Source organism: Serratia sp. 22264 (assembly GCF_052045345.1).
GTDB lineage: Bacteria > Pseudomonadota > Gammaproteobacteria > Enterobacterales > Enterobacteriaceae > Serratia > Serratia plymuthica.
The window spans coordinates 115,344-171,421 of record NZ_JBQEOY010000003.1 but is presented as its reverse complement, the minus strand read 5'-3'; the positions used below and the strand labels follow the sequence as shown (position 1 = coordinate 171,421).

Sequence of the window (56,078 nt, the reverse complement as noted above, 5' to 3'; positions counted from 1 at the left end):
ACGGCAAAAATTGCTGGTATAGCTGCTTAAAGGTCTGCTGCGGATTGATGTCTGCAAACAAATCCGGATAGAAAGCTTTGGCAAGCATCTCGACCGCCACGACGTGATATGGGCTGAGATAGAAATTGTGCCAAATGCTCCAGGCCTGGTGATTCTTGATCGCTTTCAGGTTGGCGAGCATGGGCTGTTTTTGCATGATCATGCGGAAGCTTTCATCGGCCTCCTGCTGGGTAACCCGTGGTCCAAGGCGCAGATCGGAAAAACGCTTGCCCTCCGGCCCGGCCATGCCGGTAGCGATGTAGATGTCAGGGTTGGCGGTCAGGATAGTTTCCGGGTTTAGATCGCCGAAGACGCCCTTGATGCTGGCGTTGGCGATATTGTCGCCGCCGGCAAAGGCCACCAGATCGCCAAGATTGCCGTGCGCAGCGGTGGTACAGCAGGTTTCGCGCCGCCCGAGGTGCAGATGCAGCATCACCTTGGGTTTTGGCCCCCGGTAGCCAGCCAGCCGCTGTTGAATCACCGCCATATGCTGCTGATAGAAACTGATGAACTGCTCCGCCCGCTGCTGGCGATTGAGCACTTCGCCCAGCAAACGCACGCTCGGCACGGTATTTTTCAGCAGATCAACCCGTAAATCGACGTAGATTACCGCAATACCGGCCTTGTTCAGCGCCGTTAGCAGAAAATCGCTGTCGCCCTCTTCACGCGCGTACCGGGCGAGAATCACCAGATCCGGCTTCAATTGGATCAGGTTTTCGACGTTAACCTGGCGGAAATTACCCTTGCTGATGGAAGGGATCGCTTTGATCTGCGGGAATTTTTGCGTATAGAGCTGCCAGCTTTGCGCATCAAAACGCGCCATATCTTCCGGCCAGCCAACGACGCGCTGAGCAGGATTGCCCGGCTCCAGCAGCGCCAGGGTATACAGCATGCGGCTTTCGCCCACCACGATACGCTGCGGGTTATCCGGCACGTCGACCTGTCGGCCGGTAATGTCGGTGACCATTTTCGCCTGAACGCTAAAAACGCCGAACAACAGGGAAAGCAGCAGTAAAACGAAAGGATTGCGCATGAGTGGGCCGGGGGCAGCTAAAAGATGGGTGCATGATAATTACTCTCATTAACAGTTTCAATTGATAACGCGCGCAGGACAGGACAAATCCGCTGAATCACGGTGTTTCGGCACCGATAAATGCAAAACCGCCGTAAATGTGATTGTCTACAGTAAAATCAGCCGATAAATCGATAAAAATGGCGAGATGGGGAAAACCGGAGGAGCACAGATGAACCAACGTATTGTTTCGCTAACGGAATGCCCGCAGTACAGCGATGTTTGCGCCGCATGGGCCTTTGGCCAGTGGGGGTCACAGCGCGGCGGCTCGCTGGAGCGCACGCGCCAGCGTTTTGCCCTGTGCACTCAACCGAGTGAAGACTATGTCACCCTGTTGATACTCGATGACGAACGCCCGCTGGGCATGGCCAGCCTGTGGCCGAGCGACGATCATCAGAGAAAGGATCTGTCTCCCTGGCTGGCGGGGGTTTTTGTTCATCCCGATCACCGGCGCCAGGGGATTGCGCAGCGTCTGGAAGCCGCTATCGTGCAGTTGGCACGCCAACGTAACCATCCCGTTTTGCACCTGATCACCGACAAATCAGAGGCTTTGTATGCGGGCTGGGGTTGGCACACTATCGAACGCCGCCGGCAATATGATGGCGAAGTGGTGGTGATGGAGAAAAAACTGTAGCTAACGCGGCGTGCAGATATACACCAATGCCGGCGGGAAGTTACGCACCACCCGCACCCGCTTCCAATGAAAATAGCGAGACAGCAGCTTTTCCGACAGGTGGCTGTACTGGAACAAGACCAGAGTGCCGCCCCGTGCCCGCAACCGCTGCTGGGCTTGCTGCAGAATACGGATGCTGATTTTAACCGGGATCGACAACAACGGCAGGCAGGAGAACACCACATCATAGTCGCGGGCCATCTCTTCCGCGGAACGGTCCATAACGTGCAGGCGGCGATCGTCAATCTTGCGCAACTGATGCACAAAATTAGGCTGGATCTCAAACGCTTCGAGCGAGGCATCGGCGCGCATGCGTCCCAATATGCGTTTGGTCAGCACCCCATCCGCGGCCCCCAATTCGGCAATCGACAAGGCGCCAGTCCATTCGATCTGATTCAACATCGCCTGACACAACCAGGGGGAAGAAGGCGCCAGAGTGCCAATGGTGCGCGGTGAAGCCATAAACTGCTGGAGATAGGAAAAGTGGTTCTTCAGTTGCAGCCGTGTCGCATTTAACATTGGGGCCTCCGTTGGGTTGAGTAGCCACCAATCTGCCCTCAATTTCTTAAGTATTCATTAACATGAATCCGAAAGCCATCGAAACAGTTGTAATAAAATGCGACCGGCGGGCGCCAAAAACGCGAAACGGTTGCGGTAATAATCTTAGGGTAATCAAACGACAGCATTACCGGTCAGATTATCTTCCGCAACCGCTTATTTTACCGGCCACCTGTCGGCGGCCAGGCAATTATTTTCAGCCTGTTTTTAACGGTAGATTTCTGCATTACCGCGCCAGTTGCTGGAATCTCCCGGGGTGTCCAGAGCAATAATACGGTAATGGCTTGCGCCATCCGCCGCGGCTTTTTCTTTCAGCGCATGAACCGCGTCGCCCGGTGAACCGCTGATGCCGGAAACCGACACCACGCCGATGCTCTGCAGGTTGCTTGCCTGCTCGCTGTCAATTTGTTTTACCGTTGACAGTGGCGCGGCGAGAGAGGAAAAAGAAGCGGTTGCGATCAGGACTGCTGCGATGCCAGGTAATAGTTTCATGATTAGCTCCAGATGTTTTTGTTTATTTTCTCTATCAGAGGAGTTAATTATCCGCCTGGCAGTGCAAAGCGACGTCATTCAATGTAAAGAACATCAATCATTGTGAGGTAAATAAGGAGGAAGTGCGTACATCGATGTCATGACAGGATAATTCTGCAGTTGCTGAGAAAACTTTACCCCTGTCCGAAGCCAATTAAAAGCCCGGTGCTCCCCATAATATAAAAACCTTCGTTTTTAAGAAATTTCCACCCTCTGTTACCCCCTGAACTACGCTGTTTTCTGAAGGTTATCACTTTAGAAGGACTCTCTATGTCGCAAACCTTACTGCGCGTGCGCGATGGTCGAGGCGCTTCGGTTTCGTTCTCGGAACTGTTATTCGATCTGATCTACGTTTTTGCCGTTACTCAACTTTCCCACTACCTGCTGCACCATCTGACGCTGACCGGCGCGCTGGAAACCTTGTTGCTGTGGTTTGCCGTCTGGCTGGCGTGGCAATACACCGCCTGGGTGACCAACTGGTTTAATCCGGATACCCGGCCCATTCGTATCCTGCTGTTCGCCATCATGCTGCTGGGGCTGTTCGCCGCCTCCGCGCTGCCGCAGGCGTTTGGCGAACGCGGGTTGATTTTCGCGCTGTTCTATGTGGCGATCCAGGTGGGTCGATCCTGCGTGGTCCTGAACCTGCTGGAAGCCAATCACCCGCTGAAGCAAAACTTCCGCCGTATCCTGGGCTGGTTGTGCATTTCGGCGATATTTTGGATCCTGGGCGGACTGGCGCAAGGCAATAGTCGGCTGCTGCTGTGGGCGCTGGCGGTGCTGTGCGAATACGTTTCACCGATGTTCGGTTTCCGCCTGCCGGTGCTGGGCCGCTCCGACAGCAGCAGTGAATGGACCATAGAAGGCCATCACCTGGCAGAGCGCTGCCAGCTGTTCGTGATCGTGGCGTTGGGTGAAACCATTCTGATTACCGGCTCCACCCTCAGCGAAATGGAAACCTGGACAGCGCCGGTGCTGATCGCCTCGCTGGTGGCCTTTATCGGTAGTCTGGCGATGTGGTGGGTCTATTTCGATACCAGCAGCAAAGCCGGAAGCCACGCCATCAGCCAGGCGGAAAATCCCGGCCAGTTGGGTGCCAACTTCCACTATGTGCACGTGGTGCTGGTCGGGGCAATTATCGTCTGCGCCGTCGCCAACGAACTGGTGATCGCCCATCCCGACGGCCCTATCGGCAACGTGACGGCGGCGGTGTTGCTCCTCGGTCCGGCCATTTACCTGCTCGCCAACACCTTGTACAAACGGCTGGTGTATCGCCGCTTCCCGCTGTCGCACCTGGTGGGCCTGATAGCGCTGGCCGTGCTGACGCCGATAGCTTACCTGACCGATTTGCTGATGGTGAACGGACTGACCACGCTGATTATGGTGGTGGTTGCGGTGTGGGAAAGCATCTCGCGGGGCAGAACGCCGCAGAAACAAAACGGCGCGGCAACATAAGAAGGTGGACAGGGGGCACGCTATGCCCCCTGTCACGGCGGTTATTTCAGCGGTTGCGGCAGTTTCAGCACCCACAGTTCGCTCAGCGATTCCGGCTTATCCAGCGGCCGCAGTTCGATGCTCGTCGACACCGCTTTACCGTCAAGGGTCAAGCCACCCTGCTTATCCAACTGGTAATCGCCGATTTTCTTGCCCTTAGGCTCGGCGTTCACCAGCTTGGCCTGCAGACCAAAATCGTTGTCGTTAATCACCGCAAGCGTGCGATCGTCGATCAGCGTCAGGCCTTCCACTTTTTCCTGCTGCCAGCCCAATTTGCGCAGATCCACCACTTCGCGCTTTTGCGCCAGCTTCACGCCGCGCTTGGCGAGATCCTTAGCATCGTCAAACTCCAGCGCTTTGTCCTTGCCGTCGAAGGCCGTCAGATCGGTCGCCTGGCTGAGATCGACCAGGTAGATTTTGTTAATCATCTGCTTGTCTTTATCGCTGCCCTGCTCAATCAGCAAGATATGCTGGTTGTCCACCGCCACGATGTCGCCGACTTTGGCATCCTTGGCCTTGTTATAGCTGTCGATATCAATCGGGTAGCCGTACATCGCCGTTTTGCCGCTGGCCGGATCAAAACTGACCAGGCGAGTAAATTGCGCCTTGTTCTTGCTCTTGCCGTCAACGTCCAGCGTGCTCTGCACCGCCGCCAAAATGCGGCCATCCGGCAGGCGGGTGATGCCCTCGAAACCCCGGTTAGGCTGGCGCCACTTGATAATATTCGGCAAGCCGCCGGCCACCGCCTGCTCCCCTTTCTGCGGCGCAGGGCCGTATTTGGCGAGGATCTTGCCTTTATTGTCGATATGGATCAGGAACGGGCCGTATTCGTCGCACAGCCAGTAGCCGCCGTTACCGTCGGCCGTGATGCCTTCGGTATCCAGCCCGCGCCGATCGCTCGGCAGCGTTTTGAGCGTATCGCTCAGCGCCACTTCGTTGGTGGAACCGATCAGTCCGCCCGGCAGCGGCAGCCCGCTGACAGGCCCCTGTTCGTCATGCAATGGGCGCTGATTGCCGGCAACGGCTTTCCCGCTGCCAACGCGAATATCCATCAGCAAGGGAACGAACTTCGGGTTGGCAAAGATTTTGGCCTCCTGTTCACCAACCGCAGGCGCATCGGCGTTAGGGCCGCGGTCGGTGACAGTGGTCAGCAGCAGATCATTGCCCTCACGGCCATTGAACACCAGACCGGAGCCGATACCTACCGGTAATCCCTGCGGAAAATGCTTGGCGAAAGCACCCTGATAGCTTACGTGCTCACCGCCGGGAAAGCTGACGACATAGCGCTCTACCTCAACGTCGGCGGCATAAGAGATCAGCGGAAACAACGAGGTGATTAACAGCGAAACCGGTTTTATTTTCATGGTTATGGCTCAGAGTTAAGGGAGTGAAGTTCGCAGCTTGCTAAGGTATTAACCTGGTGTGACATTCTGATGACAGCCGCGCTAATGTCATGAATCATAGTGCTAATTAAACATGGCAAATAGAAATTAACAATTAACATCGGCGAATTGAATGGAAAAAGCAGATGGAAAATTAAATTTTCCAAGGAACCTATTACGCTAACAGCAGCCACAACATTTAAGCTTAGGGCAAATTCTTATAAGAAAGATAAAAAAATAAACAAACGCGCGGAAATTCTGAAAAATATAGCCAAAGTCGCATAGACAAAACTAATTCACGGGGATTTAATACCCGCCGTTATTAAGGTGCATTAAGAAAATACTGATAGAAACCTGCATTAATTGATAAAGGTGTTCTATAGTTTTTAGTGCTAACGATCGTTAGTATTTTCCGTAGGATGGAGTTTATGTCAAAGCGACTATTTGCTGAATTTTTTGGCACATTTTGGTTGGTGTTTGGTGGTTGTGGCAGTGCGGTATTAGCTGCAGCATTTCCACAACTGGGTATTGGTTTTGCCGGTGTGGCACTCGCTTTTGGTCTTACCGTAGTCACAATGGCGTATGCCGTTGGGCATATTTCTGGCGGGCACTTTAACCCGGCCGTTACCGTGGGATTATTTGCCGGCGGCCGTTTCCCGGCCAAAGACGTCATCCCCTATGTGATCGCTCAGGTCATCGGCGGTATCGCTGCAGCGGCCGTGCTGTATTTGGTCGCCAGCGGCAAAGCGGGCTTTGATCCAACCGGCGGCGGCTTTGCCTCCAACGGCTACGGCGAACATTCACCGGGCGGTTATTCTCTGCAATCCGCCATCGTTATTGAATTGGTTCTGACCGCATTCTTCCTGATTGTTATTCACGGCGTAACAGATAAGCGTGCGCCTGCCGGGTTTGCCCCTTTGGCTATCGGTCTGGCATTAACGCTGATTCACTTAATCAGTATTCCGGTAACCAATACCTCCGTTAACCCGGCGCGCAGTACCGGCGTGGCAATATTCCAGGGCACTTGGGCATTGCAACAGCTTTGGGTATTCTGGCTGGTGCCGTTAATCGGCGGTGTCGTCGGCGGCCTGATTTATCGCTGCCTGCTGGAAGACAAAAAGTAATTAAGCGGTATTTGATTGCGTTTAACAGGGCAGCCCTTATCGGCTGCCCTGCTGTTTTTTAGGCTTTCGCCGCCTCAAACATCATAATGTCGCTGGTGAAGGATCCGTCCGGTTGGATGGCAAAGTGCTGCAGCACTTCTTCAGAAACACCCTGCTGCAACGCGCGAATGGCGGTAACGAAATGCTCCGGCGTACGCATGCGCGCCACCCAACTGCCGAACTCCAGATATAACCGATCCGAAGTGACCTCCTGCGCCACCAGCCCAGCCTCAGTCAGCAGGCTCAGCCATTCACCCGGCGAATAATTGCGCACATGCGAAGTGTCGCGCAGCACTTCAACGGTTTGCAGATAAATATCCAACAGCGGGTGCCCCGGCGACACCACATCCATAAAGATCGCCATGCCGCCCGGTTTCAGCACGCGTTTAACTTCACGCAGCGCCTGACCCACGTCATGCCAGTGGTGCGCCGAGTAACGGCTGATCACCAGATCAAAGCCGGCATCGTCAAACGGCAGCGATTCCGCCACGCCCTGCTGTACCTGAATATTGCTCAGCCCTTTATCCACTGCCGCCTGGCTAACCACTTCCAGCATCTGTGCGGACAAATCATAGGCCACGACCTGAGCCACTTTCGCCGCCGCGGTAAAGCTGGCGTGCCCGGCCCCACAGCCCAGATCGAGCAGCCTGGCATCGGCATGGGGTTCCAGCAATGTTGCCAGGCGTTGCAAATCTTTGCCCTGCGCGTGCACCGCGCTGGTCAGGTAGGCGCTGGCCTGCTCGCCGAACTGACGATCGACCGCATTTTTATGGCTGTTGCTGATGCTCATGTTTGCTCCTGTTATTGTCGGGCCTGCGCCCGTGCCGGATGGCTTTCTATTAGGGTGTTTCCGTGATTGCACCTGAGAGCCGCTGGCGGTCACAAACAATTACGGGATACAACCCACTATAATCAGGCTGATATACGGGTACAATATAAGCAGTTATCCTAGTATGAGCAGGTACCCCCCTATGCAATCCGAAGCCTTATCCGGCCCCAAAGCCCTCGGCGCCTTTCTGCGCGCCCACCGCGAGCGCATCACGCCAGACATGTTGGGGCTGCCCAGCGCACCGCGCCGCCGCACCAGCGGCCTGCGGCGTGAGGAGTTGGCGCAAATCAGCGGCATCAGCGCCACCTGGTATACCTGGATAGAGCAGGGACGCGAGGTGTCCATCTCTCCGTATACGCTGGCGCGCATTGCCAAAGCGTTACGACTGGGGCATGCCGAACGTCACTACCTGTTTACCCTGGCACGGGTGGCCGATCCCGAGCAGGAACAGCATCAGGACATCGCCAACAGCACCGTTTTGCAAAGCGTTTACCAGGTGGCAGTTCCCTGTTATCTGCTGGATCTCACCTGGAATATCCTTGCCTGGAATCCGCAAGCGGAAACCCTGTTCAGCGGTTGGCTGGGCCAGGCCAAGACGCCCAATCTGCTGCACTTTATGTTTTTCCACCCGCTGGCGAAGACCCTGGTCTGCGACTGGGACGATCGCGCTCGGCGCGTGGTGGCCGAGTTTCGCGCGGAAACCAGCCATCACCAGAATACCGAAGCGATGCGCGCCTTCGTGCGCAACATGACGCACAACAGCGAAGCCTTTAATCACTGGTGGAAGCAACATGACGTGATGGCGCGCGAGGGCGGCGAACGGGAGTTCACTCATCCGCAGCAGGGAGCGCTGCGCTATCGGCAACTGACCTTTCATCCGGCGGAAAACAGCGCGCTGAAGCTGGTCATGCTGATCCCTTTGGCGTAACTGGTAACAAATTCATAAACAGGTTTACTCACCATTTATTTATTGGTTAACACAAACGCGCTAGGGTGATAGCTACCGATGATAATCATCATCAAGCTTTGTTATTTATCTCCTGAGGTAACCCTATGCAATCTGAAGAACAACGCCTTATCGATGGTTTGTTTGGCCGCTTGAAAGAAGCCGAGACCAAGACGGGCCAGAGGGATCTCCAGGCAGAGCAGCTCATCAACCAGCACATCCGTGAACAACCTTCTGCGCCTTATTATATGTCGCAGGCGATGATCATTCAGGAAGCGGCGCTGAAGCAATTGGACCAGCGGGTAAAAGATCTGGAGAACCAGATCGCTCAGCTGCAGCAAAATACCGCCAGCCAACAGAGCAGCGGCGGCTTCCTGGCCGGGTTGTTCGGCGGTGGCAGCCGCAATGCGCCAAGCCCGCGCGATCAGTACCAGGCGCAACAGCAGAATAATGCAGCCTGGAATAATCAGCCGCAGGCGGGTTATGCCCCGCAGCAGCAGCCACAACAAGCGCCACAGCAAGCGGCTGCGCCTTCTCGTGCCGGCGGGTTCCTCGGCGGCGCATTGCAAACTGCGGCAGGTGTGGCGGGTGGCGTGGTGTTGGCCGACATGCTGACCGGCATGTTCCGCCATTCGCAGCCGCAAGAGATCGTGAACATTATCGACGAAACGCCGGCACAGCCGGTGGACGACAGCGCAATGAGGGAGTTTGACGCGTCCAACAACCTCGACACCTTTAACAATGGCGACAGCCGCTTCCTGAATCAGGATAACGGTTTCCAGAACACAGGTTATCAAACCGACGACAGCGCCGATTTCGCGGATGACGACTACAGCGACGACGATTCATTTATCTGATTCTGCCCCCCCCCTCTCCGCCCGGAGAGGGGGTTTATGTTTTCTCCCCCGTGCAGTTGGTCTACAGTTAAACCTACCCAATCACAGCAGGTTACGAGAATCCATGCCGAAGATGTCCCCTACCGATCCCTATATCAGCACCCGCTTGGTGATGCGCCCACCGGTGGCCGACGATCTGGCCAGGTTTTACGCCATTTTCGGCGATCCTGAAACCCAGCGCTTCAACCCTGCCGGCCCCGTTGTCAGCGAAGAGCAGGCTAAGCAGGCGCTTACTGAACGCATAGATACATGGCGGCAACGCGGTTATGGCTCTTGGGCGATTGCGCTGCGTGAGCGGCCGGAGTGGATCATCGGCTTCGGCGGGCTGTCGTGGCATCCGCTCGGCGCGCAGCGCACGGTGAATCTGGGTTACCGTTTCGATACGCAGGTCTGGGGAATGGGGTTGGCCACGGAGATGGCGCTGGCCGCGCTCGAATATGGCTTCGAACTCCTGGGGCTGGATGAGATTTCCGCCACCGTGCGTGCAAACCATCAGGCCTCGCGTCACGTGTTGGAAAAAGCGGGACTGCGCTTGGTGGATACGCTAAACGACGTGCCTGGCGCCGAGCCAAGCCTGATTTATACCCTGATGCGCAGCGACTATCAGGGCGGTTAAACGGAGGCGTCGTCGTTGATTTCCGCCAGCACCCGACGATAGGATTTCACTTTCTTTCGCTTCTTCAACCAGATGGCGGTGGAAACGATAAAGATCACCCCGGACATGGCCATCACACCAATCGGGTGGCCGTAAAACACCATCAGGGCAAAATAAACGGCTGAAACTATCGCTACCCATTTCGCCGAATTCCCCACGGCGTTCTTTTCGTGGGTTAAACGGCGGAGATGCTCTTCTTCACTGATTCCCATACGCACTCCTTTTTTGGTTGAACGTTCCATTATATGGAGCCAGAACGCTGATATTTCAAGCAATTAAACGGTAAAGAAGCGTAAAGCTCAGCGGGAGCGGCGGAGACCGGAATGCAAATAGCGCCCCGACGGAGCACACGGCAAGAACTGAGCCCCCGAATATGAAAAAAGGAGCTTCGGCTCCTTTTTTCTTGGAGAAACGGAATCGAGAGCGAGGACGACAGCTTCCGCAGAACGTTTTCAATCAGAGGCTTCAAGAGATTAAAACTGCGGTGAGTTATCGACTTGCACCATCACCGCATTGATTTTTGGCACAACGCCAACGGTCACAGTTTCTGCGGGATCATTTCCGCGCCAACACTCACCCTCGATTAAACAGGTGTTTTGCTTAATGTAGCCAAGAGAAGTTAGGTAAGCGCCAACCTTGCTGGTCTCAGTTGTACCGTAAAACGTTACCGAATATACCAGTGATCCTGGCCCCGCCACGTTATAAAAATCGAACTCATACCGATCAGATATTCTCGGAATTCTCTTCAGAATGTCAGGCGTATAATAGTCATACTCCTTTTTATCCTGTTCGGTATAGTGCGCGCTACCAGCCAGCTCCATTTGTATCGTTGGCCAGAAGTAGGTAAACACGGCCGTGATAATAACAACGACGGCAAGGGCGATTTTAAATGGCTTTCTCATACAATCAGATCTCTCTTCTTCCCGTTTTGTATGAAAGAGCCGTCCACTGTCGCAATAGCAACGTTTCCGGACTTCCAATCGTTGTAGGGTTGAAGGGTCTTCATAAAGTTAGGCAGTTGGCCTAAGCGGGGTCTGGCGTTGGGAAATCGCTCCGGGTCCGGAAACAACAGCGGCTGGAAGGTTTCATTTTTCCAGGAGCCAATTTTTCCGTAGTAATCCCAGCGCTTGAGTGCTTCTTCTTTGCTAACCGGTCGCAGCATAGAAAACGGATTCTGAATTGACATCACGCGGTAAAAACCCAATAGGTCGGAGACCAGGTCCTCGCCACTGAATCCACTGTCAGTCACCATATTGTTAGGGAATGTGCTCTGAAACGTTTCAAAGCGCCTGGCTAACGTCATCATCATTGCCAGAGCAATGCTTTTACGTTCGTGATACGGGCGGCCCTTACGGATGCGCCACGTGATGAACTTGCCCACTCGAAGGATCTGTTTTGGGGAAACCATAGACTGGGCATAAGTGACATCGTAGCGTTCAGCCTTCATGGCCTCACCGCGATCGATTTTGTTCATCAGTATCCTGACGTCATCCCCTCTCGCATGGCCGAGATCAACCCAACCCAGCACTTCCGTATAGATCAATCCGCCTCTGGCAGTTGCCGCTTGTGAACCGTCGATTATTTCATTCCTTTTACTCATCCTTAAGCTCCCTTCCTTTTAAAGAACATGTAATCACATGATTACATCATTACAGGTATCCGCGGGAATTAGCCCAAATGTTGTGATTCTCGCTTACTTTTCCTTACCGCGTGTCAGCCCCCCTGGCTAATGGCACCAAAAATAATTCAGCCGCGGTGCCTTCCTAACTCAGGACGATCTCCTTAATGGCGTTTTTTCACGATGTACATTATCACTAACCACGTGAGTCTCTTGATACCTATATTGTGATCAAGTTCTTATTTTAAGACTATATTTTTTAATGAGTCATCAATCATAAATTAATAACTGGCAGCGTTACTCATAACACTAAAAAGAAGGAGCCAGTGACACATCTATTTAATTAACTTATATCCTGATACCACTCATTACCAAATTATATAATATGAGATGCAAGCGCCCGCAGACTGGTGCGACTTTTAAGGGGCCGGCGGTGCTGGCGGCGTATCCGGCAATGCCACGACCGAAATTCGTACCTCATAATGCTTGGCGCTGCCGGCCGGGATCACCGAGGTCAGCTTATTGATGGTTTCGGTCGGGTTATCGCTGGCAGAGGTGGCGCAGAACACCTCCCCACCGTGACAGAAGCCAGGTTTGGGCATATGCCCCTCCGGGAAAGGCGGCAAGCGGAAGTCTTGTCCTGCCGGCGGCGCATTTTTATCTGTCGGAGCCGGAGCGGAAAGCGCGCTGACGCTGAACAGCGTCGCGGCGGCCAGGAAAGGCAGTGCCAGTACTTTGCGTGCATTTTTCATGATATTGACCTCATTTGCCGGGATTAGGGTTAACCTACCCCGCTCCCGGCAGATGAGAAAGCCGCTTTTCACGACCTTTTCACACCGATGATCTTTGCTTACATCCTGACGCCAACGTGATCAAAGCTTAAGGATCTTGTAAAGATCATGGGAAGTTTATTTGATCATTCCTTATTGCAAACACTAGAAAAAGGGTTCGTCTGTTAAACCGGATAAATCTAGCCTAACAGGTTATTACTACTGTGATTTTTTCTTCTGCCGGAAGTTTTCATCGTCAATACAATAATGATAAGAATCGATGATCAACCCCGTCAGTCGCAAAATATTCTCTGGCCTATCAATGATAATATGTCCTCCAGCAGCGAGTTCTAAACCGGCGCGGATGATTTCAGCATGCCTCTCTTCATTGATCTCCAAAGGGAGTAATATGGTAGGCCTTTGTTTATTATCAAAATAACGTAGAATCCATCGCGTAGTCTTCCCCTGGAACAAGATACTGTAATAACTCTCAGTGTCTTTTGCTGTCAGATCTGCGCTCTCTCCGAGAATCATCGCCACATTGTCGAATAAAGCTCTTTCAGCATGGGTAGTAACAATCTTGCTGTTTTCTGGATCAATAATCGGCGCCAGTGGGTCAGTGTTGTTATTTTCCTCACTTTTCTGGCCGCTTTCTGAGAGGGCTGCACTTTCAGAAGTTACAGACAGACCGGAAACAACCATTGCACTCACCGCCTTCTCAACCGCCAAACGAACCAAAGGCGTTATAGTTTCAAGAAAACGCTGGTTAAGTTGACGCTGAACATTAGATCGATTTGCCACATACCTGACAAAATCCATGTCCACATCCCTTAAGCTTGCACTGATTGTTTTTGTGAATGATGTTAAGTAAATGCTCTCCTCAGCCAGCGTTCGGAGAGCCTCAGGCTGGAATTGATCATGCCTAAACCTATAAAGCTGTTCAATATCAGAATCATTCAAATCATTAAAATCTATCTTCAGAAACGGCGCGTCATCCATGATATTTTTATCTTTAAGATCGGTGAAAAAACGCCACTCTTTTCCGTTGGTGATCGCAGACACAGTGACTTCTGGGGTAGCATTAAAGTAACGTGAAAGCTGTGGGCTATGATTTGTTAGGTTTTGATTGAAGGATTTAGCTTCAATAAACATAACGGGCACCGCATGACAGAAAAGAGAGTAATCAACCCGCTCACCCACCTTTACTCCTGGGAAATCAGCACCATACTCTGCCTTCACTTTCGTTGGGTCATAAGGATGAAAACCCAGAATTTCTAATAGTGGCAAAATCAGTGCCTGCTTTGTTGTTTCTTCCGTATTGCAATGTTGGCCGACCGTAGCCACATGATTTACATGTGCTTTGAGTTTATCTCTGAATGCATTCATCAACCATCCCTCTTGCTGTGTGAAAAGCCCGTCATTTCTTAAAATGACATCTGCAGAAAAATTTACTACTTTCACATGAACCGCCTAATAGGCTGCCCGCTCATTTTTATTTCTTAAATAAAATCACATTAATCTTTAAACATTAAATATATAGCAGAAGGGCCAGACTTTGATCAAAGCCATTTTGAAAATATTGATGCACAAACAGAAATAATCGGCTATGTATTTTAACCAAATAAATCTATAGCAAATTAATAATTCAAAAGACAATTAAATGCCGTTTTTTTCACGCGTTTTTGTCAAATTTCATCGGTATCAGGAAGGTGATAAGCTAAAGGGGGGAAGGGTAACAGACAGATTTATTTAATAAAATATTTCAATAACTCAACATCACAAAGTTTATTTCCTGCGTGGAGCGCAGCTTACAGCTGCGCTCCATCCGATCTTATTTGCCGCGAGTCAGCGTGCTGTAGCTGGTCATCAGGTTGCGGTAGTCCGGGATATGATTGGAGAACAGCGCGCCCAGCCCTTCCACATCGTTACGCCAGTCGCGGTGCAGCTCGCAGGCCACGCCGAACCAGGTCATCAGTTGCGCGCCTTCGGCTTCCATGCGGCTCCAGGCCGACTGACGCGTCAGCTCGTTGAAGGTGCCGGAGGCGTCGGTGACCACAAACACCTCAAAACCTTCGCTGAGAGCGGACAGCGCCGGGAACGCCACGCACACCTCGGTGACCACGCCGGCGATAATCAGCTGTTTGCGGCCGGTGGCTTTTACCGCTTTTACGAAGTCGTCGTTATCCCAGGCGTTAATCTGCCCCGGGCGAGGAATGAAAGGTGCGTCAGGGAATTGTGCCTTCAGTTCCGGCACCAGCGGGCCGTTCGGTCCCTCTTCGAAACTGGTGGTCAGGATGGTTGGCAGGTTGAAATACTTCGCTAAATCACCCAGCGCCAGTACGTTGTTTTTAAAACGATCGGGATCGATATCACGTACCAGCGAAAGCAGCCCTGCCTGATGATCCACCAGCAATACGGCGGCCTGATCCTTGTCGAGGCGTTTGTAATTTGCAGCCATGGTTTACTCCTGTTGGGTTTTGATTATTGCGGATATAGCGCCCCCGGCCACAACGCCGGGAGCGCAGAGGTTTAAGTGTAGTGTCTACTTGCTCCGGGCCAGGGAGATGGTTTAACTCGCCCCGTACTCAGCCGCCATAGTGCCGAACTTGCCGCCGTTGAAATCGCTGAAAGCCTGCTGGATTTCAGCATCGCTGTTCATCACGAACGGGCCATAGCCGACGATAGGCTCATCGATCGGTTCGCCGCTCAGCACCAGCAAGGCGACATCGTTGTTGGCTTCGATAGTGATCGAATCGCCCGCACGGTCAAACCTGACCATTTGGGTTTCGCGCACCACTTCCTCGCCGTTAACATGAATGGCACCGTGCAGCATCACCAACGCCAGGGTATGGCCTTCTTCCACCGTCAGCGTGGTGGTGTGGCCGGCGTTCAGCTTCATGTCCCACACATTGAGCGGGCTGAAGGTGCGCGCCGGGCCGGCGTGGCCGCCAAAGTTACCGGCAATCACCCGCACCTGCCCTGCGCCGTCCGCCAGCGGAACCACCGGGATATCCGCATTCAGCAGCGTCTGGTAACCCGGCTCGGCCATTTTGTCCTTGGCCGGCAGGTTGACCCACAGTTGCACCATTTCCATGGTGCCGCCGTTGCGCGAGAAATCCCGTGAATGGAACTCTTCGTGCAAAATACCCGAGGCGGCGGTCATCCATTGCACGTCGCCGGGGCCAATCACCCCGCCGCTGCCGGTGGAATCGCGGTGCTCCACTTCCCCCTGATATACGATGGTCACCGTTTCAAACCCGCGATGCGGGTGCTGGCCAACGCCGCGGGTGCCGGAGGCAGAGCGGAATTTGGTTGGCGCGGCATGATCCAACAGCAGGAACGGGCTCATTTCCGCCCCCAGATCGTTGTAGGAGAACAGCGAATTCACCAGGAAACCGTTGCCGACCCAATGGGCTTCAGGGCTGTCGTAAATACCGAGGATCTTTTTCATCTTGCACTCCTGTTTCAGGTCTCGCGACCTTAGGTTGATGCCAGAAGTCTAATTGATCGCCATTTGCCGCAGTAGTAGGCAAGATGTACACTCAGCGTTCTACATATAGAACGATAAGGACGGGCGATGTTCACCGATTTGAACGATCTGTTTTATTTCGCCAGCGTGGTCGATCATCAGGGATTTGCACCGGCCGGCCGGGCGTTGGGCATTCCGAAGTCCAAGCTCAGCCGCCGCGTGGCGCTGCTGGAAGAGCGCCTGGGCGCGCGCCTGATCCAGCGTTCAACCCGGCGTTTCTCCGTCACCGAAGTCGGTCAGAACTATTACGTTCACTGTAAGGCGATGCTGGTGGAGGCCGACGCCGCGCAGCAGGCAATCGAGCAAACCCGCGCGGAGCCCTGCGGAACGGTGCGCATGTCTTGCCCGGTGGCACTCTTGCATACCCGCGTAGGCACTATGGTGGCGGCCTTTATGGCCGATTACCCCAAAGTGACGGTCCATCTGGAAGCCACCAATCGCCGGGTGGACGTCGTGGGCGAAGGCCTGGATCTGGCGATCCGCGTGCGGCCGCCGCCGCTGGAAGACAGCGATCTGGTGCTGAAGATCCTGGCTCAGCGCATCTGGTACATCGCCGCCAGCCCCGCGCTGGTGCGGACCCTTGGCCCGGTGCAGCGGCCCGAAGAATTGGATAAATACCCGACGCTCGATCTCGGGCCGGCGCGGGCACAGCACCAGTGGCAACTGACCGGGCCGGACGGTGAGAAAGTGGAATGGGAACACAGGCCGCGGCTGGTTACCGACGATATGCTGATGCTGCGTACCGCGGCGATTGCCGGCGTCGGCATTGTGCAGTTGCCGTCGATGATGATGCGCGACAACATGCTGCGCGGTGAGCTAGTGCCCTTGCTACCCGACTGGCAACCGCAGGGCGGCGTTGTGCACGCGGTCTATCCGTCGCGCCGTGGGCTGCTGCCGGCGGTTCGGTTGCTGCTCGACTATTTGTCCCGGCAGTTCGCGATCCTCGAAGAAGAGTGATCAGGCGGTAATTTCGATGGCGTTACCGTCCGGATCGCGGATGATCGCTTCGTAAAAACCATCGCCGGTCCAGCGCGGTGGCGCCTGCAGAATACCCTCCTGCCGGGCGCGCTGCGCCAACAAATCGACCTGGCCCTCGTCGCCGACCGACAGCGCAATATGCGCCCAACCCACGCGCTCGTTGGCCTGTTCCGCCGGCAGCAGATCCGGCAGGCGCATAATTTCCAGCTGCGGACCGCAAGCCAGGCTGACAAAGCGGGAAACAAAACCCGGGCGGTTGCGGCTAACGTATTCTTCGCCGGCAACGCCGTTGAAATAGCGCTGCCAGAACGCCATCTGGGCATCGATATCGCGGGTCCACAGTGCAACATGGGCTATTTTCATCTCAGTCTCCGTTAGGTGAATCGCCATACAACACCTTGCCGCCTCCCTGGATCACCTGCTGTTCGAGTTGCGGATGCCCGCCGCTCAGGGTAACCAGATAATCGACCCGCCCGGCGGGCAAAAAGGTATAAGGGGCGAAGGTATTGAGTTTGTCGCGGGTGCACAGCACCGCGACGTTGCCCGAGCGCATCAGCAGGCGCTGCTTGAACTGGGCATCCTGGTAATTGAGCGCCGAAAAACCACTGGCCGGGTCGTAGGCACAGATGCCGATAAAAGCCATATCAAAATGAAAACCGTCAATTTCCTGCGCGGCTTTCGCATCCACGCAGCCGCCTACCTCGGCATCCAATTCGCCACCGATTAAAATCGTGCGTATCCCCGGCCGTTCCAGCATTTTACCGGCAATGGAAAGCGCGTTAGTGACTACGGTCAGCCGCTGGTCGCGCGGCAGCAGGTCGGCCAGATACAGATGAGTGCTGCCGGCATCAAGGAAAATGATCTGCCCTTGCGTCACCAACTCCCGCGCGGCCAGCGCCAGCGCCTGCTTCTCATCGCCGCTTAAATGTAGCCGTTCACTCATCGGCCCGGATGCCGGCGTGGGCGCCAGCGCGCCGCCATAAATGCGCTTGCATAGGTTTTGCGCCGCCAACTGGCGCAGATCGCGCCGAATGGTGGCTTCGGTGGTATTCAGGCGTTCCGCCATTTCAGCCGCCAACACCCGCCCCTGGCGCTGCAAAGTGGCGAGGATCGCGTCATGACGTTCGTTGGGTAACAGTTTGGACATTTTCAAGCTCAAAGGTGAATAACTGATCATAAATGTACATAAACGAACAAAAACGTACAACAATCAGGAGAAAGAAAAATGCCGGGGAGGGATTTTCGTCGGCGAGATGTTGGCTATACTGAGGCAAGCATCGTTACCGCAGAACGTAACGGCTTGGGCGCTAAGGGAAAAAGATGCTGTTGAAAATCGCGAAGTGGCTATTTCAATTACCGGGCAGGCTGTTCGGATCCATCTTCAGGAATCGCCTGACGATTTTTATCTTCTTTATGCTGATTGCCGCTGGGGTATTCAGCGCCAAACGCTATCTGCGCGCACATCAACATGACGATGAATTTGTGACGACCGCACCCATCGATTACAACCGGGCAAACCTGCGTGAAATGCCGCTGCGCGAAGCGCGTGAACAGTGCGGCGGACCGTTGCACGATAATGCAGGGCAAGCCTGGCCAGCCTCGGCAGGCTATCTGCATCAGCCGGAACGCCGGGCCAATGCCGGCCTGCATCGTCTGACGCTGGACAATCAAGGCAACGATTTTGCGGTGTTGGTCAGGCTGGAAACGCCCGCAGCGCCGCAACAGCTGGCGGAGGTGTTTATTCCCGCCGCCGGCAACTTCGATGTCAAAATCGATTCAACAGCGGAACACGTGATGAAAATCAAGAACATCAAGAGCGGCTGCAACTTCCGCTCCAAAGCGTTCACCCTGGGCAAAGACAGCGATTGGCGGATGCCGCTGAAGATGGGCTCGAACAGCGGCATCGAGTTCCAATCCATCAGCGATCGCGAGTTCTGATACGGCACCAGATGAAGGCTCCGATGCCGTCAAGCTTACTTCTTCACCGGGTGATCGCGCCGGAACAATTCCCAGCTCTCGATTTCCTGGCCGCTCGGCAAGGTGCAGGTGGAATACTGGCCGTCGGCGTTGTGCCTGGCGTTCAGCTTGCCGCCGATCTCGGTGCAATAAACGTCTGCCGGGTTTGCCATCCCGACCGCTTTCACCTGCGGCGGTGGCGGCGCCTCGGGCGTTTTTACCGCACAACCTTGCAGCAGCGTCACCCCTGCCAACAGGGAGGTCATCAGAATTCTTTTCATTTTTGCTCTTATCGACCCCATGAATTTCACGTTGCAGCTTGAAATACGACGGGGAAATAAAAACGGCGGGTGGCCGCAGCCCCCGCCGTTCAGGCTATCAGGAAATAAAGGACGCGCCCTGCTTGAGCACCAGATCGCAGGCTTTTTGCTTCACTTTCTCGGTGATTTGCGAAACGCCCAGGTTGTTCAGATCCAGGCTTTTGCCTTCGCCGGTTTTCAACAGACCGCCCAGCCCTTGCTGGTAATCCTGGCTCTTGGCGTTTTCAGTGCTGCTGATGCCTAACTTACTCAGCAATTGGTCTTTCACCGCTTCGGTGCCATTGGCCGACAACACATTGTTTTTCACGCAATATTGCAGGATGCCGGCAGCGTTGGTCATGCTGCCGGCACTCAGCGCTTTATCGCCGCCATTCAGCAGGCCGGTCAGGGAAGACAGCGAGGTGCCGTCAGTGCTGCCCCCTGACTTGGTCAGTTCACCGGCGGCGCTGCTGATGGAATCCATCAGCCCGGCAGCCTGCGCTGCCCCGCAGGTCATAGCCGTGGTCAAGGTCAGCGCCAACAGTAAACGATGTTTGGTATTCATGGGGGTAAAGCTCCTGTTATTTCCCGAAAACGGCGCGCTCTACGCAATGCGCCGGGTCACCTCTTCCGACGCCATCGTTGCCGACAAGTTCCTTTTATCTGGTGCGGCAGCCGTTTTTCAGAATTCAGGTAATTTTTTTGGGGGGGAGAGCAGAGGGCCCAAAAGCCCGCTGGAAATCAGAACTGCCAGCGCAGCCAGGCGAAGAACACGTTGCCGTTGTTATAAGTGCCGGGAATGTAGGTCGCCTGGAAGGTCAGCTGTTTATAGCCGATCGACGCCAGCGGCAACGGCGCCGGGATAGGAATGTAGTTCCAGTTATCCCGCGCGGTAATGCTGGCGGTAAACCCCAGCCCCAGGCGGAAATCCTTGTCATCCAGCGGCCGCCAGATTTTCTCGTAAGCGTAACCGCCGATGGGTTCCCACTTATTGAACGAATCCTTGAACGCCATCAGATAGATACCGTGCCAGTCTCCGTCGCTATCGTAGCGCGAGATGCCATAACCGGCGCCCCAGGGCCGCTCATTGTACTTGTCGATGTGCTCGTCATCGTAAGTCCAGCGGTTATGCCAGGTGATGGCCGGCAGATAGATGTCTTTATTCGGCGAGTTATTCCAGGTTTCCGACACGTTATCGGTGAAACGCTGCCACAACCCCGGTTTTTCAGCCTGCACGGAATTGCTATTTCCTGCACCAACCTCTGCGTAAGAAGGTAGTGCAGGAAATACCAATGCCACCGAGCAAGCCAAAATTGTCCGTTTAAAAAACATCATAAAGCTCCTGTAAAATTAAGGCCGGGGATTCTTACCGATCGCATTGGCAAGATCAAGCTGTATCTTATTTATCCAAGATATTTTCCCTGCCCTGTTGTCACTTGGTTAAGTTTAGCTATCGGCAAGGAATATTTCCCCGCAGGTCCTATTCCGCGCGCTCAGCCTACTGCTCGCCAAATACCCCGTCTGTCGGAAAACTCCGCAATAATGGAAAGCTCCACGGCATGGGACGATCTTCGTCTTCACGCAAAGTGTAGCGAAATCGTTACTCCCGCCTGAGGGGGAAATGTGATGGCTACCCCATTTGCAACTGCGGCTGAAAGCCCACTTTTCAGGCCGCCCCCATCAAACCGAGGCCTGTCAGAATGCTGCATTTATGTAAATACAATGTTACATGAATGCAACATTGCAAATAACCGTTCAGGCTGGCGTTGGATCACCTGCAATTTAATGAGAGAACCCAGCGGAGATACTTAAAAAGAGTTATTTATGTTGAAAGATCATGCGGGAAAAGCAAAAAAGTAACGGCACTAAAAAACGGGGATTAACCCTGCCGGCAAAAGTACCGAGAGATTGCCGAACACCCCATTATCTGCGCACCCTATCCCGATTTTACTGGTCAATCAGATTTAATGAAAAATGCCACCGTCCAATAACCTTATTTTTAATATTGATTAATGGCAACGTAAACCCCCAAATACAATTCCGCCGTTTCCCACACCACCCCCTCAGCTTGAACAAGCGAGGAGTTTACATAATGGTTAAAACAAGCGAGAAAAACCCGTCTGCGCCAGAGCGGATTATTTCATTAATCGCCACACAACATCGCCGGCAAAGTATTTTGCTGATTTCTGCCTGATAAAAGAAAAGAGATAAAATCCGGAGAAACACATGAAAATCACTATTGGAGCCTTTATTCTGCAACAGCTCCGAACCCTGAGCATCGATCGTATTTATGGCGTGCCCGGCGATTATAACCTGGCACTGCTGGAACTGATTGAACAGCAAGGCGAACTTGAATTTATCGGTAATTGTAACGAACTGAACGCCTCTTATGCTGCCGACGGCTATGCGCGGTTGAAAGGTGCCGGAGCGCTAATCACTACCTACGGCGTTGGTGACCTGGCCGCGCTGTCCGGCATTGCCGGCGCCTATGCCGAATCCGCACCGGTGATCTGCCTGTCCGGCACCCCGCCGCTGCATGCGATGAAAAACCATGAACTGCTGCACCACACGCTGGCGGACGGTAACTTTGATAACGTCATGAACTGCTTTAAACAGTTCACCGTCGCCCAAGCATTAATCACACCGGAGAATGCGGCAGTGGAAATTCCGCGCGTTATTTCCCGCGCCTGGACGGAAAAGAAACCGGTTTATTTACAGTTGCCTTCCGATATTTGCGATGTAGAAATTGAAATAGCCCAGACGATCGCCCCACCGCAATTACCGCAAAGCGACCAATATAATGTCCAACTGGCGGCGATGGCGCTGCTGGCGCGCATCAAACAGGCGAAAAAACCGATTATTCTGGTCGACCAAATGGTGGATCGTTTTCAGCTACAGCAATTAGTTGTCGACGTCGCACATAAATTTGCGATCCCACTCACCAATATGCCGACGGCAAAATGCATTATCCCGGAAACCACCGCAGGCTGGATGGGGGGCTACAGCGGCGACCTGTCGCGCCCCGAGTTGTACGAACACATGGCGAACGCCGACTGCGTACTGACTTTCGGCGTACGCCTGGTCGATTCCACCACCGGGTATTTCTCGCATCGAATCCCTGCCGGCTCGCAAATTGATATTCAGCCTTTCTCGCTGAAACTGGGCAAGACCTCCTACCCGGCGGTAGCGGCGGCGGACCTGCTGCAAGCGCTGCTGGCGCTGGATAAAGGCATAGCGGCCCCGCCGCTGGCACCGCTCCCCGAACACAAGCACAGGCTGGCGACACCGGGCGAAGCGGCTCTCGATCAGGACTATTTCTGGCAACGGATGCAGCGCTTTATTCGGGCGGATGACGTGCTGGTGGTGGAGAACGGCACCTCAGGGGCGGCGATTGGCGGCATGCGCATGCCGGACGGCGTGAAAGTGGTTAATCAGCCGATCTGGGGGTCGATTGGTTATACTCTGCCGGCGCTGCTCGGCACCCTGATGGCCGCGCCACATCGTCGGCACCTGCTGTTTATTGGCGATGGATCCTTCCAGCTCACCGCCCAGGAAGTCTCCACCCTGCTGCGCTATGAGCAAGAGCCCATCATTTTCCTGATTAATAACGACGGCTACACCATAGAGCGCTACATTCTCGGGGAAAATTCGTCTTACAACGACATTGGCCCCTGGGATTACGCCAAACTGCCGGCGGTGCTCAACACCCAGGCTACGCCGTTCAGCGTGGCGGTCGAAACCACTCAACAGCTGGAGCTGGCGCTGGAACAGGCTTCACGCCAGGATCGGCTGGCCTTTATCGAAGTCAAGGTGCCGATGATGGATACCCCGCCGGTGATGAAAGAGTTCTGCAACCGCTGCAATAACTTCAACTTCGGCCTGACCAACCCGCGCCGCGCCTAACCGCGCCGTTATCCGCCGCTTCTCAGGAAGCGGCCGTTTTCCCCAGCGCCTGTACGATCCGCTGTTGCAGCCTTTGCAGCAGCGGATGATGCCGCCTGGCGCCCAGGCGCAGCGCATTCACCACTTCGGGCAGCGGCATGCTGCGTTCAAACCCGGCATCGACCTGCACCCGGCGATCGAGACATTGCTGGCTGAGCAGGCCAACCCCCATTCCCGCAGAAATAGCCACCAACATGCCGGCTATCGAGGGGCACTCAACGCAGACCCGGTAATCGATGCCCGCCGCGCTCAGGCGCTCCTCCGCCAGGCCGCGGTAAAAACAGTCCGGCCCGTAGCTCACCAGCTTCACCCTCTCGCCCGGCTGGTAATGCCACCCAGGCGGGACGCACCAATGAATGCGTTCGCTTTCCAACGCCACATCCTCGGTGCTCAGGGCATCGCGGAACTGCTGATGCAGCACCAGGTCGAGATCCCCTTTCGCGAGAGCAGCACGCAATACCTGGCTTTGTTCAATCACCAACTGCACGTCAACCTGCGGATGCTGATGGGTAAATGCCGTCAGCAAAGCGGCCAATTGGGCCAGCGGCATCTGTTCCGTGGCGCCAAAACGCACCACGCCCTGCAATGATGAAGGTGAAAAGTGGGCCAGCGCCCGATCGTGAGCCTGCAGGATGCGCCGTCCGTGCAGCAGCAGCGCCTCGCCGTCGGCGGTGGCGGTCAACATGCCGCCCTGACGATCGATCAGAATGCGCCCCAGTTGTTCCTCCAGCCGTTTGATTTTCCAGCTCACCGCCGACTGGCTGAGATTGAGCTGTTGCGCGGCGCGCGTCATGCTGCCGGTATCAATGACGCTTTGCAGCGCCCGTAATGCATCGATGGATAAACGTGGGGTCATCAGCACGCCATGACAAAAGTGGGATTTATTCACCATAACTTGTCATTGGCGTCATGAAAAGAGAATGCGTAGGTTGGGTACAGCCAACCCATGGAGAGATCATGATGAACGACTTCCCTACCCTGCTCGATCGGCACATTATCGTCGGTGGCCATCGCATTGCCGCCGGCGTGCACGGCGCAGGCGATCCGCTGGTGCTGGTGCACGGTACGCCCGCCCACTCGATAATCTGGCGTGACCTGCTGCCCAGGTTGACGTCTGCGGGCTTTCAGGTCCACCTCTACGATTTGCTGGGATTTGGCGCGTCAGAGCGCCCGCTGTCGGCAGACACGTCGATTGCCGCACAGGCGGAGCTGCTGATTGGGCTGCTGGACCACTGGCAACTGGATACCGCCCACGTCTTCGGTCACGATATTGGCGGCGCGCTGTCATTGCGTGCGGCGTTTAGCCATGCGGAGCGCTTTCGCTCGCTGACCATCGCGGATATTTGCAGCTACGATTCCTGGCCTTCTCCCACCTGGCGCGGCATTCGCGATAACTATCGTCAGTACGCCGTGATGGACGAGCGGCAGCATGAGCAAACCCTGGAGCGGCAACTGAAAATGGCGGTGTTCGACAAATCGCTGATGGAGGGTGAATTATTGCAGCGCTATTTGGCGCCGATCGTCGGCGTGGTCGGCCAACCGGCGTTCTATCAGCAGCAAATCGCCCATTACAACGCCCGCTATACTGAGGATTTCGCACAGCGCCTGCCCGAACTGCGCCTGCCGGTGCAGATCCTGTGGGGCGAAAACGATGAATGGCAACCGGTCAGTTACGCCTACCGTTTGCAGGCGGACATTCCCGATGCCAGGCTGCAGGTGATCCCCCGCGCGGGACATTTTCTCATGGAAGACGCGCCGGAGACGGTGGCACAACTGTTGGCGGCATTTATACATTCACTTTAAACGGGCAATATGCCCAGGAGAAAACCTGATGCAATTGATTGGCATGCTGGATTCACCCTATGTGCGCCGGGTGGCTATTTGCCTGAAATTATTGGGCATAGAATTTGAACACCGCGCCGTGTCGGTATTTAGCGATTTTGAACGATTCAAAACCCTCAATCCGGTGGTGAAAGCCCCGACGCTGGTGCTGGCCGACGATCAAATCCTGATGGATTCGTCGCTAATTCTGGAGTACGCCGCCGGGCTGGTTCCCGCCGGTCAGACCCTGTTGCCGGCGCACGGACCCGCACGGCTGCGCGCTTTGCAACTGACCGGGCTGGCGCTGGCCGCCTGCGAAAAAACGGTGCAAATCGTTTATGAACAACAACAGCGCCCGCAGGAGAAACAGCATCAGCCGTGGTTGGATCGCGTTCAGGGCCAATTGCTGGCGGCTTACGCCGAACTGGAAAAACTGCTGGCGCAAACCGCCGCCATACCGCAGGTTATCGGCAGCGCGGAGGTCAGCGTGGCGGTGGCCTGGAGCTTTACTCAACTGATGCTGCCCGAACGGATCACCGCGCAGGCGCACCCGGTGCTGGCGGCGTTTGCCGCCCAAACCGAGCGACACCCCGCGTTTATCAGCACCCCGCAGGTTTAACCCGCCGATGCGCGCGCCAGGCAACGCTGGCGCCGCTCATCCACCCGTTTGGCAAACCAGGCGGTGGTGAGTTTACGAGTGATTTTCGGGCTTTCCAGCTGGATGCCCGGCAGCATTTCACGCGGCAGTTTCTTGCCGGCCGTTTTTTCCGCCAGCGCATAGACTCGCTCATAAAGACGGGTGTCGGCAAATTCGAGCAGATCCCCTTTCTCCAACGCTCCGCGAATCGCCGAATCGCTCATATCCAACCTTTTGCCGAGCGTACGCACCGCCAGCTCGGTGGAGCCGGGCTTATCGGTGCCGTAGTTAATCAAGTCGCCGTCCAGCGCCAACGGAATGCCGGTCGCCCGGCTGACCGCACTCTGGAACGCCGCATTGCGGCTGGCGTACCAGCCGGCATTGAAATCGGCGAAGCGGTAGATCGGCTGGCTGTAGTCGGCCGGGTAGCCCAACAGGTGCGCGATGCCAAAGTACATACCGCCACGGCGACTGAACACTTCGCGGCGGATCGAACCGTCGATCGGGTACGGATACCCTTTGGCGTGCGCCTCGGCAAAGGCGATGCTCACCTGCATCGGCCCGGCGGTATGCACCGGGTTCAGGCTGCCGAACAGCTTTTGCCCCATCGGCACCGTATCGATCATGTCATCAAAGATATCGCTCAGATCCTTCTCGGTTCGCACTTTATCCAACCGCTCGCTGTAACTTTTGCCGTTCGGCGATTTGATCAGCAGTGCGGTATGCACCAGGAAGTTCGGGATATGCAACTGGTCGGCACGGCGGTCGATCTCTTTCCAGGCGATGCTGGGCAACCCCGCGACCGGTGGATTGGCCTGGAAGGTCGACTCTTGCTCGGTCACCGCCAACACCGAACACAGGTTTTCGGTGTTCGGTTCTATGCCCTGTGCGGCAAAGGCGGCGGTAATGTCGGTGGCCCAACCCTGGCGATCGGCCGCGTTGGCCGGCATCAGCCGCACCAGTTGCGCCTTGACGTCGGCGGGGCGATGCTCCGGCGCTGTCGTGGTTTTCGTAGTACAACCGGCCAGCACCAGCAGCGCGGCCAGGTTCAACGGACGCAAGGTCATCGAATTGATATAACGGCGAATTGACATCTTTTCCCTGATCGTTTGGCATAATCTGCACTGACGTTAGCCCAGCAGGAGAACGCGATCCAGTTAAAAATAGGCTAATCAGATCGCCTGGGCTTCAAAGCGGTAAACCGCGCCTTTCCTCCTCGCAGGCATTTTCAAAGAGCCAATAAACATGTATTTTATATGCAACATATAAAATCATTTTGTTCGCCCGCCACGCGCCGGCAACGCCCAGCCTCAGGAGAGACGCATGAACGATCTGCTTTGTTATAAAACGCTGCCGCAATGGAACAGCGCAACGCTGCCGGCCGCCTTCCAGCAAAAACACAATACCCAGGCCGGCACCTGGGCCAGGCTTACCCTGCTGAGCGGCACCCTGACCTTCGCGCTGATGACGCAAGAAGGTGAAACCACCGAAACCTGGCAGTTCAGCCCCGAGAGCCAACCGCCGTTTATCGAGCCGCAGCAATGGCACCGCATCGTTTCCTTCTCGGATGACATGATCTGCCAGTTGGCGTTCTACTGTTCGCCGGAAGATTACTACGCTAAAAAGTATGAGCTGACGCGCACCCACTCGGAGGTGATCGAAGCCGCGCGGCAAATCGCCCCCGGCAAGACGCTGGATCTGGGCTGCGGCGGCGGGCGCAATTCGCTTTACCTCAACCTGAAAGGCTTTGACGTCACCGCCTGGGACAAACACTCGCCGTCGATCGACAAGCTCAACGGCATCATCGACAGCGAAGCCCTGTCGCGCATCCGCGCCGGCACGCTGGACCTCAACACCCACTCTTTCAGCGGCGAATACGACTTTATTCTCTCCACCGTGGTGTTCATGTTCCTGAACCGGGAGCGGATCCCCTCGCTGGTGCAAGAGATGCAAAATGGCACCCTCAGCGGCGGCCATAACCTGATCGTCGCGGCGATGGATACCCCGGATTATCCGTGCAGCCTGCCCTTTCCGTTCACCTTTAAGCCAGGCGAGTTGAAAGACCATTACCGGGGCTGGGAAATTCTCAAGTACAACGAAGACGTTGGCCAACTGCACCGAACCGACACCGCCGGCAACCGCATTTCCCTGCGTTTCGCCACGCTGCTGGCACGAAAGCCCTAATCCTGAGCAAAAGATTGGCGTCAGCGCCGCGGATGTCGACTGACGCTATTTTCGGCAAACAACATGAAGTTTATTACGTTGCCAACCCACCTCTGCGGCGTTAGGATCGCGCACGGCTACGGGCGTAGCCAGTTTTTTTGCCTGTCAGTTCCGCGCATGGAGAGGTTATTGTGTTAGAAAGTTTTGGCGTCCTGAATCTTTGGACCTATCTGGCCGGGGTGATTTTCATCATCATCCTGCCGGGCCCGAATACGCTGTACGTACTGAAAACCGGGGTTTCACGCGGCGTACGCGCCGGCTATACCGCTGCACTGGGCGTGTTTATCGGCGATGCGATCCTGATCTTCTGCGCCTATATCGGCGTGGCCTCGTTGATCCGCACTACGCCGTTCCTGTTTACCCTGGTGCGTTTCCTCGGTGCGATTTACCTGCTGTTCCTGGGCGCAAAAATCCTCTACGCCACCTTTATCCAGAAAAACGCGGCGCAGCAACAGCAGGTTGAAGGCGGCCACAGCATCCTGCGCAAATCGCTGACGCTGAGCCTGACCAACCCGAAGGCGATTTTGTTTTACGTGTCGTTCTTCGTGCAGTTTATCGATTTCAACTATGCCCACACCGGCCTGTCGTTCACTATCCTGGCCGTGATCCTCGAGTCGGTCAGCTTTATCTACATGACTACGCTGATCTTCTCGGGCGCAATGCTGGCGCACTTCTTTAACCATAAGAAAGGGCTGGCAAAACTGGGCAACGGCCTGATTGGCCTGCTGTTCCTCGGCTTCGCCACCCGCCTGGCGACGCTCAGCTCATAATATTGTTTAGCAACGGCTGAGCGCCTCAGCCGTTGCCTCCTCGCAGGCTGTCACGCAGCACAAACCGAATGTCAGGCAGACAAAAGGCGATCCCGGCCGCCTGTTGTAGGCTTTGAAGGTTAACGATAACGACCTTTTTTGTCTGACAGGAGGGCGTATGCCTGACAATACCCAAGCAGTGATGGACAGCGTTTCGCGTTTTCTCGATCGTCAACACGGGCTGTATATCGACGGTCAATGGTGCGAGTCCAGCGCCGATGACCGGTTGGCGGTGTATAACCCCGCCGACGGGCAACAAATCTCCTCCACCGCCGATGCCAACGCACAGGACGTAGCCCGTGCGGTGCAATCGGCCCATAAAGCCTTCACAATCGGAGCTTGGGCACAGCGCTTGCCGGCCGAACGCGAGCGTATTTTGCTGCGCTATGCCGATCTGGTTGAACAACACGCCGAAGAGTTGGCCCAGTTGGAAACGCTGGAACAGGGCAAATCGATCAATATCGCCCGCGCCTTTGAAGTGGGCTGCACGCTGAACTGGATGCGCTATACCGCCGGGCTGACCACCAAGATTGCCGGTCAGACCCTGGATGTGTCGATCCCGATGCCGCCGGGCGCAAAATATCAGGTTTACACCCGTAAAGAGCCGATTGGCGTGGTGGCCGGCATAGTGCCGTGGAACTTCCCGCTGATGATCGGCATGTGGAAGGTGATGCCGGCGCTGGCGGCAGGCTGTTCGATCGTGATCAAGCCGTCTGAAACCACCCCGCTGACGCTGCTGCGCATGGCCGAACTGGCCACCGAGGCCGGCGTTCCGCCGGGCGTATTCAACGTGGTGACCGGCCGTGGCACCGGTTGCGGCAAGGCGCTGACCGAACACCCGTTGATCGCCAAAGTGAGCTTTACCGGCTCCACCCCGGTAGGTAAAAGCATCGCACGCAGCGCGGCGGATCGCCTGACGCGCGTCACGCTGGAACTAGGTGGTAAAAACCCGGCCATCGTGCTGAAAGACGCGGATCCGCAGCAGGTGATCGAAGGCCTGATGATGGGCAGCTTCCTCAACCAGGGCCAGGTGTGCGCCGCCAGTTCGCGGATTTACATCGAAGCGCCGATTTACGACAGGCTGGTGGCCGGGTTCGAACAGGCGGTGAAATCGCTGTCGGTCGGGCCGGGCATGGATGCCACGGCACAGATAAACCCGCTGGTCTCACGCGATCACCGCAATAAAGTGGCAGCCTATCTGGATGATGCCAGAGCCAAGCACGCAGAGTTGATCAGCGGCGCTGCCGGGCCGGATGCGCAAGGATTTTACATCCCGCCGACGCTGGTGATTAACCCGGACGACAAGCTGAACCTGACGCGTGAAGAAGTGTTTGGCCCGGTGGTCAATTTGATCCGGGTCGCGGACGCCGAAGAAGCGCTGAGCAAGGCCAACGACACCGACTACGGCCTGACCGCCAGCCTGTGGACCACCAGCCTGCAACAGGCGATGGCTTTAACGCCGCGCATTCAGGCCGGCACGGTGTGGGTCAATACGCATACGTTGATCGACGCCAACATGCCGTTCGGCGGCTTCAAACAGTCCGGCAGCGGCCGCGATTTCGGCCCCGACTGGCTGGACGCCTATACCGAAACCAAATCGGTGTGCATTCGCTATTGAGAATCGGCTAAATCATCAGGGCGCCGCCTGCGGCGCTACTGATACTGCTTGCGGTACTCGCTCGGCGAGACGCCAAAGCGGGCTTTGAAGGCGGTAGAAAAGTGGCTGTGATCGGTAAAGCCCCAGTCATAGCCGACCGTGGCCAGTTTTTGCCGCCCCGGCGCGCTGCGCAAGGCCTGCGCGCACTGGTCCAGGCGGCGGTTCTTGATGTACTGGGCCACCACCAGCCCCTGACGGGCGAACATCCGGTACAGACTGCGTACCGAAACGCCAAGCTCCCCGGCGATCCACTCGGGCCGCAACTGCTCCGACTGAATATGCGTATCAATAAACGCCAGCGAACGGGCGAAGAGTTGCGGCTGCACTTCGGAAACCGCATCACGGCCGATAAGCGCCGGGCGCAGCAACGTCGCCACCGCGTTCAGGATCGCCTCGCTCTCTGCGGCGCTCATCTGCGGGTCCTGCATACTGCCCAATACCAACTGCCGGCTGAGCCGCACCACGCTGTTTTCCGCCTCAATCCGCCGTGCGCACGGCAAGTCGGCAACGCCCAGAGGCTGTTCGATATAGCTGCGCGGCATCAGTAAGGAAATTTGGCGGGAGTCTTGTTGAAAGGTAAAGCTGCTGGGCCGTGCAGCGTCTATTAACGTGATGTCACCGGCGGACAACACGGCCTGCCGGTCGCCTTGCTCCATCAATGCACTGCCGCGCAGTTGAAAGACGGTAAAAAAGTGCGAGCCGTCGCTGCGGGCAATCTCCTGCGGCGTACGATACAGACGGGTTTGGGCGGCATCCACTACGCTCAGGCGCAGCGCGTGCGCGCGAAACTCCTGTATCGCGCCGCTAAACCCCGGCCCCAGCGTCTTGGCGCAGAACCGGCCGCAGGCGGAATTGATTTTCCCCAACCACGCCTCAAATCCGGCGTCTCTGACCTGTGCGGAAATTGCCATGTTTTTCCCCTTCAAACGCCCGCGATAAAACCGCGAGCGTTGCTGAACAGAAAATAAACATAACAATCCGATAACACACAATCAACGCCGGGACGGCGATCTGGCGCAGGGATCACAAATTGTACATTTCGCCATGCACAAATGAAAAACCCGGCCGTAGCCGGGTCGGTCATACAAGATGGAGGGTTACAAAACGTTAAAGTTGACGTTACCGATATACAGCGACGCCCCCGTGGGCAAATTGGTCAGATCGATATAGAACAGTAGCCATTGCTGGCTGCCATCGGCAATGTTACGCGGTGCCTGCCCGCTGCCAACGTTGAAATCGCTGGCGTTGCCAAACATGTTGATTGCCGTCGTTGGCGTCGTGGTTACATTGACCGAGCCGAAGTTCCAGGTGTCCTTAACGTTGGAGAAATAATAGCCCGCAGGTGCGGTTACGCTGCGGATCCCTTCACCGGAAAATGCGTAACCGGCAGCGGTAGTAAACGCCACCGATCCCATAACCTGCACGCGACAGTAAGGCACCCTGCCCTCACCCATTGCCATCGGAATAGCAATGCGCTGGCTGCCCGTGGTGTCGGCCGTTTTCCTGATTTCAATCACCTTGCCGGTAAAAGCAGATCCGGCCGGCGGATAAACGGTTTGCACCAGATAGTTGGCAGCGGTAAATGCGTAGCCGTACAAGGTAGCTAAATAAGAGGTGACCTGTTCTGCCGTTTGCAGCTTAAGCATTTTATTGTTTTTAGACGTTAATGGCTGCAACACCGGGCATTGGTTTTGATTAACCATCATACAACCGTGGGTTTTTAACTGCCCCTCCCCAGACAACAATGCCGCATGCCCGAAAGTATTCTCAAACTCACAGTCCTGCAGGATCACTTGGCTGTGGTATTGCTGGGCATCAAAATAGGACGGTGCGGTGATTTGCGTATTGGTTGTGCCGTAAAACTTGGTACCCACGGCACTGAAACTGCCGTCGCCGGTAATCACTACGCGGCTGTCAGCAATATTGCTGTTAATCTCCATATGCCCGCCAAGCATACATACGCGCGCATTTTTGATCAGAAAACCAAACTTTTGATAATCGACAGAACAGTTGACGAAATTATGCGCTCCCCCTTCCAGGTTCAGCACGCCGCCATTGCCAAAGGTGCAGTTGGTGTAGCTGAAGTTCTCGCCCGCATCGGCGATACCGGCAGGGTAATAAACATCCCCCCCTGAGTTTTGCGAAAAATAGCTATCATAAAAACGGACCAAATAGGCGCGAGCACCATACCGAACCGCCGGAGCCGTATGGAAATGGTAGAATTTCGCCTCGCGCACCACACAGCGGCAGAAGCGGAAATCCCCCGCCACACCTTCGCCTTCAAACAGCATCGCCATTACGCCCTGATTAATGCTGCCGCTGTCGATACGGTTAGGGCTGCAAGAATACATTTCCAGCTTTTCCAACGTACATTCAATGGTCGGTCGATTTTTCTCGTTATACAGGCGCAATAAAGCTTTCGGGGCATTCACATCCTGGTTAAAACCTTCGTTGGCAAAGATAGCGCCGCCATTGGCATACAGGTTGACGCGCGTATTCCAGGTAACGGTAGAGCTAAAACCATACTGCCGATTCCCTTTGAAACGCACCCCCGCCGGCTTGGGCGTCCAGTTAATATAAGTACCGCCTGGTGGAGTGCTCGAAACAATCACCGTACCAACCAGCCAGGCCAGCATGAGGTTAAATGCCGGAGCGTTGTCATAACCATCGTTAACGAAATTACCCGATTTATTACGGTAGAAAGGTCGGGCTCCCCACCACTCCGGATCGACGCAGTCTTCAACAACCCGTTCCCAGATAACGTTATTGGCGTCTTTAATCAACATCACGCCATCGATATCCCAGCGATCTACCGTCGGGCTGGTGGTCTGTTTGATGAACCGGCCCCCGGTGTAGCTGTCGGTCACGACAATTTCTTCTGTATTACTGCTGTTTAACGCAACGTCATTCAGCGTTGCAACATAGTAAACGGTACTCGATGAAGGTAATGACATAGATGACTCCTTGGCAAATATGGCAAGAGTCAGTGAACTCCAGCCGGGAGCCACAACTATATCGACCTGGAAAAACAGAAGTTATCACTGTACGTCTGCTGACGGATGGCAGAACAGGTTGGAAAAACTAAATTAAGGTGCAGCGTGAATATCCTGCACCTTAAGTTCGCTGAATGTCAGGGCTGCGTATCCAACAAATACCGGACCACGGCCGCGAACTCCTGCGCGTAGCCGTCGATGCTGGTACTCGCCATACCGGCGTTATCGATCTTGTATTTGCCGGAAACATAAAACGACGGCGTCGCACGCACGTCCAGCGCCTTCACCGCCTCATTTTGCTTGGCTATCAGGCCTTTCACCAACAGGCTTTGGCGCGCATTTTCATAAGCGGCCGCATCCACGCCGGCGGCGCTGAACACCCGCTGGATATCCTCAACGCTGTTGATGGCGCGCTTCTTTTGCAGCTCGTCAAACAGCAGCCCTTCAATTTTATCCTCAATCCCCAGCACCATCGCCACCGACCAGGCCTCGGTCAGTTCGTTACCCAGCTTGCCCATCAGGCCAACGTGATACTTGGTCAGTTTACTGCCGGCAGGCAGCGCCTGGCTGACGGTACTGCCAACATGGTAGGTGTCGGCAAACTGATAGCAGGGGCCGCAGTAGAAGGAGAAGAATTCCACTACCGCAGGGGCGGAGGCCACCGGCTTATCCAGGCGGGTATATTGATCGCCTTCGCGATAATCCGCCGCAGTGGCGGCAGGAAGCAATAACATCAGTAGCACAGCGGTGATCAATCGATTCATTTTAGCCAACATAAACACTCCCGTTTCAGATTCGACTATTGTCCCTAACGGCGGTGTTTATAATAAAATTATCGGTTCAAGGCCAGTTTTATTACCTTCTGTTTATAGGAGGTTGACACACATCAAAATCAAAGCCTGAAAACCAGCGTTTCATTGGTATTCTCCACCTCAACCACTATCCTTGAAAAAGGAGAGTGAAATGCAAAGAATCCCGCGACTGGAGCCGGCGATATAGAGGTAAAAATGACACTGATTAATAAAAACGTGGGTGAATATGACTTCACTGCGGAAAAGAAAGGAGGGATGATCACCGGAACCATCAGCGGCGAGTTTCCGGACAGCGACGCTAACCTTCCTCTTCTGCCCTTCTCCGGCACTTTTTCAGCGCCTTCTGTCGCGGGGGCGATTGCGGATATTACGCGACAGTTCCCTGACATAGAACCCGCGATCGTCGATTTACTGCGAGAAGAGATGCTCAAGGCTGGGTTTTAGCCCGTATTATCTCAGTCGGCCGACATTCCCCGATTAGAATAATCTTACTTACGGAATCTTTTCGGTTTGCCTACTCTTTCCATATTGCTAACCTCCGCGTCGGAAGATAATACTAGCCACCTCGATTTAGTGACAAAGGTTATATTATGCGTCGTATTCTGATGTTCATCAGCGCGGTGACTATTAGCGCAATGCTGTCCGGCTGTTTATTCCCACCTCCGGGTGGCGGTGGTGGTGGCGGGCGAGGTGGCCCAGGCGGACCCGGTTATCACTTTAACGCACCACGCTAAATAATAGCCCCTTCAATAGGGGGCTTAATAAAAATATATTTATCAGAACTCAGGGTGTAATAATGAAAAAACGGATGCTTATCATCGCCGCCGTAATGGCGTTAAATAGCGTACAGGTCTTCGCGGCGCCACCGGTAAATGAACCTAATGAAAAACCGATAATTCACCAGAATAATAAAAAACCGCATGACAATAAAATGCCGCCAAAGCCGCATCACAATAAAAAAACTCTCAGGAAAACGCACAAACCAGCACCGGAAAAACGCGCGCCAGAGGTTCGCCCCGAGCGCAGCCATGGTGCCGGTTATTGAATCTGCGGCCGCTCAAACAGCGGACAAAAAACACCCCAGGATGATCAGGTGGGCGTAGCATGCAGCGCCCCGACGAAGGGAAGCGAGCCTACCAGGGCGGTTTAGGCTGGACAGGCGAAAAGGCTGCGTCAGCGGTGGCTGACGCAGCGCGGTAACCTTAGTTTTTGTGCAGTTGAATGCGCACTACGCTTTCCGGTTTGCCGGCCTTGGTGCTCGCACCGTCATTTTTCACCGTCACGAACAGCACATTATTGCGCGTATCCAGCGCCAGGCTATTAGGGTGCGGCGGCAGCGCCACGGTTTGCAGGCGCTTGAGGGTGTTCGAATCAAACACCGTCAAGGTGCCCGCCCCCTGCTCGACGCGGATCCCATTACGGTTGGCAACGTACAGGCGTTGGTTGCCGTCGTCCAACAGCAGGCCGATCGGCACTTCATCCGTCAATTCGCTGGCCAGCACCTTGCCGCTGTCCGCATCCAGAGCAAACACCCGGTGCCCGCTGCTGCGCTTGACATAGTCGTGCTCCAGATGAGTGTTGCGGTAGTCGTCACGATCGATCCCCTGATCCACCCCTAACAAACGGTTATTCTTGCCGTCATACACCAGGTTCAGCAATTGATCCGCCTGGATCTCTTTCGTCGAGGTGATTGCCAGCGTATCGGCATTCAGGGTGATCAACTGCCCCTGCATGTTGGAGACAAATACCCGCCGCCCTTTCTCGTCGAGCGTGATGCCCACCGCGTTATAGCCAAAACCGGGAATGATTTTTTCCAGCTTGTTATTGCGGGTATCGACCACAAACAGCACGCTATCCACGCCAAACCCCAGTCCCGGCAGGAACAGACGCCCGGTCTGCGCGTCATATTTCACCTCGCGGATCCGGTACTGGTAATCCTCGGTGATCTTGAAGCGCTTAAGCTCCTTGAGCAGGAACTCCAGCCGTTTGCCGCTGATGCCCGCCTGTTTGTAGGTCTGCTCAAGCATCGTCTTTTCGGTCACCGGGATGCTGCTCAGCGCACGGTTGGTCTGAGTATCCACCACGCCGACCGAACCGTTGAAGCCCTGCGTCAGATACAGCCGTTTACCGGCATCATCCAGCGCCACGCCAAACCCCTTAACCTGCAGCGGGATCTCCGCCTGCACCGCCAGCGTTGCCGGATCCAGGCGCAGCACGCGAGAACGCGCCTCTTCCTTCCAGTCCGGCGCGCTGACGAACAGCGACTGCTGGCTTGGGCTGTAGGCTATCTCCACCAGCGTAGACGACAACGCCTGACGCTGGATATCCTCTGGTTTGATCCCGGCATCGCGGGCCTGTGCCGCGCCGGCCACCACCAACGAGGTTGCAATCAACAGCGACAGTAAGGCGCGGGGTGTTCCTATTGTTCCAGACATGCGTTTATCTCCTTGAAATAATAAAGCCCGTTAGGGTGAACAACGTCATTCCTGCAGCGCCGGCGACAGGGCCGACAGCGGGATGTCCCCGCCAGCGTGCTGCGCAAAATGTGAGAACACGTGCTGAATGGTGCCGGCGATCAGCCCCGCTTGCTGAGCGGTGTAGTGATCGGTGCGGTAAGTCATCATCACGCGCAGGGATTTCACGCCGTCGAGGTTTTCCTCCATCACCTCAAACTGCAGGCCAAGCAGCGATTCGGTTTTTTCCGGCTCTACCTGACGGTACGCCACCGTACTACCGTCTTGCAGAGTGAACTCCCCGTTCAGCTTGATGCGGCTGTGGATCTGAATGAACACTTCGAACATGTGATTCTTGCGATCGGCGTGCGCGCCAAACAGCCCCTCTTCCACCAGATCGATCGGGATATCGGTGTAAGGCATCGAGCCGTTGATGGTGTTTTTGACCTGGTCGATCAACCCCGCCAGCGTCAGCGAATCAGCGAAACGCACCCGGTGCACGACCACGGTGGTGAAGTAGCCGACGGTATCGAAGAATTCGGCGTCGTTACGGCCGGAGGTCGAGGTGCCCACCAGCAGGTCCGCCGGGCCGCCAAGCAGGCGCAGGGCGGTGGTAATGCCGGCGTAGACCACGTTGAACAGCGAAGCGTTGTTCTTTCTGGCCTGCGCGTACAGCCCATCCGCCACCACCGGATCGACGTCGAACTCCAGCCACCCGCCGTTGACGTCGGCCTCTGCCGGTACCGCAGGATGGTGTGAAGGCTCCTGCTGGAACAAAGGTTGGCCGACCGGTGCATCGCGCAGGTTATCGAGCCAGTAATCCAGGTGTTTTTGCCTGACGCCGCTCGCCTGTTGCTGCCGGGCGAAGGCATAAAATTGCGGCACCTCGGTTTTCCACGTCGGCGACAGCCCCTCCACACGATAGCGGTAGGCCATGCCCAGTTCTTCCATCATCAGGTTCAGCGACCACTCGTCCAGCACCACATGGTGGAACAGCAACGAGAGCAACTGCCGGCCCGTTGCCGCGTCGCGTAGGAAGGTGGCGCGCAGCGGCAGCTCGGTGGCCAGGTTAAAGCGGTGTTCACCGGCTTTGGCCAGCATTGCGCTCGCGTCACCGGCCGGGGTTTCATGGGAGAAACGGAACCAGGCATAGTCCGGCAGCTCAACGGCCGACACCACCTGCTGACGCACCTCGCCTTGCTGCTCGATAAACAGCGAGCGCAGTACGCTGTGGCGCACCATCACGTCAATAAACGCCTGGCGCAACGCCCCTTCATCCACAGGATCGAGGAAACTGATGGCGAACGGCAGGTTGAAGATTTCATCATGACCAAAAGCTTCGTAAACCTTCCACAAAGAGTGCTGCGCCAGTGACAGCGGCGCCTGTACCGCTTCGCCCTGATCCTGAGTGACCCGCTCCGCCACCGGGGCCGCAGCCGCCTGCCGTTTCGCGTAAACCGACAAGCCGCGAGCGGTGGCGTGGCTGAACAGATCGTTAATGTTAAGCTCGATGCGGTGCAGGCTAAGCAGCCGACCGATGACGCGGGTCGCCACCAGCGAGTGCCCGCCGCGATCGAAGAAATCTTCATCGAGGGTCATCTCCGGCGCGGCCAGCGCGTCGCGGAACTCCGCCAGAATCAGCTGAGCGATCTCTTCATTTACCCCGTCGTCCACCACAGTGCCGTCGTTGTCCGGCTCCACCGTCCGTTCACTGACGGGAAGCGGCGCCGCCGTGATCCTCTGCCCGCCAAGGGATGCGACAAACTGCTCCAGCAGGAAAGGGGCGGCATGTGGGGTTAATCTTGGGTCCGCGACCAGCTCCAGCAGCACCGAGTCGGGATCCGGCAGGCTGAGGGCCAGCACCAGTTCAAAGGGGGTATGCAGCGGCGGCAGCAGCAGGCGCTCGGCACTCACGCCATCGAGCTGCAAAGCCACCGACGGATCCGCCAGCCAGGTCACCAGCAGTTGGGCCAGGTCTGGGTTCGGCTCTTCCGCCGTTTGTTGCGCCAACAGCCTGTTCAATGGCTCAGGGTCATGGTGTTGTAAAGTCAGGCGCTTCAAGCGGGCGGTGTCCGTCCAGCTCGCCAGGCCGAGAGCCTCTTGCGCATCCCCCTGCGGCACGCACAGTTGCAGCGGCTGCCCGCCGGCCTGAGCGGAGATAAAGTCGGCGAAGCGAACGGCAACCGCCGCCAGCAGCTGCGCCGGGTTTTCGGCGGCGGGTAACATCCTGCGCGCAACGCGGGTCACGATGCGTACACCGGCCTGCGCCAGAATGCCATCCTGCCGCGCGGCAGGACGATAATCCCGCAACGCAGCCGCATGGCGCGACCAGGGCAGCGCCAGAGCGGTACTTTCCGGCAATCGCGTATTTACCCCCAGCGGCGGCAGGGCGGCATACATCTGTACCGGCTCCTGCCCGTTGTACAGTGCCGACAACCGGGTCAATAAGTGCCGGCATGACAGCGTTTCGGCCAAAATATCGTGCGCAACCACGCCCAACACGGCGTTTGCGCCCGTGAACACCAAAAAGCGCAACGGCGCTTCCCGTGCCAGTTCGAGCGGTGTGGCCTGCGCCTGCAACAAACGGCCGACCGCCTGTTCCTCACTCGTCACCGGCTGAATCTCCACCGGGTTCAGCGGCGCATTGCCGCGCAGCTTGCGCAAACCTAGCTCATCATCGAAATCATAGCGGACGTCCAGCTCCGGCATCTGCCGCGTAAGGGCCTCCAGCGCGCTGGCCAATCTGCCGATATCCGGCTCACCGCCCAACCGCCACGCCATCGCCTGTTGGCTGCCGCCGTCTCCCCGCTGCTGGTGGGTGAACCACGCCAGCTCTTCCGCCTCACTCAAAGGCGGCGAGGCATCCGCCGCCTGCTCGCCCAGCGTCTTGAACGCCAGATCCAGACGCTGGGCCTCGTCGTCGCTCAGAATATTGTCAAAATAACCGCTCACTGCTCTATCTCCTTGTGTCCGGTCGCACCGGAACGTCGGGGAACGCTTGTCACGAAAAGGGGCGTTTGCACGCCCCACAGGCAATTGACAAAGCCCGTTATCAGAATGTCAGTTCCAGTGCGGCCCCGACCATGCGCGGACGCTGCTGGGTCGCGGTATAAACGTCGTTGCCGCTGACCATCACGCGGCGTTCCGAGTCAAACAGGTTCTGCGCATACAGGGTGGCGCGGCCATAGGCGAAGGTGTACGCCAGTTGGGTATTCGCCGACCAGTAAGAGCCGATACGCCCGCGTGAATCGTTGTCGTACTGCGAGTAGTAGGAGTCCGAGAACGCCACGTTGCCGCTCAGTTCCAGCCCGGCCATCAACTGGTACTTGGCGCCCATGTTGGCGGTATAAGCCGGCGCACGCGCCAGTTCGTGCCCATCTACGCCGCTGCCCGAGAACTTCTTGATCTTGGTCTTCAGCAGGCCGACGTTACCGAACAGCTCGAAGTCCCAACGCGGCTGCCAGGTCGCCCCCATTTCCGCACCGTAGGTTTCCACCTTATCGGCATTGCGGATCACGCTGGAATTCTCACTCAACGAGTAAGGCAGCTGCATGTCCTTGTAGTCGTTGTAGAAAATATTGCTGGTCAGGATGACGTTGGCGTCTTTCAGGTGGTGGCGGGAATACAGCTCATAGTTCCAGACATATTCGGAGCCGTAGGTGTAGCTGACCACCGGCGTGCCGATAGTGATGCCGGCGCCGCCGGCGTTATAGCCGCGCGCCACTTTGGCGCCGTAGGTCTGCGTGTCCGTCGGTTTCCAGGCCAGATCCAGCTTCGGCAGGAACACATCGTAGGTTTCGTCGAAATCGATACGCACGGCATTGCTGCCACCGGTGCGCCGGCGATGTTCACGTTCCACGCGGCTGGCGGCGGTGATATCCACCTGCGGCGTGATGGCGTAGGTCAGTTCGGCAAAGGCCGAGTTGGTGTCGGTTTTATCCTTGAAGCTGGAACCGCCGAAAATATTAACGAACTCATCCTGCTTGGCGTGGAAATACCGCAACCCCGCCAGCCCTCGCAGGCGGCTGTCTGGCCCGCCAAAGCGCGCCACCGGCTCCACATGCACCTCTTTACCGTCGATTTCTGCATACTGAATGTTGTAGGCCGTAGGACGGTTAATGTTGAAGTCGGTGTAAATAACGCGGTTTTCCAGCGTCAGGCTGTCGGATTGCTCCCAGGCCAGATCCCAGACGCTGCTGTTGGTGTTGCTTTTAAACACGGCACGACGCGGATCGTGGCGCGGGTTGGTCGGGTGAACCAGCGGGTTAAGGCTCTCGTTTTGCGGTGAAGTGCTGCCAAAATGGTTAAAGGTCAGCTTGGTGGTCAACTCGCGCATACCTGCCGGGTTAAACAACAGTTTGGCGCGAGCGGTGGTGGCTTCAACCTCACGAGGATCACCTACCGGTTCATAGGCGGGAAGGTCGACATCGCTGCGGCGACGCTGGCGATCGACGCTGACGCGGAACGCCAGTTGGTCCTCCACCAGCGGGCCGGAAGCCATGGCGGACAGCTGTGAAGAATGCTGGTTGCCGGCTCCGCCCTTGAAGGCGCTTTCCCAGTCGAAAGTCGGATCCTTACTGGTCATCACGATGGCGCCGGCAATGGCGTTGCGCCCCTGAATGTAGCTCTGCGGGCCGAGGAACACTTCAACGCGATCCAGATCCCACAGCGACTGCGGACCAAATGCCTGCTCGTTATAGGTCAGAGAACGGCCGTCCATTGACAGATTGAGGCGCGGGCGGGTACCGCTGAGGAAAGCATTGGCGCCGACGTTCGGGCCGGAGCCGTCGATGCCGCGCACGGTCGGCAAATTGTTGCCAATGCCCAAATCGACTACGTTGGGGGTCATGCGCAGCAAATCGGTGACCTGCAACGCATTCGGCATGGAAGAAATCCGTTCGCTGTCGAACACTTGCACGCTGGAGCCGGTATCGAAAATGGTGCGTTTAATTTTTTCGCCGGTGACCAGCAGGCTCTCCGAGTCCTGCCAATTGCCCTGGCGTTTGCTGTCGGCGGCTTCCTGCACCTTATCGTCCGGCGCTGCTGCGTTAACGCTCCCCACAGACACAGAGCAAAGTCCCAAAAAGAGTGAGGAAAATGCCCCGATGGCCTGTAAGCCCGCTTTTTCCCTGTTTCCTACGATTTTATGCCTTTGAGCCGCTGAATGCTTGCTCATAGATGTATTCTCCTTTCATCCCAGATGCACAAAAATTTGATTGTTTTCACATAGGTAACGACGCTGACACTCACACTAACACTAACACTGGCATTGCGGCCTTCCTGACCTTGCTATTGCCTATCCCTGCAGCAGACGGCTTCCCCCCAGACGCACAGCGGGCGGATGCAGTATTTTTGTCTGGAAACGTAAAGAAATGTTAATAATGATAATATTTTACATATTTTAATGCAAATCATTATCAATAAGGAGAATAAACAGGCTCACAGAGAAACAGCATAAAGACCAAAAAACCGGTTTCTTTGATCATTTTCAAATCGCAATAATTTCCTTAAAAATTAATATAAAACATAATTATATAAAAAATAGCCATTTACCCTGGGGTGACAATACTCATCCTGCCCCTTATGACGACTTCGTTTTACAACAACAAATAAAAATAGTAATAATTTTCATTCCCATTAACATTGACATATATTCTTCCCGTCTCTAAATACTGATGGAAACCCAATGAAAGCGTTGACCACGATGCAGGCCGCCTACTGGGTGGGCCGGCAATCCGAAGCGCCGCTAGGGGGCGTCTCCGCCCACCTGTATGCGGAATTTAACGGCTGCGACCTGGACGTCGAACGACTGAGACAGGCCGTGACCGCCCTTTATTTGCACCACCCGATGCTGCGCCTGCGCATCACGGCGGACGGTCAACAGACCATTGATGCCTGCGGTCCGCGCCATTGCCTGCATATCGACGATTTCCGCCACGCCGGCGCCTCCGAGGCAGCCAACGCGCTGAGCGCCAAACGCCGGCAAAAAAGCAGCCAAAAATTGCCGCTGGAACAGGGTATTCCCTGTGATATCAGCCTCAGTCTGTTGCCAAACGGCCACAACCGGCTGCATGTGGATTTGGACATGATCGCCGGCGATGCCATGGGATTTCGCGTGTTGATGGAGGATCTGGCGCGGTTTTATCACCACTGCCCGGCCGCCCCCGACAACGACGGCGTGCCCTATTTTGACTATCTGGACCGGCACCATGCCGACGCGTCGCTGCAGCAGCGACGAGCCCGCGCTCAGGCCTGGTGGCGCGAACACCTGGCGCAACTGCCGCCCGCGCCCCACCCGCTGCGCGCACCGGAACGCTGTCAGAGCGATCGGCTGGCGCTTCAACTGAACGCCACAGAGGCTCAGGCGCTGGCCGATGTCGCCAAAGCGCACCGCGTCACGCTTTCCTCCCTGTTTCTGGCACTGTTTGCCATTACCGTCGGCCACGGCTGGAACCTGCGACGTTTCCGGCTCAACGTCCCCTTGTTCCACCGTGATGCGGAAGGCGTAGAAGGCATCATTGGCGACTTCTCGAATTTGGTGCTGCTCGGTGTAGAGCTCAATCCGGCGGAAAACTTGCCCGCCTTCTGCCGCCGCCTGATGGATCAGTTGGCGGAATTGCTCACTCATGCCGACTACCCGGGTGTGAGCGTGATGCGTGACCTGTCGCGCCTGCACGGCTGCATGCAACCTTCGCCGGTGGTGTTCACCGCCGGTTTCGGCATTCGCGGCAAAGCACTGTTTTCCGACCAGGTCACCCGCACCTTCGGCCCGCTGGACTGGGTGATTTCCCAGGGCCCGCAGGTGGCGCTGGACGCTCAGGTGGCGCACGCCAACGGCGGTATCTTGATCAACTGGGATCTGCGGATGGATGCCTTCCCGGACCTATTACCGCAGCAGTTGTTTGCCACCTACAGCACCCTGTTACAGCAGACGGCACGCCACCCCGACAGTTTCAGGCGGCCATTGGCGCAGTTGCTGTCACAGTGCTTACCGGAAACCCAGCGCCCGGTACGCCAGTTGCTGCACCGTTTGTTGGCGCGCGTAGCGCCGGACGTCAGGCTGCGCGACGATGACGACATCACCGCCCTGCCGCTGCCGGAGGCCGCGTTGCTCGCTCTGCTCGGGGTGCTCAACAAATACCTGCCGGTAGCCTTGACCGCGCAAGATCTGGCGGCCCACCCCACACCGGCGGCGCTGGCCGCTTTGATCTGCGAGCGTGATCCCAACGCCGCCGAAGGTGCGAAAATGCTGCTGAACGTGCTGACGCCTCAGGTCTGATATCGGTTTTGGGCGCGTAGCCCCACGCGCCCTGCGTTCTTTTTCATCGGTTAGCGACAATAGGGAAATACCATGGAGACACCATTAACCGCGCTGCAACAGGCTTACCTCCTCGGCCGCAGCGAACAGTGGCCGCTCGGCGGCGTGGCGATGCACGATTTCCGCGAATACCGCGGCCAGCGGCTGGATCTGGCGCGGCTGGAAACCCGGCTGGCCGAACTGGTTCGGCACTATCCCGCGCTGCGTACCTGCCTCGATCCCCAGCGCTTCACCCAGCGCGTACGGCCGGAAACCACGCTGAACCTGGACAGGCACGATCTGCGCTCACTGGAGCACGATGCGGCGCAGCAACGGCTGGCCGCCCTGCGCGAGCAGTATTCGCACCAGCGCCACGATCCCGCGCAGCCGTTGTGGCGCATTGCCGCCATTCAGTTGCCGGAGACGCAGGACGCCACCGGGTGCTACGACACCCTGATTTTCACCAGCTTCGACGCGCTGATCCTCGATGGCCAGGGCATCGCTACCCTGATTGCCCGGCTGTTCGATGACGCTCCGTTGCCGCCAATTGCACCGGCTACCCCGCCGGCCACCGCAACGGCAGAACAACGCCAGGCCGACGCCGCTTATTGGCAGACCAAACTGCAGGACGTCACCACGCCTTCGGCGTTGCCGTGGCGCGCCCCGCTGGCCAACATCAAAAGCTCTCGCTACCGGCGCGCCAGCCTGACCCTGCCGCGTGACATGCTAAAAGCCTTTTCACGCCTGGGCTCGGCCCATTCGCTGCTGCGCAACAGCGCCCTTTCGGCGGTGATCCTCGATACGCTGGCGCAGTGGACCACCGACGGCGAGCTGTGCGTGGGCGTGCCGGTGGCGTTTCCTGCTGCTGGGGGTTCGCTCGGCAACGCCTCTAGCTTTGTGGCCGTGCGTTATTCGCGCGAGGGCGGTACCTTTGTCAGCCGTGCGCAGGCACTGCAAGACGACATACTGGGCGCTCTCGATCACCTGACGTTTTCCGGCGTCGATCTGGCGCGGCAACTGCTGAACCGCAGCCAGGGCGCCCCGGCGCTGCCGGTCATTCTCACCAACTGCCTGAGCTGGGAGACGCTGCCGGCCGGCGCACCGGTCCGCTACCACGACGGCCTGACCCAAACGCCGCAGGTCGCGATCGACATCCGTCTGACGCAGGACGCCGACAAAAATCTGCAACTGTGCGTCGATTACGCCGAGCAGGCGCTGGACGGCGAACAGGTGCAGGCGATGCTGGACGCCCTGCAACGCCGCGTGGTGCAAATGTGCCAGGACGGAGATCTGGAGATCGCCCCGGCGCGCTTTATCGATTACCGACACTATCGCCATAACCACGACGAAGCGGCATTCAGCGCTTATCCCTACCTGGCGCAGCTGGCCGAACGGTTGTTTAACGACCCACAGCCGCGACCGGCGCTGATCTGCGATGAACAGACCCTGTCTTATCCCGAACTGGGTCGCCAGGTCGGAGCCGTAATGGCCAACCTGCAACGGCGCAATCTGGGGCGCGGCAGCGTGCTGGCACTGTATCTGGCGCGCAGCCCGGAACACGTGACTATCTCCCTGGCCTGTGCGCTGCTGGGGGTTATCTGGGTGCCGATCGACATCAACTCGCCGCCGGAACGCACCGCCTATCTGCTGAGCAACTGCCGGCCGGATCTGGTGGTGCATCAGGGCGAGCTGGATACCCCGCACGGGGTGACGCCGACAGAATTGCTCGATCCGGCAGCGGGCACGCCCGAACTACCGGGCGACCAGACGCTGGCGGAGCGCAGCGCAAGCACCGAAGCAAGCTATTACCTGTACACCTCCGGCACCACCGGCAAACCCAAATGCGTGGTGCTCAACAACCGCGCCACCGCCAACGTGCTTGGGCAAACTCTGCAACGCTGGGCGGTCACCGCCGATGATGTGTTTATCTCCGTGACGCCGCCGCACCACGATATGTCGATGTTTGACCTGTTCGGCTCGCTCAGCGCCGGTGCGACGCTGGTTCTGCCCGCGCCGCATCAGGAAAAAGACGCCATCAGTTGGAACCAGTTGGTGGAGCGCCACCGCGTCAGCCTGTGGTGTTCCGTGCCTGCGATCCTGGAAATGCTGCTCACCTGCAAAACGGCCGACAGCCTGCGCTCGCTGCGGCTGGTGGCTCAGGGCGGCGATTACATCAAACCGGCGACGGTACAGACGTTGCGTAGCCTGCGCCCGGACATTTGCCTGTTCTCACTCGGCGGCCCGACAGAAACCACCATCTGGAGCATCTGGCACCCGATTGCAGCGCAGGACACCGGCACCGTGCCCTACGGCCAGCCATTGCCGGGCAACCAATACTTTATTTGCCACGACGACGGCACGCACTGCCCGGCCGGCGTGGTGGGCCGCATTCATACGGCGGGGGTAAATCTGGCGTTAGGCTATCTGGAAGACGGCGAAGTGAAGCAACATGACTTCGTCCCGTTGAATGGCCCCGACGGGCAACCGCTGCGGGCCTTCCGCACCGGCGATCAGGGCTACTATCGCCCGGACGGCAACATCCTGTTCGCCAGCCGGGTGAACGGCTATGTGAAAATCCGCGGCGTGCGCGTGTCGCTGCCGGAGATCGAAGACGTGCTGCGCGGGCATGAGGCGATTCTGGACATCGTGGTGGTGGATTATCCGAGCGGGGAAAATGCCGAGTCGACGCTGGGCGCGATGTACCTCACCCACGACGGCAAGCCGCTGCCGCTGGCGGATATTCGCGCCTTCTCGACGGGCTATCTGCCTTGTACACATATCCCGACGCGCTTTATCCACGCCGAAGCGCTGCCGCTCTCCGGCAACGGAAAAACCGACCGTCACACTATTCGCACCGTGCTCGGGGCCGGGCGGGCGGCTCCCGGGTTGAACGCCTGTGCAGCACCTTTGCCGAGCGCGCCGCCGGCGCAGAGCGGCAAAATTCTGGCCATCTATCTGCAGGCCATCGGCGCGGCGCCGCGTCCTGAATGGGGGGAGGAAACCGCCTTTATCAGCATGGGGCTGAAACTGCCGCACATCCGCCAGGTGGCCGCACGGCTTAATGACGCCTTTGGCACCCAACTGCCGCCAACGGTGCTGATCCCCTGCAAAAATGCACGGGAGGTCGCAGCGCTGCTGGCCCGTTAACCCCTACGGGCAGGGTCATCCCCTGCCCGCTTTCATCAGGCGGGCACCGCCACCAGCTCACCGATCGCCACCTCCAACGCCCCTTCCCGCAACGCACGCTGCAAGAAGTCCTGCAAGGCGCTTCGGTAGTTGGCCGCCCCGGCGGTAGGGAACTGCTGCACAAAGACATCGATATCCAAATGCAGATCGCCGGCGTCAGTGCCGCCACGGAAGATCAGGTTAATCCCGTCGCCGGCACCGCCTGCCAGCACCCGGCGCATGCTGGTGCAACCGCTGAAACCGGCCGAGTCAAACGGCTGAACGTTGATAAACGGTGAAATAAACAAACGCGAAGCGGGCGTCACGCCGCGATCGGCGGCAATCTGCCGCAGGCGATAACCGGCGTGGCTGCGCAATTCACGCAGCGTCTGCGTCACGCCGGACAGGAAATGCCCCAGCGTCTCTTCCGCACGCAGTGAAACCAAAAACGGCAGCGTATTGACCGCCAAAGCCGGCGTATTGGTCGCTTTGCTGCTGCGACGATTCATCGCCGGCATCCACAGGGTACGCGTATCCCCTCTTTCATGCGGTAAAGGCGGCAACGTAAAAAACAGCCAGGCGGCGGACAGAGCCAGCAGCAGATCGGGCCAGCCGATGCCGCTGCGCTCGGACAACAGGCGCAGCCGCCGTGAAATGTCCTCCGGCAGCGGGGTGCTGGTGCTCAGGCATTTCACGCCATATTCCCGGCCGCCTTTACGCACCGTCGGCAACACCTGCGACGGCGGTAAATAACGCTGCCAGAACCGACGATCCTTGTCGCAACGTTCGGAAGCCCCGTAGGCCAGCTCATGTTGCTGGAAAGCGCTGAAGGTGCCCAATGCTTGCCCCGCCGCGCCCTTGCCGAGAAAATGCGCGTACAGCGTAGCGCAGCGATGCTCGACCAGCGCCATGCCGTAACCATCGATAATGATATGGTGAGCACGCAGGTACCAGATATAGCGCGTCGGCCCCAGAGTGAGCAGCCACACGGCCGTCATCGGTTGGGTGTGCAGATCCATCGGCTGCTCGGCATCGGCCTGCATCAACCGCATTGCGGCCTGGTAAGGGTCGGGATGTTCCTGCAAATCAATACGCTTCAGGCGCGGAATCCGTTCGGGATCGTAGCGCTGCATCGGCAACCGATCGCCTCTGCGGGTGCCAAACCGCAGCGCAAACGCCTGCGTTTCTGCGACAGTGAGGGTTATCGCCCGACACAGCGCCGCCTCGTCCACCGCTCCGCGCAATTCTGTGGCGTGAGCGACGGTGGAAAAGGGCTGCCCGGGGTGCAGGGTAAACTCCTCCCAGAAATCTAACTGCGCCGGCGACAGCGGCAGCCATTCAGTAGCCAAAAGGGTTTCCGACATGTTACCTACCTTTGATATGCGACATGGAGACCAGAAAAACGACGGCCGCAACGTGCTGAAAGTGTTTCAACATGGTTACAAATGAAAATGATAATAACACTTATTATCATTTTCATAAATATAGGACAACAGGTTAATGCGTGTCGCATGAGGGGATTATCGAGGTAAGAAAGGTTCGCCGGCGGCGGTGGAAATATTGGCGGCCGGCGTAATAACCGAAAAGGAATCCGCCGCCCCCCGTTCCCAGATCCGCAAAGCCTCATTATAGTTAAACCGGGGGCTGCCTGAATGCCACAGCGGCGGCAGTGTCCCCATCAACCTGAGGGAGCTATCACTTTTATGCTTTTAAAACAAACAACTGCAGGCCTGCTATTGGCGGGAACCAGCCTGTTGGCGGCGGGCAACGCTCTGGCGGCTTCCGATACGCTGGTGTATTGCACGGTCGCCTCGCCGGAGTCTTTCAATCCGCAACTCGCCAGCTCCGGGCCGACTTTTATCGCCACCTCGCAGGTGCTGTATAACCGCCTGCTGACGCTGCGCGAAAGCGATAAAACCCCTGCCCCCTCGCTGGCCACCGAGTGGACCATCAGCCCGGATGGCAAAACCTACACCTTTACGCTGCGCAAAGGCGTGAAATTCAACAGCAACAAATACTTCACCCCGACGCGCGACTTCAACTCCGAGGACGTGGTGTTCACCGTGATGCGCCAAAAAGACGCTAATCATCCGTACCACAAGGTGTCCGGCGGTAACTACGAGTACTTTACCGATACCGGGCTGGACAAGCTGATTACCAACGTCGAAGCGGTAGATAACGACCACGTGCGCTTTACGTTGAGCCAGCCCAACGCCGCGTTTTTGGCCGACTGGACGATGGATTTCGCCTCGATTCTTTCCGCAGAATATGCCGACGCCATGCTGAAGAAAGGCACGCCGGAGTACGTGGATAACTGGCCTATCGGCACCGGCCCGTTCGCGCTGCAGCAGTACAAGCAGGATTCGCTGATCCGCTACGTGGCCAACCCGCATTACTGGCAAGGCGAGGTGGCCAGCAAACACCTGATTTTCTCCATCACGCCGGATGCGCAGACCCGGGTGGCCAAGCTGAAAACCAATGAGTGCCAGATCATTCCCGCCCCGTTGCCGGAGCAGTTCGACGCCATCAAGAGCGACAAAAACCTGCAACTGCACAACATCAACGGCCTGAACGTCGGCTACCTGGCGTTCAACACCCAGAAGAAACCTTTTGATAACGTGCTGGTTCGTCAGGCGCTGAGCTATGCGGTGGACAAGAAGGCGATTGTCGCGGCGGTGTTCAAAGACAGCGGTACAACGGCCAATTCGGTGCTACCGCCGGCGATGCTGGGATACAATCCGAAACTGCAAGACTATGCCTACGATCCGCAGAAGGCCCGTGATCTGCTGAAACAGGCCGGGCTGGAAAAAGGCTTTGAAACCGACATCTGGTCGATGCCGGTGGCGCGGCCATACAACCCTAATTCGCGGCGCATTGCCGAGATGATCCAGAGCGACTGGGCGAAAGTGGGCGTGAAGGCCAAAATCGTCACCTGGGAATGGGGCCAGTATCTGGCCGGGTTGCGCAAAGGGGAACAGCAGAGCGCGCTGTATGGCTGGATGTCGGATAACGGCGACCCGGACAACTTCGCCACGCTGCTCGGCTGCGCCGGCGTGCAAACCGGTGCCAACATAGCCCGCTGGTGCGACAAGGGCTACGATCGGTTGATCCAAAAGGCGATTCAGGTGAGCGCTCCGGCAGAACGCGCTAAACTTTATCAGCAAGCTCAGGTGATTTTTGCCGAACAGGCCCCGCTGCTGCCGCTGGCTAACGGCAAGGTGTTCTACGCCACCCGCAGCAACGTCAGCGGCTATGTGGTTGACGTGAACGGCAGTGACTTCGCCAAAGCGAAGGTGAACTAAGCCAAGGCGCCGGGATAAATTCAAACCCGGCGCTTTCCTCTCTTGTAACATTTCGTTACTCTCAATGCCTATCGAATCTCACCTTAGCAAGGCAAACCCAGTGCAGAAAACATTTATGCCGATGCAGATCCGTCTGCACTGGCTGGTCGCTATCCTGTTGGTCATCACCTGCGCCACAATTGAGCTGAGGGGCTTTGCCGAACCGGGCACGCCGCTGTGGTATCTGTTGGTGGTCACCCACTTCAGTTGCGGGGTGACGGTGTTCGTCTTGATGATCGCCCGCCTGATCCTGCGCGGGCGTCACGCCTCCCCCGCCATCAGCCCGATGCCGCCAAAATGGCAAACCGGCGCGGCGCATCTGGTGCATACCCTGATTTACCTGCTGCTGCTGACGCTGCCGGTTCTGGGCGTCTATTCCCGCTATCTGGGCGGCAAGGAGTGGTTTTTGTTTGGCCTGCCGATGCCGTTTGCCGAGATTGCCGACCGGCCGCAGGCGCGAACGATTATCGGCTGGCACAAGACGCTGGCCGCTTTCGGTTATTGGCTGATTGGCTTGCACGCCGCTGCGGCGCTGATTCATCATTATGCCTTTAAGGACAATACCTTGGTGAGAATGCTGCCGCTGTTTAAAAAGCGCTAACCCAGAGGCAATAAGATAATAATAAGCATGTATATATAAGCCAATGAAAATAATCTATTGGCTTATTAATTCCACTATTGCTTAGATAAAATAAAAAATTCATCCATCGAGTTGTATCTATCCCGGATATTGACTAAGGTTATCCATACAGTTCATATGCCCGAAAGTTAATAACGATAATCACACGTCGGTTTATTTAAAATTTATGTCTTCATCTTAAAAACGCCAGTTATTCTTCTGGGCAGCGGTGTCATGCCATGTGTTTACACAAGGTGATTCAGCGCTACTCATAATTTCATTAATTCACTTTCATCGACTACACATCCGGGAAAGTCAATATGGCTTCCCCATTCATAAAAGTCTGGAGAAAAGTAATGAAAATAATGACTGGCGTTATTCTACCCACGGTTGCTGCCCTCGTTTTTTCCGGTATGGCGCAAGCGGAAGACAGCGTAAAACCTATGACCGGCAAAGCGCAGGTGACGTTGGAACATGTGCACGCCGTGCAAGAAAATGGCAGCCCCGCGCCCCAGCACGATGCCGCCTGTATGAAACAGCTTTCGAAACCTGAATCCAGGTATGTCGGGATGAAAGTGACCAGCGAATACACCATCGATGCCACTTCGATGATGATGTCCGCAAAATCCATGCTGCCCTCCCCGAATACCCTGCAACCGCTAGAAATTACGGTTGATTTGTCCCCGTTGGGCATGGCGGGCGTTTATGCGTTTGGCGCCTTCAAACCCAGTGCTTTGCCACAGGATTATGTTTATTTCACTATCGACAAAGACTATAAAAACCCGGTCAGCACCTTTATGATCATTAATAAAGATGAGAAATATAACTGCGTAATTTCCAGCTCTAACGAAGCAATGAGCAAAGAACAGCGCAGCCACCTTGTCGTTAAGCAATAACCGCGACTATTCATTAGACAATAATGGGGGTGCGGATAGTTAACTGCCCTCCCCCATATTTATAGCTGCTGTTTTCATCCGTGTTAAATAGTGCCAAGTTCTGATGCAGAATGACCGCCCTACTCATCCTTGTACACAGGCTCAGAGTATCTTGAAGGCCATATCTCCGCAGGGGGCAGATTCAAAGCTTCGGCTATCTGCTTGTTATCTGATGCGCCTACCATCCCATTTTGGAATAATAGCAGATATTCGACTTTGGGATATCACTCGCGGAAAACGCCATGACTTCAGCTTATTCAACCGAGTATCAATTAGTTATAAAAATACTTCGGGATGCTCGTATAGAAAAAGGCATCACTTAGGCCAAACTGGCCGAAGCGCTGGGTCGCCCGCAGTCGTTTATCGCCAAGGTTGAGAACGGCGAGCGCAAGATGGACGTGGTTGAGTTTGCCGTGATGGCACGGCTGCTTGGGGTGGATGCTGGGGCAGTGCTGAGCATGATTGGTGGGCGGGTTAATTCATTGTAATAACGAAATCGAACCTACGACCTTTGCATTACCAATGTGTAAAGAGATTGCGTATCGAGCACTACGAGTAAATTAGGCACTTCCGAGCCGTTGGTGTACTGACCCCGCCCGGTAAAGGATCCTGTCCTATCGTCAGGCTGAGTCATCCGCAGGACTTTGGCGGTTATGAGCGAGGAGCGAACATTCCTATTTACTTTACTTTTAGCTGTTTGGTATAAATTTTATCGACAGGAAAACAGATAAAACCTCACCTAAGAAAGGGATTAGAATGATTAAATTGACCGGTCGTTTAGTATGCACAAGCGTCGATGAGGCAGATCTTGTCCGCCAGTATCTTCCTGAGCATAAGAGACTTACAAAAGAGGAATCTGGATGTATTTCTTTTGAAGTTACTGAAACAACAGATCCTCTGATCTGGAAAGTTGAAGAGCTATTCAAAGATCAAGCTACCTTCGATGCTCATCAGAAGAGAACCAAAGCCTCAGTGTGGGGAAATGAAACCAGCACTATCGCTCGTGAATATGAAATATTTGAAGTTGAATAGTCGTACAGCTTCTGATTTTCAGAATGACTGCATCCGATACAACACAGACAAGCGTGTAGCTCTCATTTCGCTAAAAGCGGAAATCTACTTTGAAATAGTTCAACCTATATGTAGGAATAATCTCGCGATTAGCGAGAGATTTAGAATATCACTTACACCCAGTTATAAACACCTTATGACCAATTAAGTAGCTTAAGATTTTTCACAACGTATTCTTTTTTGCATGTAGAGTTAATCAAATAAGGATTTTCGCTATTCAAAAGGATAGGGTAATCATCATTAAAATCATCGGTGTAGGCTGCGTACCATTTTGTTGACACGCCTATACTCTTTATTCTTCTAACTTTCTCTTCATTCCTGCAATGGGTGCCTCCAATCCAACCGCCCAATAAACTCTTGGATAGCGGGGTTCCTATGACTTCAATGTTAAGATTTACAGCATCTAGAATTTTATATGCTAGCAACTCAGGTGCAGCAGTGGCAATTATAACTCTCCGCCCTTCTTTTAAATGTTTTAAAACCTCCTTAAACCCATCATCAAACCACCTGACACTATTTATTTCTCCATCTCTAATTTTAGATGAAAACGAAGAGAAACTGTCTATCATTTCTCTTTCATCCATCCTGAAAGATGCGACAAATAATAGCATGTATGCACCAATGAATTTGAATTTCTTGGATTTCAGAAAAACCAGAGCTATGGGTGCCAAGATGGCCGCACACAAGAACCTTAACTTCCCGGACTTAAACCTCATCAACATCCAAGCTTTGGTAGAATCGCCAGACAAGAGAGTCTTATCCAAATCAAAAATAACAACTTTACTCATAAATACCTCGTACAGTTTGCATAAAATTAAAATTGTTGTTTCTGTGAAGTTGCCTATGAAGAAGAGTCAGCAACTGCATTTTAAGGCACCATTGCCCCTGTCTATGTCCCCTCCTGGCACAAAACCAACTGTCCGATTGGATTTCGCTTAGACCAACTACGATGCCAGCTCAGGCCTGAACCCGTATGCAAAAAGGGCGCAGTTCAATGAACTGCGCCCTTAAATTTAAAACGCGAAACCTGGCTTAGCTGCGCACCAAATCGTCGCCGTAGCCGATCCACTTGTAGGTGGTCAGTGCGTCCAGCCCCATCGGGCCGCGTGCATGCAGCTTCTGGGTGCTGACCGCCACTTCTGCGCCCAGGCCGAACTGGCCGCCGTCGGTGAAGCGGGTGCTGGCGTTAACGTACACCGCCGAGGAATCCACGGCGCGCACGAAGTGCTCGGCGCTGCTCAGCGAACGGGTGAGGATCGCATCGGAATGGTTGGTACCGTGGGTGCGGATATGGTCGATGGCTTGATCGATATCGTCCACCACCAGCACGTTCAGATCCAACGACAGCCATTCGTCGTCGTAATCCCCTTCGGCCACGTCCACCACCGTCGCCGGACCGTTTTGCAGCAGCGGCATGGCGTTCTGCGCCGCATGCAGCGTCACGCCCGCCGCCGCCATCTTGGCGCTCAGCGCCGGCAGGAACCGTTCGGCGATGTTGCGGTTCACCAGCAACGTCTCGAGCGAGTTACAAGCGCTTGGGCGCTGGATTTTGGCGCTCTCGATGACCGTCAGCGCCTTGTCGAAATCAACGCTGTCGTCAACGTAGGTATGGCAAACGCCGATGCCGCCGGTGATCACCGGAATGGTCGACTGTTCGCGGCACAGTTTGTGCAAACCGGCACCGCCGCGTGGGATCAACATGTCTACGTAGCGATCCAGGCGCAGCAGCTCATTCACCAGCGCGCGATCGGGGCTGTCAATCGCCTGCACCGCCGCAGCCGGCAGGCCGCACTGTTCCAGCGCCTGCTGGATCACCTTCACCGTCGCCAGGTTGGTGTTGTGGGTTTCTTTACCGCCGCGCAGGATCACCGCGTTGCCGGTCTTCAGGCACAGGCTGGCGACGTCGATGGTGACGTTCGGCCGCGCTTCATAAATCACGCCGATCACGCCAAGCGGCACGCGGCGGCGTTCCAGTTTCAGCCCGCTGTCCAGCAGGCTGCCGTCCAATACGTGGCCGACCGGATCGTTCAGGCGGCACACCTGGCGCACATCGTTGGCGATGGCTGCCAGCCGCGCCGGGGTCAACAACAGGCGATCGAGCAACGCTTCGGTCATCCCGGTTGCGCGCGCCTGCACCATGTCTTGTTCGTTGGCCTGCAAAATCACTTCGCTGTTGGCTTCCAGCATGTCGGCCATCACCGACAACACCTGGTTTTTCTTCGCCGTGCTCAGCACCGCCAGTTGCCAGGAGGCCTGCTTGGCGGCCTTCCCCATTTGCTCTAGCATGCTCACTCCTTAGCTCACAATCATGTCGTCGCGGTGCACTGCCACCGGGCCGTATTCGTAACCGAGAATTTCGCTGATTTCCTGCGAGTGGTGGCCGGCAATCATGCGCATCGCGTCGCTGTTATAGCGGCTGACACCGTGCGCCAAATCGCGCCCCGCCAGGTTGCGGATGCGGATCACTTCGCCACGAGAGAAATCGCCCTTCACTTCGCGAACGCCCTTCGGCAACAACGAGCTGCCGCGCGCCATAATGGCGTCGACCGCGCCGTCGTCCACGGTGATTTCACCGGCCGGCGGTGCGCCGAAGATCCAGCGTTTGCGGTTTTCCAGCGGGGTTTCCAGCGCGTGGAAACGGGTGCCCACCGGTTTGCCTTCAATCACGTCGCCCACCACGCCCGGCTTGCTGCCTGCGGCGATGATCACGTCGATACCGGCACGGCAGGCCACGTCGGCCGCCTGCAATTTGGTGCCCATACCGCCGGTGCCCAGCCCGGAAACGCTGTCGCCGGCGATGGCGCGCAGCGCGTCGTCAATGCCATGCACTTCACGGATCAGCTCCGCCTGCGGGTTGTTGCGCGGGTCGGCGGTATACAGGCCTTGTTGATCGGTCAGCAACAGCAGTTTGTCGGCCC

General features: G+C 56.2%; 52 protein-coding genes and 1 pseudogene (2 of these 53 cut by a window edge). 23 read left to right on the top strand and 30 right to left on the bottom strand.

The window, feature by feature from the left end; translation table 11 throughout:
• A protein-coding gene (locus ACTJJ1_RS14230; protein WP_006323880.1) for an ABC transporter substrate-binding protein crosses the window boundary here: on the bottom strand, positions 1-1,072 show its 5' portion. It extends 44 nt beyond the left edge of the window; the window shows 1,072 of its 1,116 coding nt (coding positions 1-1,072); its start codon is at positions 1,070-1,072; its stop codon lies beyond the left edge, outside the window.
• 211 nt (positions 1,073-1,283) lie between these two features.
• On the opposite strand from ACTJJ1_RS14230, the gene ACTJJ1_RS14225 reads away from it, so the two are divergent.
• Positions 1,284-1,745 (top strand): GNAT family N-acetyltransferase, encoded by a 462-nt coding sequence (locus tag ACTJJ1_RS14225; RefSeq protein WP_004949170.1) that lies wholly within the window; start codon positions 1,284-1,286, stop codon positions 1,743-1,745.
• Here ACTJJ1_RS14225 and ACTJJ1_RS14220 read toward each other — a convergent pair whose 3' ends face one another.
• Both ACTJJ1_RS14220 and ACTJJ1_RS14215 read right to left on the bottom strand, forming a co-directional pair.
• A complete protein-coding gene (locus ACTJJ1_RS14220; RefSeq protein ID WP_004949168.1) occupies positions 1,746-2,303 on the bottom strand; it encodes a class I SAM-dependent methyltransferase in 558 nt (185 codons plus the stop codon).
• A gap of 246 nt (positions 2,304-2,549) precedes the next feature.
• Positions 2,550-2,834, bottom strand: a complete 285-nt coding sequence (locus ACTJJ1_RS14215; RefSeq protein ID WP_006323877.1) for a YdgH/BhsA/McbA-like domain containing protein — start codon at positions 2,832-2,834, stop codon at positions 2,550-2,552.
• Between the two features lie 309 nt (positions 2,835-3,143).
• On the opposite strand from ACTJJ1_RS14215, the gene ACTJJ1_RS14210 reads away from it, so the two are divergent.
• Complete coding sequence (locus tag ACTJJ1_RS14210; protein ID WP_440834164.1) at positions 3,144-4,325, top strand: low temperature requirement protein A; 1,182 nt, start codon at positions 3,144-3,146, stop codon at positions 4,323-4,325.
• A 41-nt stretch (positions 4,326-4,366) separates the two neighbouring features.
• Here ACTJJ1_RS14210 and ACTJJ1_RS14205 read toward each other — a convergent pair whose 3' ends face one another.
• Entirely contained in the window at positions 4,367-5,728 is a 1,362-nt protein-coding gene (locus ACTJJ1_RS14205; protein ID WP_006323875.1) for an esterase-like activity of phytase family protein, read from the bottom strand.
• A 446-nt stretch (positions 5,729-6,174) separates the two neighbouring features.
• Here ACTJJ1_RS14205 and aqpZ point away from each other — a divergent pair, with 446 nt between their 5' ends.
• Positions 6,175-6,870 (top strand): aquaporin Z, encoded by a 696-nt coding sequence (gene aqpZ, locus ACTJJ1_RS14200; protein ID WP_004949160.1) that lies wholly within the window; start codon positions 6,175-6,177, stop codon positions 6,868-6,870.
• Between the two features lie 58 nt (positions 6,871-6,928).
• Here aqpZ and ACTJJ1_RS14195 read toward each other — a convergent pair whose 3' ends face one another.
• Positions 6,929-7,699, bottom strand: a complete 771-nt coding sequence (locus ACTJJ1_RS14195; protein WP_440834161.1) for a class I SAM-dependent methyltransferase — start codon at positions 7,697-7,699, stop codon at positions 6,929-6,931.
• 181 nt (positions 7,700-7,880) lie between these two features.
• On the opposite strand from ACTJJ1_RS14195, the gene ACTJJ1_RS14190 reads away from it, so the two are divergent.
• The 3 genes from ACTJJ1_RS14190 (at position 7,881) to ACTJJ1_RS14180 (ending at position 10,196) form a co-directional block, all read left to right on the top strand.
• Positions 7,881-8,666 carry a helix-turn-helix transcriptional regulator gene (locus ACTJJ1_RS14190; protein WP_440834159.1) on the top strand — a complete coding sequence of 262 codons (786 nt, stop codon included), beginning with the start codon at positions 7,881-7,883 and terminating at the stop codon, positions 8,664-8,666.
• Positions 8,667-8,791: 125 nt separating this feature from the next.
• Positions 8,792-9,541, top strand: a complete 750-nt coding sequence (locus tag ACTJJ1_RS14185; RefSeq protein WP_440834157.1) for a DUF2076 domain-containing protein — start codon at positions 8,792-8,794, stop codon at positions 9,539-9,541.
• A 103-nt stretch (positions 9,542-9,644) separates the two neighbouring features.
• Positions 9,645-10,196 carry a GNAT family N-acetyltransferase gene (locus ACTJJ1_RS14180; protein WP_006323870.1) on the top strand — a complete coding sequence of 184 codons (552 nt, stop codon included), beginning with the start codon at positions 9,645-9,647 and terminating at the stop codon, positions 10,194-10,196.
• Here ACTJJ1_RS14180 and ACTJJ1_RS14175 read toward each other — a convergent pair.
• The 7 genes from ACTJJ1_RS14175 to ACTJJ1_RS14145 all read right to left on the bottom strand — a co-directional run bounded on the left by ACTJJ1_RS14175 (position 10,193) and on the right by ACTJJ1_RS14145 (position 16,074).
• Positions 10,193-10,447 carry a hypothetical protein gene (locus ACTJJ1_RS14175; protein ID WP_004949148.1) on the bottom strand — a complete coding sequence of 85 codons (255 nt, stop codon included), beginning with the start codon at positions 10,445-10,447 and terminating at the stop codon, positions 10,193-10,195. The genes ACTJJ1_RS14180 and ACTJJ1_RS14175 overlap by 4 nt on opposite strands.
• Positions 10,448-10,708: 261 nt before the next feature.
• Positions 10,709-11,137, bottom strand: coding sequence for a hypothetical protein (locus tag ACTJJ1_RS14170; protein WP_440834155.1), 429 nt, complete (start codon positions 11,135-11,137; stop codon positions 10,709-10,711).
• A complete protein-coding gene (locus ACTJJ1_RS14165) occupies positions 11,134-11,835 on the bottom strand; it encodes a hypothetical protein (protein ID WP_440834153.1) in 702 nt (233 codons plus the stop codon). Before ACTJJ1_RS14165 ends, ACTJJ1_RS14170 begins: the two co-directional genes overlap by 4 nt.
• 437 nt (positions 11,836-12,272) lie before the next feature.
• Positions 12,273-12,605: a hypothetical protein gene (locus tag ACTJJ1_RS14160; protein WP_004949146.1), complete on the bottom strand. Its 333-nt coding sequence runs from the start codon at positions 12,603-12,605 to the stop codon at positions 12,273-12,275.
• Between the two features lie 237 nt (positions 12,606-12,842).
• Positions 12,843-14,009: a type I restriction endonuclease gene (locus tag ACTJJ1_RS14155; protein WP_037432236.1), complete on the bottom strand. Its 1,167-nt coding sequence runs from the start codon at positions 14,007-14,009 to the stop codon at positions 12,843-12,845.
• A 445-nt stretch (positions 14,010-14,454) separates the two neighbouring features.
• Positions 14,455-15,081, bottom strand: a complete 627-nt coding sequence (ycaC, locus tag ACTJJ1_RS14150) for an isochorismate family cysteine hydrolase YcaC (RefSeq protein WP_004949145.1) — start codon at positions 15,079-15,081, stop codon at positions 14,455-14,457.
• Positions 15,082-15,192: 111 nt separating this feature from the next.
• Entirely contained in the window at positions 15,193-16,074 is an 882-nt protein-coding gene (locus ACTJJ1_RS14145; protein ID WP_062869799.1) for a pirin family protein, read from the bottom strand.
• A gap of 126 nt (positions 16,075-16,200) precedes the next feature.
• Between ACTJJ1_RS14145 and ACTJJ1_RS14140 the strand changes: the two genes are divergently transcribed.
• A complete protein-coding gene (locus ACTJJ1_RS14140) occupies positions 16,201-17,109 on the top strand; it encodes a LysR family transcriptional regulator (protein WP_004949143.1) in 909 nt (302 codons plus the stop codon).
• Here the strand turns inward: ACTJJ1_RS14140 and ACTJJ1_RS14135 are convergent, their stop codons facing one another.
• Together ACTJJ1_RS14135 and ACTJJ1_RS14130 are read right to left on the bottom strand one after the other, a co-directional pair.
• Positions 17,110-17,493, bottom strand: coding sequence for a VOC family protein (locus ACTJJ1_RS14135; protein WP_004949142.1), 384 nt, complete (start codon positions 17,491-17,493; stop codon positions 17,110-17,112). It lies immediately after the preceding gene.
• Between the two features lies 1 nt (position 17,494).
• A complete protein-coding gene (locus ACTJJ1_RS14130) occupies positions 17,495-18,277 on the bottom strand; it encodes a DeoR/GlpR family DNA-binding transcription regulator (RefSeq protein WP_122288773.1) in 783 nt (260 codons plus the stop codon).
• Positions 18,278-18,450: 173 nt separating this feature from the next.
• Here ACTJJ1_RS14130 and ACTJJ1_RS14125 point away from each other — a divergent pair, with 173 nt between their 5' ends.
• Positions 18,451-19,068: a hypothetical protein gene (locus ACTJJ1_RS14125; RefSeq protein ID WP_004949140.1), complete on the top strand. Its 618-nt coding sequence runs from the start codon at positions 18,451-18,453 to the stop codon at positions 19,066-19,068.
• 35 nt (positions 19,069-19,103) lie between these two features.
• Here ACTJJ1_RS14125 and ACTJJ1_RS14120 read toward each other — a convergent pair whose 3' ends face one another.
• From ACTJJ1_RS14120 to pagP, 3 genes are all read right to left on the bottom strand, one after another.
• Complete coding sequence (locus ACTJJ1_RS14120) at positions 19,104-19,367, bottom strand: putative hemolysin (RefSeq protein WP_020453706.1); 264 nt, start codon at positions 19,365-19,367, stop codon at positions 19,104-19,106.
• A gap of 97 nt (positions 19,368-19,464) precedes the next feature.
• Positions 19,465-19,950 carry a DUF2501 domain-containing protein gene (locus tag ACTJJ1_RS14115; protein ID WP_440834149.1) on the bottom strand — a complete coding sequence of 162 codons (486 nt, stop codon included), beginning with the start codon at positions 19,948-19,950 and terminating at the stop codon, positions 19,465-19,467.
• Between the two features lie 176 nt (positions 19,951-20,126).
• Positions 20,127-20,720: a lipid IV(A) palmitoyltransferase PagP gene (gene pagP, locus ACTJJ1_RS14110; RefSeq protein ID WP_004949135.1), complete on the bottom strand. Its 594-nt coding sequence runs from the start codon at positions 20,718-20,720 to the stop codon at positions 20,127-20,129.
• An 891-nt stretch (positions 20,721-21,611) separates the two neighbouring features.
• Here pagP and ACTJJ1_RS14105 point away from each other — a divergent pair.
• Positions 21,612-23,288 (top strand): alpha-keto acid decarboxylase family protein, encoded by a 1,677-nt coding sequence (locus tag ACTJJ1_RS14105; protein ID WP_440834146.1) that lies wholly within the window; start codon positions 21,612-21,614, stop codon positions 23,286-23,288.
• A gap of 22 nt (positions 23,289-23,310) precedes the next feature.
• On the opposite strand, the gene ACTJJ1_RS14100 is transcribed toward ACTJJ1_RS14105, so the two are convergent.
• Entirely contained in the window at positions 23,311-24,219 is a 909-nt protein-coding gene (locus tag ACTJJ1_RS14100; protein WP_440834144.1) for a LysR family transcriptional regulator, read from the bottom strand.
• A 65-nt stretch (positions 24,220-24,284) separates the two neighbouring features.
• Here ACTJJ1_RS14100 and ACTJJ1_RS14095 point away from each other — a divergent pair, with 65 nt between their 5' ends.
• Positions 24,285-25,130, top strand: a complete 846-nt coding sequence (locus tag ACTJJ1_RS14095; protein WP_006323848.1) for an alpha/beta fold hydrolase — start codon at positions 24,285-24,287, stop codon at positions 25,128-25,130.
• A 28-nt stretch (positions 25,131-25,158) separates the two neighbouring features.
• Positions 25,159-25,767, top strand: coding sequence for a glutathione S-transferase N-terminal domain-containing protein (locus ACTJJ1_RS14090; protein WP_440834142.1), 609 nt, complete (start codon positions 25,159-25,161; stop codon positions 25,765-25,767).
• Here ACTJJ1_RS14090 and ACTJJ1_RS14085 read toward each other — a convergent pair.
• Positions 25,764-26,879: a DUF1615 domain-containing protein gene (locus ACTJJ1_RS14085; protein WP_440834140.1), complete on the bottom strand. Its 1,116-nt coding sequence runs from the start codon at positions 26,877-26,879 to the stop codon at positions 25,764-25,766. The genes ACTJJ1_RS14090 and ACTJJ1_RS14085 overlap by 4 nt on opposite strands.
• Positions 26,880-27,108: 229 nt before the next feature.
• Here ACTJJ1_RS14085 and tehB point away from each other — a divergent pair, with 229 nt between their 5' ends.
• The 3 genes from tehB to ACTJJ1_RS14070 all read left to right on the top strand — a co-directional run bounded on the left by tehB (position 27,109) and on the right by ACTJJ1_RS14070 (position 30,435).
• Positions 27,109-27,969 (top strand): SAM-dependent methyltransferase TehB, encoded by an 861-nt coding sequence (tehB, locus tag ACTJJ1_RS14080; protein ID WP_440834138.1) that lies wholly within the window; start codon positions 27,109-27,111, stop codon positions 27,967-27,969.
• 170 nt (positions 27,970-28,139) lie between these two features.
• A complete protein-coding gene (gene leuE / locus ACTJJ1_RS14075) occupies positions 28,140-28,778 on the top strand; it encodes a leucine efflux protein LeuE (RefSeq protein ID WP_006321256.1) in 639 nt (212 codons plus the stop codon).
• A gap of 157 nt (positions 28,779-28,935) precedes the next feature.
• Complete coding sequence (locus ACTJJ1_RS14070) at positions 28,936-30,435, top strand: aldehyde dehydrogenase family protein (RefSeq protein WP_440834135.1); 1,500 nt, start codon at positions 28,936-28,938, stop codon at positions 30,433-30,435.
• A gap of 35 nt (positions 30,436-30,470) precedes the next feature.
• Here ACTJJ1_RS14070 and feaR read toward each other — a convergent pair whose 3' ends face one another.
• From feaR to ACTJJ1_RS14055, 3 genes are all read right to left on the bottom strand, one after another.
• Positions 30,471-31,385 (bottom strand): transcriptional regulator FeaR, encoded by a 915-nt coding sequence (gene feaR / locus ACTJJ1_RS14065; RefSeq protein ID WP_440834133.1) that lies wholly within the window; start codon positions 31,383-31,385, stop codon positions 30,471-30,473.
• Between the two features lie 186 nt (positions 31,386-31,571).
• Positions 31,572-33,428 (bottom strand): hypothetical protein, encoded by a 1,857-nt coding sequence (locus ACTJJ1_RS14060; RefSeq protein ID WP_122288742.1) that lies wholly within the window; start codon positions 33,426-33,428, stop codon positions 31,572-31,574.
• A 176-nt stretch (positions 33,429-33,604) separates the two neighbouring features.
• Positions 33,605-34,243, bottom strand: a complete 639-nt coding sequence (locus tag ACTJJ1_RS14055; RefSeq protein WP_440834131.1) for a DsbA family protein — start codon at positions 34,241-34,243, stop codon at positions 33,605-33,607.
• Between the two features lie 231 nt (positions 34,244-34,474).
• Here ACTJJ1_RS14055 and ACTJJ1_RS14050 point away from each other — a divergent pair, with 231 nt between their 5' ends.
• Positions 34,475-34,723 (top strand): hypothetical protein, encoded by a 249-nt coding sequence (locus ACTJJ1_RS14050; RefSeq protein WP_004949113.1) that lies wholly within the window; start codon positions 34,475-34,477, stop codon positions 34,721-34,723.
• Between the two features lie 352 nt (positions 34,724-35,075).
• Positions 35,076-35,324, top strand: a complete 249-nt coding sequence (locus tag ACTJJ1_RS14045) for a hypothetical protein (protein WP_440834129.1) — start codon at positions 35,076-35,078, stop codon at positions 35,322-35,324.
• A gap of 157 nt (positions 35,325-35,481) precedes the next feature.
• On the opposite strand, the gene ACTJJ1_RS14040 is transcribed toward ACTJJ1_RS14045, so the two are convergent.
• From ACTJJ1_RS14040 to ACTJJ1_RS14030, 3 genes are all read right to left on the bottom strand, one after another.
• Positions 35,482-36,714, bottom strand: a complete 1,233-nt coding sequence (locus tag ACTJJ1_RS14040) for a YncE family protein (protein ID WP_004949110.1) — start codon at positions 36,712-36,714, stop codon at positions 35,482-35,484.
• A 45-nt stretch (positions 36,715-36,759) separates the two neighbouring features.
• A complete protein-coding gene (locus ACTJJ1_RS14035) occupies positions 36,760-39,684 on the bottom strand; it encodes a condensation domain-containing protein (protein WP_440834127.1) in 2,925 nt (974 codons plus the stop codon).
• Between the two features lie 100 nt (positions 39,685-39,784).
• A complete protein-coding gene (locus ACTJJ1_RS14030) occupies positions 39,785-41,908 on the bottom strand; it encodes a TonB-dependent receptor (protein ID WP_421415394.1) in 2,124 nt (707 codons plus the stop codon).
• A 510-nt stretch (positions 41,909-42,418) separates the two neighbouring features.
• Here ACTJJ1_RS14030 and ACTJJ1_RS14025 point away from each other — a divergent pair.
• Positions 42,419-44,011, top strand: a complete 1,593-nt coding sequence (locus ACTJJ1_RS14025) for a condensation domain-containing protein (protein WP_440834125.1) — start codon at positions 42,419-42,421, stop codon at positions 44,009-44,011.
• Positions 44,012-44,083: 72 nt separating this feature from the next.
• The gene (locus ACTJJ1_RS14020) at positions 44,084-47,176 is read left to right on the top strand and encodes an amino acid adenylation domain-containing protein (protein WP_440834123.1); all 3,093 of its coding nucleotides are present in this window, start codon (positions 44,084-44,086) and stop codon (positions 47,174-47,176) included.
• A gap of 35 nt (positions 47,177-47,211) precedes the next feature.
• Here the strand turns inward: ACTJJ1_RS14020 and ACTJJ1_RS14015 are convergent, their stop codons facing one another.
• Entirely contained in the window at positions 47,212-48,558 is a 1,347-nt protein-coding gene (locus ACTJJ1_RS14015; protein ID WP_440834121.1) for a condensation domain-containing protein, read from the bottom strand.
• Positions 48,559-48,897: 339 nt separating this feature from the next.
• Here ACTJJ1_RS14015 and ACTJJ1_RS14010 point away from each other — a divergent pair, with 339 nt between their 5' ends.
• The 3 genes from ACTJJ1_RS14010 (at position 48,898) to ACTJJ1_RS14000 (ending at position 52,050) form a co-directional block, all read left to right on the top strand.
• A complete protein-coding gene (locus ACTJJ1_RS14010; protein ID WP_440834119.1) occupies positions 48,898-50,496 on the top strand; it encodes an ABC transporter substrate-binding protein in 1,599 nt (532 codons plus the stop codon).
• Between the two features lie 115 nt (positions 50,497-50,611).
• Positions 50,612-51,136: a cytochrome b561 gene (cybB, locus tag ACTJJ1_RS14005; RefSeq protein ID WP_080589795.1), complete on the top strand. Its 525-nt coding sequence runs from the start codon at positions 50,612-50,614 to the stop codon at positions 51,134-51,136.
• A gap of 374 nt (positions 51,137-51,510) precedes the next feature.
• Positions 51,511-52,050, top strand: a complete 540-nt coding sequence (locus tag ACTJJ1_RS14000) for a hypothetical protein (RefSeq protein WP_440834402.1) — start codon at positions 51,511-51,513, stop codon at positions 52,048-52,050.
• A gap of 119 nt (positions 52,051-52,169) precedes the next feature.
• Here ACTJJ1_RS14000 and ACTJJ1_RS13995 read toward each other — a convergent pair whose 3' ends face one another.
• Entirely contained in the window at positions 52,170-52,274 is a 105-nt protein-coding gene (locus ACTJJ1_RS13995; RefSeq protein WP_071824709.1) for a helix-turn-helix domain-containing protein, read from the bottom strand.
• 57 nt (positions 52,275-52,331) lie between these two features.
• On the opposite strand from ACTJJ1_RS13995, the pseudogene ACTJJ1_RS13990 reads away from it, so the two are divergent.
• A pseudogene (locus ACTJJ1_RS13990) lies at positions 52,332-52,577 on the top strand (helix-turn-helix domain-containing protein).
• Between the two features lie 268 nt (positions 52,578-52,845).
• A complete protein-coding gene (locus ACTJJ1_RS13985) occupies positions 52,846-53,121 on the top strand; it encodes a putative quinol monooxygenase (protein ID WP_020438514.1) in 276 nt (91 codons plus the stop codon).
• A gap of 173 nt (positions 53,122-53,294) precedes the next feature.
• Here the strand turns inward: ACTJJ1_RS13985 and ACTJJ1_RS13980 are convergent, their stop codons facing one another.
• The 3 genes from ACTJJ1_RS13980 to proB form a co-directional block, all read right to left on the bottom strand.
• Positions 53,295-53,948 carry a haloacid dehalogenase-like hydrolase gene (locus ACTJJ1_RS13980; protein ID WP_202291477.1) on the bottom strand — a complete coding sequence of 218 codons (654 nt, stop codon included), beginning with the start codon at positions 53,946-53,948 and terminating at the stop codon, positions 53,295-53,297.
• Between the two features lie 244 nt (positions 53,949-54,192).
• On the bottom strand, positions 54,193-55,446 hold the full coding sequence (gene proA, locus ACTJJ1_RS13975; protein WP_440834116.1) for a glutamate-5-semialdehyde dehydrogenase: 1,254 nt from the start codon (positions 55,444-55,446) through the stop codon (positions 54,193-54,195).
• A gap of 9 nt (positions 55,447-55,455) precedes the next feature.
• Positions 55,456-56,078: the 3' portion of a glutamate 5-kinase gene (gene proB / locus ACTJJ1_RS13970; protein ID WP_006323805.1), read on the bottom strand. Its footprint extends 481 nt past the window's final position; only the last 623 of its 1,104 coding nucleotides appear in the window; the start codon falls outside the window, past its right edge — the gene reads right to left on this strand; the stop codon is at positions 55,456-55,458.

Excerpts from the sequence above, each read along its gene's own strand:
- ACTJJ1_RS14225 (WP_004949170.1), top strand. The coding sequence starts at position 1,284 with ATGAACCAACGTATTGTTTCGCTAACGGAATGCCCGCAGTACAGCGAT.
- ACTJJ1_RS14220 (WP_004949168.1), bottom strand. The coding sequence starts at position 2,303 with ATGTTAAATGCGACACGGCTGCAACTGAAGAACCACTTTTCCTATCTC.
- ACTJJ1_RS14215 (WP_006323877.1), bottom strand. The coding sequence starts at position 2,834 with ATGAAACTATTACCTGGCATCGCAGCAGTCCTGATCGCAACCGCTTCT.
- ACTJJ1_RS14210 (WP_440834164.1), top strand. The coding sequence starts at position 3,144 with ATGTCGCAAACCTTACTGCGCGTGCGCGATGGTCGAGGCGCTTCGGTT.
- ACTJJ1_RS14205 (WP_006323875.1), bottom strand. The coding sequence starts at position 5,728 with ATGAAAATAAAACCGGTTTCGCTGTTAATCACCTCGTTGTTTCCGCTG.
- aqpZ (WP_004949160.1), top strand. The coding sequence starts at position 6,175 with ATGTCAAAGCGACTATTTGCTGAATTTTTTGGCACATTTTGGTTGGTG.
- ACTJJ1_RS14195 (WP_440834161.1), bottom strand. The coding sequence starts at position 7,699 with ATGAGCATCAGCAACAGCCATAAAAATGCGGTCGATCGTCAGTTCGGC.
- ACTJJ1_RS14190 (WP_440834159.1), top strand. The coding sequence starts at position 7,881 with ATGCAATCCGAAGCCTTATCCGGCCCCAAAGCCCTCGGCGCCTTTCTG.
- ACTJJ1_RS14185 (WP_440834157.1), top strand. The coding sequence starts at position 8,792 with ATGCAATCTGAAGAACAACGCCTTATCGATGGTTTGTTTGGCCGCTTG.
- ACTJJ1_RS14180 (WP_006323870.1), top strand. The coding sequence starts at position 9,645 with ATGCCGAAGATGTCCCCTACCGATCCCTATATCAGCACCCGCTTGGTG.
- ACTJJ1_RS14175 (WP_004949148.1), bottom strand. The coding sequence starts at position 10,447 with ATGGGAATCAGTGAAGAAGAGCATCTCCGCCGTTTAACCCACGAAAAG.
- ACTJJ1_RS14170 (WP_440834155.1), bottom strand. The coding sequence starts at position 11,137 with ATGAGAAAGCCATTTAAAATCGCCCTTGCCGTCGTTGTTATTATCACG.
- ACTJJ1_RS14165 (WP_440834153.1), bottom strand. The coding sequence starts at position 11,835 with ATGAGTAAAAGGAATGAAATAATCGACGGTTCACAAGCGGCAACTGCC.
- ACTJJ1_RS14160 (WP_004949146.1), bottom strand. The coding sequence starts at position 12,605 with ATGAAAAATGCACGCAAAGTACTGGCACTGCCTTTCCTGGCCGCCGCG.
- ACTJJ1_RS14155 (WP_037432236.1), bottom strand. The coding sequence starts at position 14,009 with ATGAATGCATTCAGAGATAAACTCAAAGCACATGTAAATCATGTGGCT.
- ycaC (WP_004949145.1), bottom strand. The coding sequence starts at position 15,081 with ATGGCTGCAAATTACAAACGCCTCGACAAGGATCAGGCCGCCGTATTG.
- ACTJJ1_RS14145 (WP_062869799.1), bottom strand. The coding sequence starts at position 16,074 with ATGAAAAAGATCCTCGGTATTTACGACAGCCCTGAAGCCCATTGGGTC.
- ACTJJ1_RS14140 (WP_004949143.1), top strand. The coding sequence starts at position 16,201 with ATGTTCACCGATTTGAACGATCTGTTTTATTTCGCCAGCGTGGTCGAT.
- ACTJJ1_RS14135 (WP_004949142.1), bottom strand. The coding sequence starts at position 17,493 with ATGAAAATAGCCCATGTTGCACTGTGGACCCGCGATATCGATGCCCAG.
- ACTJJ1_RS14130 (WP_122288773.1), bottom strand. The coding sequence starts at position 18,277 with ATGTCCAAACTGTTACCCAACGAACGTCATGACGCGATCCTCGCCACT.
- ACTJJ1_RS14125 (WP_004949140.1), top strand. The coding sequence starts at position 18,451 with ATGCTGTTGAAAATCGCGAAGTGGCTATTTCAATTACCGGGCAGGCTG.
- ACTJJ1_RS14120 (WP_020453706.1), bottom strand. The coding sequence starts at position 19,367 with ATGAAAAGAATTCTGATGACCTCCCTGTTGGCAGGGGTGACGCTGCTG.
- ACTJJ1_RS14115 (WP_440834149.1), bottom strand. The coding sequence starts at position 19,950 with ATGAATACCAAACATCGTTTACTGTTGGCGCTGACCTTGACCACGGCT.
- pagP (WP_004949135.1), bottom strand. The coding sequence starts at position 20,720 with ATGATGTTTTTTAAACGGACAATTTTGGCTTGCTCGGTGGCATTGGTA.
- ACTJJ1_RS14105 (WP_440834146.1), top strand. The coding sequence starts at position 21,612 with ATGAAAATCACTATTGGAGCCTTTATTCTGCAACAGCTCCGAACCCTG.
- ACTJJ1_RS14100 (WP_440834144.1), bottom strand. The coding sequence starts at position 24,219 with ATGGTGAATAAATCCCACTTTTGTCATGGCGTGCTGATGACCCCACGT.
- ACTJJ1_RS14095 (WP_006323848.1), top strand. The coding sequence starts at position 24,285 with ATGATGAACGACTTCCCTACCCTGCTCGATCGGCACATTATCGTCGGT.
- ACTJJ1_RS14090 (WP_440834142.1), top strand. The coding sequence starts at position 25,159 with ATGCAATTGATTGGCATGCTGGATTCACCCTATGTGCGCCGGGTGGCT.
- ACTJJ1_RS14085 (WP_440834140.1), bottom strand. The coding sequence starts at position 26,879 with ATGTCAATTCGCCGTTATATCAATTCGATGACCTTGCGTCCGTTGAAC.
- tehB (WP_440834138.1), top strand. The coding sequence starts at position 27,109 with ATGAACGATCTGCTTTGTTATAAAACGCTGCCGCAATGGAACAGCGCA.
- ACTJJ1_RS14070 (WP_440834135.1), top strand. The coding sequence starts at position 28,936 with ATGCCTGACAATACCCAAGCAGTGATGGACAGCGTTTCGCGTTTTCTC.
- feaR (WP_440834133.1), bottom strand. The coding sequence starts at position 31,385 with ATGGCAATTTCCGCACAGGTCAGAGACGCCGGATTTGAGGCGTGGTTG.
- ACTJJ1_RS14060 (WP_122288742.1), bottom strand. The coding sequence starts at position 33,428 with ATGTCATTACCTTCATCGAGTACCGTTTACTATGTTGCAACGCTGAAT.
- ACTJJ1_RS14055 (WP_440834131.1), bottom strand. The coding sequence starts at position 34,243 with ATGTTGGCTAAAATGAATCGATTGATCACCGCTGTGCTACTGATGTTA.
- ACTJJ1_RS14050 (WP_004949113.1), top strand. The coding sequence starts at position 34,475 with ATGACACTGATTAATAAAAACGTGGGTGAATATGACTTCACTGCGGAA.
- ACTJJ1_RS14045 (WP_440834129.1), top strand. The coding sequence starts at position 35,076 with ATGAAAAAACGGATGCTTATCATCGCCGCCGTAATGGCGTTAAATAGC.
- ACTJJ1_RS14040 (WP_004949110.1), bottom strand. The coding sequence starts at position 36,714 with ATGTCTGGAACAATAGGAACACCCCGCGCCTTACTGTCGCTGTTGATT.
- ACTJJ1_RS14030 (WP_421415394.1), bottom strand. The coding sequence starts at position 41,908 with ATGAGCAAGCATTCAGCGGCTCAAAGGCATAAAATCGTAGGAAACAGG.
- ACTJJ1_RS14025 (WP_440834125.1), top strand. The coding sequence starts at position 42,419 with ATGAAAGCGTTGACCACGATGCAGGCCGCCTACTGGGTGGGCCGGCAA.
- ACTJJ1_RS14020 (WP_440834123.1), top strand. The coding sequence starts at position 44,084 with ATGGAGACACCATTAACCGCGCTGCAACAGGCTTACCTCCTCGGCCGC.
- ACTJJ1_RS14015 (WP_440834121.1), bottom strand. The coding sequence starts at position 48,558 with ATGTCGGAAACCCTTTTGGCTACTGAATGGCTGCCGCTGTCGCCGGCG.
- ACTJJ1_RS14010 (WP_440834119.1), top strand. The coding sequence starts at position 48,898 with ATGCTTTTAAAACAAACAACTGCAGGCCTGCTATTGGCGGGAACCAGC.
- cybB (WP_080589795.1), top strand. The coding sequence starts at position 50,612 with ATGCCGATGCAGATCCGTCTGCACTGGCTGGTCGCTATCCTGTTGGTC.
- ACTJJ1_RS14000 (WP_440834402.1), top strand. The coding sequence starts at position 51,511 with ATGAAAATAATGACTGGCGTTATTCTACCCACGGTTGCTGCCCTCGTT.
- ACTJJ1_RS13995 (WP_071824709.1), bottom strand. The coding sequence starts at position 52,274 with ATGGTAGGCGCATCAGATAACAAGCAGATAGCCGAAGCTTTGAATCTG.
- ACTJJ1_RS13985 (WP_020438514.1), top strand. The coding sequence starts at position 52,846 with ATGATTAAATTGACCGGTCGTTTAGTATGCACAAGCGTCGATGAGGCA.
- ACTJJ1_RS13980 (WP_202291477.1), bottom strand. The coding sequence starts at position 53,948 with ATGAGTAAAGTTGTTATTTTTGATTTGGATAAGACTCTCTTGTCTGGC.
- proA (WP_440834116.1), bottom strand. The coding sequence starts at position 55,446 with ATGCTAGAGCAAATGGGGAAGGCCGCCAAGCAGGCCTCCTGGCAACTG.